55 protein-coding genes and 1 pseudogene (1 of these 56 cut by a window edge) are annotated in these 57,671 nt (G+C 38.6%); 23 read left to right on the top strand and 33 right to left on the bottom strand.

What is annotated here, in order from left to right; all coding sequences use genetic code 11:
- Positions 1-122 precede the first annotated feature (122 nt).
- Positions 123-1,775, top strand: a complete 1,653-nt coding sequence (locus KZP23_RS06120) for a M1 family metallopeptidase (protein WP_394370978.1) — start codon at positions 123-125, stop codon at positions 1,773-1,775.
- 274 nt (positions 1,776-2,049) lie between these two features.
- On the opposite strand, the gene eutB is transcribed toward KZP23_RS06120, so the two are convergent.
- The 18 genes from eutB to KZP23_RS06030 all read right to left on the bottom strand — a co-directional run bounded on the left by eutB (position 2,050) and on the right by KZP23_RS06030 (position 23,126).
- On the bottom strand, positions 2,050-4,365 hold the full coding sequence (eutB, locus tag KZP23_RS06115) for an ethanolamine ammonia-lyase subunit EutB (protein ID WP_226335213.1): 2,316 nt from the start codon (positions 4,363-4,365) through the stop codon (positions 2,050-2,052).
- A gap of 210 nt (positions 4,366-4,575) precedes the next feature.
- Positions 4,576-5,736, bottom strand: a complete 1,161-nt coding sequence (locus KZP23_RS06110; RefSeq protein ID WP_226335212.1) for an iron-containing alcohol dehydrogenase — start codon at positions 5,734-5,736, stop codon at positions 4,576-4,578.
- 247 nt (positions 5,737-5,983) lie between these two features.
- Positions 5,984-7,786: an acyl-CoA dehydrogenase family protein gene (locus KZP23_RS06105; protein WP_226335211.1), complete on the bottom strand. Its 1,803-nt coding sequence runs from the start codon at positions 7,784-7,786 to the stop codon at positions 5,984-5,986.
- A gap of 45 nt (positions 7,787-7,831) precedes the next feature.
- Positions 7,832-8,185 carry a four helix bundle protein gene (locus KZP23_RS06100; protein ID WP_226335210.1) on the bottom strand — a complete coding sequence of 118 codons (354 nt, stop codon included), beginning with the start codon at positions 8,183-8,185 and terminating at the stop codon, positions 7,832-7,834.
- Between the two features lie 78 nt (positions 8,186-8,263).
- A complete protein-coding gene (locus KZP23_RS06095; protein WP_226335209.1) occupies positions 8,264-9,439 on the bottom strand; it encodes an acetyl-CoA C-acyltransferase in 1,176 nt (391 codons plus the stop codon).
- A gap of 58 nt (positions 9,440-9,497) precedes the next feature.
- Complete coding sequence (locus KZP23_RS06090; protein ID WP_226335208.1) at positions 9,498-9,857, bottom strand: four helix bundle protein; 360 nt, start codon at positions 9,855-9,857, stop codon at positions 9,498-9,500.
- A gap of 100 nt (positions 9,858-9,957) precedes the next feature.
- On the bottom strand, positions 9,958-12,363 hold the full coding sequence (locus tag KZP23_RS06085; protein ID WP_226335207.1) for a 3-hydroxyacyl-CoA dehydrogenase/enoyl-CoA hydratase family protein: 2,406 nt from the start codon (positions 12,361-12,363) through the stop codon (positions 9,958-9,960).
- 27 nt (positions 12,364-12,390) lie between these two features.
- Positions 12,391-12,846 carry a MarR family winged helix-turn-helix transcriptional regulator gene (locus KZP23_RS06080; RefSeq protein WP_226335206.1) on the bottom strand — a complete coding sequence of 152 codons (456 nt, stop codon included), beginning with the start codon at positions 12,844-12,846 and terminating at the stop codon, positions 12,391-12,393.
- Positions 12,847-13,481: 635 nt separating this feature from the next.
- A complete protein-coding gene (locus KZP23_RS06075) occupies positions 13,482-14,294 on the bottom strand; it encodes an alpha/beta hydrolase (RefSeq protein WP_226335205.1) in 813 nt (270 codons plus the stop codon).
- Between the two features lie 141 nt (positions 14,295-14,435).
- On the bottom strand, positions 14,436-15,191 hold the full coding sequence (locus tag KZP23_RS06070; RefSeq protein ID WP_226335204.1) for a hypothetical protein: 756 nt from the start codon (positions 15,189-15,191) through the stop codon (positions 14,436-14,438).
- Between the two features lie 838 nt (positions 15,192-16,029).
- Positions 16,030-17,760: an Ig-like domain-containing domain gene (locus KZP23_RS06065; protein WP_226335203.1), complete on the bottom strand. Its 1,731-nt coding sequence runs from the start codon at positions 17,758-17,760 to the stop codon at positions 16,030-16,032.
- Positions 17,757-18,644 (bottom strand): class I SAM-dependent methyltransferase, encoded by an 888-nt coding sequence (locus KZP23_RS06060; protein WP_226335202.1) that lies wholly within the window; start codon positions 18,642-18,644, stop codon positions 17,757-17,759. The genes KZP23_RS06065 and KZP23_RS06060 overlap by 4 nt, the downstream gene beginning before the upstream one ends.
- 1 nt (position 18,645) lies before the next feature.
- Positions 18,646-20,511, bottom strand: a complete 1,866-nt coding sequence (mnmG, locus tag KZP23_RS06055) for a tRNA uridine-5-carboxymethylaminomethyl(34) synthesis enzyme MnmG (protein WP_226335201.1) — start codon at positions 20,509-20,511, stop codon at positions 18,646-18,648.
- Positions 20,512-20,680: 169 nt separating this feature from the next.
- Positions 20,681-21,130, bottom strand: coding sequence for an rRNA maturation RNase YbeY (gene ybeY, locus KZP23_RS06050; RefSeq protein WP_226335200.1), 450 nt, complete (start codon positions 21,128-21,130; stop codon positions 20,681-20,683).
- A 1-nt stretch (position 21,131) separates the two neighbouring features.
- Positions 21,132-21,533: an ATP-binding protein gene (locus tag KZP23_RS06045; protein ID WP_226335199.1), complete on the bottom strand. Its 402-nt coding sequence runs from the start codon at positions 21,531-21,533 to the stop codon at positions 21,132-21,134.
- A gap of 37 nt (positions 21,534-21,570) precedes the next feature.
- Positions 21,571-22,332 (bottom strand): exodeoxyribonuclease III, encoded by a 762-nt coding sequence (locus KZP23_RS06040; RefSeq protein WP_226335198.1) that lies wholly within the window; start codon positions 22,330-22,332, stop codon positions 21,571-21,573.
- A gap of 84 nt (positions 22,333-22,416) precedes the next feature.
- Positions 22,417-22,779, bottom strand: a complete 363-nt coding sequence (locus tag KZP23_RS06035) for a hypothetical protein (RefSeq protein WP_226335197.1) — start codon at positions 22,777-22,779, stop codon at positions 22,417-22,419.
- Complete coding sequence (locus tag KZP23_RS06030) at positions 22,779-23,126, bottom strand: carboxymuconolactone decarboxylase family protein (protein ID WP_226335196.1); 348 nt, start codon at positions 23,124-23,126, stop codon at positions 22,779-22,781. Before KZP23_RS06030 ends, KZP23_RS06035 begins: the two co-directional genes overlap by 1 nt.
- A 205-nt stretch (positions 23,127-23,331) precedes the next feature.
- Here KZP23_RS06030 and KZP23_RS06025 point away from each other — a divergent pair, with 205 nt between their 5' ends.
- The 9 genes from KZP23_RS06025 (at position 23,332) to KZP23_RS05985 (ending at position 30,769) form a co-directional block, all read left to right on the top strand.
- Complete coding sequence (locus KZP23_RS06025) at positions 23,332-23,901, top strand: ComF family protein (RefSeq protein WP_317198050.1); 570 nt, start codon at positions 23,332-23,334, stop codon at positions 23,899-23,901.
- A 116-nt stretch (positions 23,902-24,017) separates the two neighbouring features.
- Positions 24,018-24,518 (top strand): cupin domain-containing protein, encoded by a 501-nt coding sequence (locus KZP23_RS06020; RefSeq protein WP_226335194.1) that lies wholly within the window; start codon positions 24,018-24,020, stop codon positions 24,516-24,518.
- Between the two features lie 324 nt (positions 24,519-24,842).
- Entirely contained in the window at positions 24,843-25,214 is a 372-nt protein-coding gene (locus KZP23_RS06015) for a VOC family protein (protein ID WP_226335193.1), read from the top strand.
- A 137-nt stretch (positions 25,215-25,351) separates the two neighbouring features.
- Entirely contained in the window at positions 25,352-26,380 is a 1,029-nt protein-coding gene (locus KZP23_RS06010; RefSeq protein ID WP_226335192.1) for an acetylserotonin O-methyltransferase, read from the top strand.
- Positions 26,381-26,461: 81 nt separating this feature from the next.
- A complete protein-coding gene (locus tag KZP23_RS06005; RefSeq protein ID WP_226335191.1) occupies positions 26,462-27,076 on the top strand; it encodes a hypothetical protein in 615 nt (204 codons plus the stop codon).
- Positions 27,077-27,160: 84 nt separating this feature from the next.
- Positions 27,161-27,919 (top strand): SDR family NAD(P)-dependent oxidoreductase, encoded by a 759-nt coding sequence (locus KZP23_RS06000; RefSeq protein WP_226336493.1) that lies wholly within the window; start codon positions 27,161-27,163, stop codon positions 27,917-27,919.
- A 300-nt stretch (positions 27,920-28,219) separates the two neighbouring features.
- Entirely contained in the window at positions 28,220-29,635 is a 1,416-nt protein-coding gene (locus KZP23_RS05995; RefSeq protein ID WP_226335190.1) for a pyridoxal phosphate-dependent decarboxylase family protein, read from the top strand.
- A 63-nt stretch (positions 29,636-29,698) separates the two neighbouring features.
- The gene (locus KZP23_RS05990) at positions 29,699-30,289 is read left to right on the top strand and encodes a hypothetical protein (RefSeq protein WP_226335189.1); all 591 of its coding nucleotides are present in this window, start codon (positions 29,699-29,701) and stop codon (positions 30,287-30,289) included.
- An 18-nt stretch (positions 30,290-30,307) separates the two neighbouring features.
- The gene (locus KZP23_RS05985) at positions 30,308-30,769 is read left to right on the top strand and encodes a hypothetical protein (RefSeq protein WP_226335188.1); all 462 of its coding nucleotides are present in this window, start codon (positions 30,308-30,310) and stop codon (positions 30,767-30,769) included.
- 20 nt (positions 30,770-30,789) lie between these two features.
- Here KZP23_RS05985 and KZP23_RS05980 read toward each other — a convergent pair whose 3' ends face one another.
- Positions 30,790-31,017, bottom strand: a complete 228-nt coding sequence (locus KZP23_RS05980) for a DUF2905 domain-containing protein (RefSeq protein WP_226335187.1) — start codon at positions 31,015-31,017, stop codon at positions 30,790-30,792.
- A 102-nt stretch (positions 31,018-31,119) separates the two neighbouring features.
- Between KZP23_RS05980 and KZP23_RS05975 the strand changes: the two genes are divergently transcribed.
- Positions 31,120-31,728, top strand: a complete 609-nt coding sequence (locus KZP23_RS05975) for a DUF1684 domain-containing protein (protein ID WP_226335186.1) — start codon at positions 31,120-31,122, stop codon at positions 31,726-31,728.
- Between the two features lie 22 nt (positions 31,729-31,750).
- Here the strand turns inward: KZP23_RS05975 and KZP23_RS05970 are convergent, their stop codons facing one another.
- The 5 genes from KZP23_RS05970 to KZP23_RS05950 form a co-directional block, all read right to left on the bottom strand.
- Positions 31,751-32,425, bottom strand: a complete 675-nt coding sequence (locus tag KZP23_RS05970; protein ID WP_226335185.1) for a phospholipase D-like domain-containing protein — start codon at positions 32,423-32,425, stop codon at positions 31,751-31,753.
- 64 nt (positions 32,426-32,489) lie between these two features.
- Positions 32,490-32,873, bottom strand: coding sequence for a DUF3037 domain-containing protein (locus KZP23_RS05965; protein WP_226335184.1), 384 nt, complete (start codon positions 32,871-32,873; stop codon positions 32,490-32,492).
- The gene (locus KZP23_RS05960; protein WP_226335183.1) at positions 32,851-33,633 is read right to left on the bottom strand and encodes a HipA family kinase; all 783 of its coding nucleotides are present in this window, start codon (positions 33,631-33,633) and stop codon (positions 32,851-32,853) included. The genes KZP23_RS05965 and KZP23_RS05960 overlap by 23 nt, the downstream gene beginning before the upstream one ends.
- A gap of 89 nt (positions 33,634-33,722) precedes the next feature.
- Positions 33,723-35,699, bottom strand: a complete 1,977-nt coding sequence (locus KZP23_RS05955; protein ID WP_226335182.1) for a DUF2075 domain-containing protein — start codon at positions 35,697-35,699, stop codon at positions 33,723-33,725.
- Between the two features lie 55 nt (positions 35,700-35,754).
- Complete coding sequence (locus KZP23_RS05950) at positions 35,755-36,177, bottom strand: (deoxy)nucleoside triphosphate pyrophosphohydrolase (RefSeq protein ID WP_226335181.1); 423 nt, start codon at positions 36,175-36,177, stop codon at positions 35,755-35,757.
- A gap of 245 nt (positions 36,178-36,422) precedes the next feature.
- Here KZP23_RS05950 and KZP23_RS05945 point away from each other — a divergent pair, with 245 nt between their 5' ends.
- Positions 36,423-37,079 (top strand): HAD family hydrolase, encoded by a 657-nt coding sequence (locus KZP23_RS05945; RefSeq protein ID WP_226335180.1) that lies wholly within the window; start codon positions 36,423-36,425, stop codon positions 37,077-37,079.
- 70 nt (positions 37,080-37,149) lie between these two features.
- Here KZP23_RS05945 and KZP23_RS05940 read toward each other — a convergent pair whose 3' ends face one another.
- The 4 genes and pseudogenes from KZP23_RS05940 to polA form a co-directional block, all read right to left on the bottom strand.
- Positions 37,150-37,572, bottom strand: a complete 423-nt coding sequence (locus tag KZP23_RS05940) for a secondary thiamine-phosphate synthase enzyme YjbQ (protein ID WP_226335179.1) — start codon at positions 37,570-37,572, stop codon at positions 37,150-37,152.
- Positions 37,573-38,136: 564 nt separating this feature from the next.
- Positions 38,137-38,495: pseudogene (locus KZP23_RS05935) on the bottom strand (GxxExxY protein).
- 267 nt (positions 38,496-38,762) lie between these two features.
- The gene (gene radA / locus KZP23_RS05925; RefSeq protein ID WP_226335177.1) at positions 38,763-40,136 is read right to left on the bottom strand and encodes a DNA repair protein RadA; all 1,374 of its coding nucleotides are present in this window, start codon (positions 40,134-40,136) and stop codon (positions 38,763-38,765) included.
- A gap of 391 nt (positions 40,137-40,527) precedes the next feature.
- On the bottom strand, positions 40,528-43,341 hold the full coding sequence (gene polA, locus KZP23_RS05920; RefSeq protein WP_226335176.1) for a DNA polymerase I: 2,814 nt from the start codon (positions 43,339-43,341) through the stop codon (positions 40,528-40,530).
- Positions 43,342-43,696: 355 nt separating this feature from the next.
- Here polA and KZP23_RS05915 point away from each other — a divergent pair, with 355 nt between their 5' ends.
- Entirely contained in the window at positions 43,697-44,014 is a 318-nt protein-coding gene (locus KZP23_RS05915; protein WP_226335175.1) for a hypothetical protein, read from the top strand.
- Positions 44,015-44,074: 60 nt separating this feature from the next.
- Here KZP23_RS05915 and KZP23_RS05910 read toward each other — a convergent pair whose 3' ends face one another.
- Entirely contained in the window at positions 44,075-44,512 is a 438-nt protein-coding gene (locus KZP23_RS05910) for a hypothetical protein (protein ID WP_226335174.1), read from the bottom strand.
- A 59-nt stretch (positions 44,513-44,571) separates the two neighbouring features.
- Here KZP23_RS05910 and KZP23_RS05905 point away from each other — a divergent pair, with 59 nt between their 5' ends.
- Positions 44,572-46,242 carry an amidase gene (locus KZP23_RS05905; protein WP_226335173.1) on the top strand — a complete coding sequence of 557 codons (1,671 nt, stop codon included), beginning with the start codon at positions 44,572-44,574 and terminating at the stop codon, positions 46,240-46,242.
- 187 nt (positions 46,243-46,429) lie between these two features.
- Here KZP23_RS05905 and KZP23_RS05900 read toward each other — a convergent pair whose 3' ends face one another.
- From KZP23_RS05900 to KZP23_RS05890, 3 genes are read right to left on the bottom strand one after another with little or no spacing between them, the layout of a single operon-like run.
- Positions 46,430-47,122 (bottom strand): LytR/AlgR family response regulator transcription factor, encoded by a 693-nt coding sequence (locus tag KZP23_RS05900; RefSeq protein ID WP_226335172.1) that lies wholly within the window; start codon positions 47,120-47,122, stop codon positions 46,430-46,432.
- Positions 47,112-48,164, bottom strand: coding sequence for a sensor histidine kinase (locus KZP23_RS05895; RefSeq protein WP_226335171.1), 1,053 nt, complete (start codon positions 48,162-48,164; stop codon positions 47,112-47,114). The genes KZP23_RS05900 and KZP23_RS05895 overlap by 11 nt, the downstream gene beginning before the upstream one ends.
- Positions 48,165-48,758, bottom strand: a complete 594-nt coding sequence (locus KZP23_RS05890; RefSeq protein ID WP_226335170.1) for a hypothetical protein — start codon at positions 48,756-48,758, stop codon at positions 48,165-48,167.
- Between the two features lie 325 nt (positions 48,759-49,083).
- Between KZP23_RS05890 and KZP23_RS23025 the strand changes: the two genes are divergently transcribed.
- The 8 genes from KZP23_RS23025 to KZP23_RS05855 all read left to right on the top strand — a co-directional run bounded on the left by KZP23_RS23025 (position 49,084) and on the right by KZP23_RS05855 (position 56,518).
- The gene (locus KZP23_RS23025; protein ID WP_262904783.1) at positions 49,084-49,206 is read left to right on the top strand and encodes a hypothetical protein; all 123 of its coding nucleotides are present in this window, start codon (positions 49,084-49,086) and stop codon (positions 49,204-49,206) included.
- A 320-nt stretch (positions 49,207-49,526) separates the two neighbouring features.
- Positions 49,527-49,958: a hypothetical protein gene (locus KZP23_RS05885; RefSeq protein ID WP_226335169.1), complete on the top strand. Its 432-nt coding sequence runs from the start codon at positions 49,527-49,529 to the stop codon at positions 49,956-49,958.
- A gap of 35 nt (positions 49,959-49,993) precedes the next feature.
- Positions 49,994-50,677: a GOLPH3/VPS74 family protein gene (locus KZP23_RS05880; protein WP_226335168.1), complete on the top strand. Its 684-nt coding sequence runs from the start codon at positions 49,994-49,996 to the stop codon at positions 50,675-50,677.
- A gap of 269 nt (positions 50,678-50,946) precedes the next feature.
- Complete coding sequence (locus tag KZP23_RS05875; protein ID WP_226335167.1) at positions 50,947-51,744, top strand: response regulator transcription factor; 798 nt, start codon at positions 50,947-50,949, stop codon at positions 51,742-51,744.
- 116 nt (positions 51,745-51,860) lie between these two features.
- Positions 51,861-52,541, top strand: coding sequence for a potassium channel family protein (locus KZP23_RS05870; RefSeq protein WP_226335166.1), 681 nt, complete (start codon positions 51,861-51,863; stop codon positions 52,539-52,541).
- A gap of 338 nt (positions 52,542-52,879) precedes the next feature.
- Positions 52,880-54,751 carry a mechanosensitive ion channel family protein gene (locus KZP23_RS05865; RefSeq protein WP_226335165.1) on the top strand — a complete coding sequence of 624 codons (1,872 nt, stop codon included), beginning with the start codon at positions 52,880-52,882 and terminating at the stop codon, positions 54,749-54,751.
- 209 nt (positions 54,752-54,960) lie between these two features.
- Positions 54,961-55,797, top strand: a complete 837-nt coding sequence (locus KZP23_RS05860) for a glycoside hydrolase family 16 protein (protein ID WP_226335164.1) — start codon at positions 54,961-54,963, stop codon at positions 55,795-55,797.
- A 97-nt stretch (positions 55,798-55,894) separates the two neighbouring features.
- Complete coding sequence (locus KZP23_RS05855) at positions 55,895-56,518, top strand: peroxiredoxin-like family protein (RefSeq protein ID WP_226335163.1); 624 nt, start codon at positions 55,895-55,897, stop codon at positions 56,516-56,518.
- A 107-nt stretch (positions 56,519-56,625) separates the two neighbouring features.
- On the opposite strand, the gene KZP23_RS05850 is transcribed toward KZP23_RS05855, so the two are convergent.
- Positions 56,626-56,982 (bottom strand): winged helix-turn-helix transcriptional regulator, encoded by a 357-nt coding sequence (locus tag KZP23_RS05850; RefSeq protein ID WP_226335162.1) that lies wholly within the window; start codon positions 56,980-56,982, stop codon positions 56,626-56,628.
- A gap of 108 nt (positions 56,983-57,090) precedes the next feature.
- Between KZP23_RS05850 and KZP23_RS05845 the strand changes: the two genes are divergently transcribed.
- Positions 57,091-57,671: the 5' portion of an NAD(P)H-dependent oxidoreductase gene (locus KZP23_RS05845; RefSeq protein WP_226335161.1), read on the top strand. It continues 52 nt past the right edge of the window; 581 of the gene's 633 nt are visible here — the first part of the coding sequence; its start codon is at positions 57,091-57,093; its stop codon lies beyond the right edge, outside the window.

Raw genomic sequence — 57,671 nt, 5'->3', positions numbered from 1 at the left:
ATACTGGCATAGGTGTACCTAATATAAAAAATAAGCGGTTTGCTTTCTCTCTTTTGCTCAATAAAAAGTACCTTAGTAAGCTATAAGTTGAATAGAAACCCAATTTTATGGATATGAAATGGATGAAACAGCTGCCTGTAGCAGCTTTACTGCTTTGCAGTTTATCTGCAAATGCCCAACTTTTTCCTCATGATGCAACATTTAACAGACAAGACACTTTAAGAGGTTCTATTACCCAAGAAAGGGCCTGGTGGGATCTACAGCATTATTTATTGGATATCAAAGTCAATCCTGAGAAACAATCCATCTCCGGAACCAATACCATGACCTATCAAGTCAAAGGAGAGAAAAAAAGACTTCAAATTGATCTCCAGCCTCCCATGAAGCTGAACAAAGCCATTCAGAATGGAGAAGAACTTGAAATAGAACATGATGGTAATGCTCATTATATCAGTTTACAAACTAAGCAATCCATAGGGGAAAGTTATGAAATTACCTTTCACTTTTCTGGGAGTCCTGTAGTAGCTGTAAGACCTCCATGGGATGGAGGACTCACTTGGCAAAAAGACAGTAATGGCTTGCCATTTATTGCCAATGCCAATCAAGGTATAGGCTCCAGCGTCTGGTGGCCAAATAAAGACCATCCTGCCGATGAGCCAGACAATGGCGCCATCATAAGAGTAGAAGTACCTGAAAAACTAATGGATGTTTCCAATGGTCACCTGATCAAGACCGAGCGCAACAGAAAAGCCAATACAAAAACCTACACTTGGGAAGTCAAAAACCCAATAAATAATTACGGCATCAATATCAATATCGGTGATTATGTTCATTTCTCTGAAAAGTACCAAGGAGAAAAAGGTGAACTGGATATGGACTATTATGTCCTGCGTGAAAATCTCGCAAAGGCTAAAAAACAATTCAAGGATGCTGTTCGCATGATGGAAGCCTTCGAACACTGGTTTGGCCCGTATCCCTTTTATGAAGATGGGTATAAACTAGTGGAAGCCCCTTACTTGGGAATGGAGCACCAAAGCTCAGTAACCTATGGAAATGGCTATGAAAATGGCTATTTGGGCCGTGATCTAAGTGGTACTGGCTGGGGCTTGAAGTTTGACTTTATTATTATTCATGAATCCGGTCATGAATGGTTTGCCAATAATATCACCAATAGGGATGTGGCTGATATGTGGGTGCATGAAGGCTTCACCGCTTACTCCGAAAGTCTGTTTTTGGATTACTTCTATGGTACAGAAGCTGCCAGTGATTATGTTTTAGGAACACGCATGGCCATCAATAATGATCGACCTATTATCGGAAAATATGGGGTTAACTATGAAGGATCAGGGGATATGTACTATAAAGGGGCCAACCTATTACACACTATCCGCCAAATCGTTAATGACGATGAAAAATGGCGAGGAATACTAAGAGGGCTTAATGAGAAATTCTATCATAGTACGGTTACCAGCAGTCAGGTGGAGAGCTATATTAGCGAAAATGTCAGCATTGACCTAAGTACCGTTTTTGACCAATACTTGAGAGATACAAAAATCCCTGTATTCAGCTATACAGTTAAAGATGGCACTTTGGCTTACCGCTGGGAAAATACAGTCGATGGTTTTAATATGCCTGTTAAAATCTGGATTGATGGCAAGGAAAAATGGTTAAAACCAACAACCGAATGGAAATCCCTTCAACTTACATCCACGCAAATAAGCCTAAAAGTGGACCGCAATTTTTATGTAGCCAGCATGGATATTTTGGGAAAATAAGGTTCCTTCCGAACATAAAAAAGCCCTGCAACTATGAGAATGTTACAGGGCTTTTTTCCTTTCTTACATCATTGGTTTAAAATATTTCTTCTTGCCCAAATTGCGAAAATCTACTGCAAGCCTTAATTGGCGCTATTTAATATTTAGTAAGAAGCTGAAATTAAGTGTTCGAGGAAAAAAAACATTTGTATTCATTACAAGCTTTATAAAGGATGTTTCTTTTTATTCTATAGGCACCCGTCGCGGACTTGATCAATAAAAGCCTATTCAGCAATCAAGACCATTTTGAAAATAACTGGCCAAGAATGCTCACCGCTTCCTTCGCTGCTCTCTCAGGAACCAGAGCAGAGTCCGATATTCCTGAAACCACCCTTGAAATATTATGGTCCACCTCCCCTTTATTATACCAGACTCCAGATGGAGCAGTTGTAAGATAAACTGAAAAATTATGGTGGCCAGATCCAGGTCTTTCTCCGATTATATGCAGGATGCTTTTACAGGAATTCGGTTCGTTATCATCTCCAAACAATAATTCACCACAAGCATAACCTGCGCGAACCCGGCCATGACGGATGACAATATTTTCATCTGAAATACTATATCCCTCACGCTCCAAAGTACTTTTTAACATTCCCAAGAATGTCTCTAAATGTCCTTCGTCCATTAAAGCCCTTGCATTGAGACCATCCGATATCACCAGCTGAACATTAGGAGCCTTTCCCTTCCAATTTGATTTTACTTTTCTTAGGCTTTTTATTGCTTCCTTGCTTAGCTGCTCACCTGATTCTGGATGATAGACATAGTCTTTTCTATCTAAAGATTGGGTAAGGATAGGCACTGCAGACGGAATTCCCTTGACGAAACTCTCTGGCATCTCTGTCCATAAACTTACCTTTGCATCCTCATATAGTTCATCCACCTGTTTGGACAACTGTGGTTCCAAGTCCCATATATTCTCTCCATAGCCTTCAGCAATAGGCACTCCTCTTTCTCGAATGGCCACAATTTTTCGCTTGCCATCAGCAAAGATTTCTTCGCGACTTCTTAGATCTCCCTTTGCCAAGCAATATTGATAATATACCCAAGTAGGGTCACCAAAGTGAACAGTAGGTTTATTGTCACTTCCAATGACACCTATTCTTTTAAAGAAATCCCACATGGCATCATTGACTTTATAGCCAAATTGCTCTCGGACTTTGACATGATTGTTAAAGCCAGTGGTCAAGTAGCTGAGCATTGGGTCATTTTTGGTTGGCAAAGCCATCAAATAAGCAGGGTTGGCAGGCATGATATGCTCTATACACCAATCCAAATCATCCAAGTTCACATCCATATGCAAAGTCGAGCAAACATCCAGTCCGATACACAGGCCATGTAATTTGCCCATCAAGGTATCCTCCAAACAGCATCTTACTAGCTGTTCCTTGGTTTTAAAAACTTCAGGACCAATAAAACCGGCCACATCATTTACATGTACCCAAGGAATTTGATCTTTGGTTTTTCCTTCCTCCATTTTTGCCTTTAAGGCCCGAATAAATCCATACTTCCTGGATTCATGCAAGACCATATCAAAACCTTCACCATGTCCATTGGTAAAATCTGCCCCTTGACCAGTCTCAGCATAAAGTCCATATTGCCCATCACGCTTGGCCAGATGGTCCATCATTTTATCTATGCTCACATCAAAGGTCTTATTGGCATTCACGGTTCCTGCCAAACTCTGAAACCAGATTCCAGTAGTTCCAGGCTGTTTATCTTCTACTGCAGCTTGCACATCTATATGTGAAAGCACACAATTGGGCATGGTACTTTCCAAGCCAAAGGTGGTCAAAATATCAAAAAGCGCTGCCTCTATTTTTGCCACAGATTCCACCTCAGAGGAAACGGGGTTCGTTCCCAATACCAAATCCCCCACTCCATAAGACCATGCATCAAAGACCTGCCAGATGATATCTTCCGGATTATCGGTGGGTGAATTGGGCTGGACCCTTGCACTCATATATCCTTTACTGCCAATTTTACTATTGGGCAATGGATTGAAAACTTTTTGGCTAACCTGGATCAATTCTCCATTGCTCATGAGTTTAGCCACACTGCCAATCACATCGCTGCTTAGCCCTGGCATGATCTCTTTTATTGCCCTTTCATCATTCTCCAACAAAAAATCCTTGAGCTCAGCCATCGTCCAATTATCCAGCTCACTTCTCTTTACTGAATCAGTGGTATCCATAATCAGATCAAACTGATCATCTTGATAAATTACATGCTTATTGATTTCTCCCAGTTTAGTATTAGCCAATAAGGTTCTGGCATGATCACGGGAAACTTGATCTTTGGCAGCTATGCCCAAGGTTTGGTCACCTTCTTTGAACTCATTGGCCGAGCCAAGCAATTGCCTGTGAAGGTCTAAATTATACTTTCCCGATTTTCTATTGATATAACTAAAAAGATCTTCACCATCCAAGGGAGCTGAAATATCCAAAGGTTTTAAACTAGGTTTTCCTTCCCTATTAAGAATAGTAAATCCACTAAATAATAGCATGGAAGATCCTAATATGCCCGATTGTATCAAAAATTCTTTTCTGTTCATGACACTAATGTTTGTAAATAAGGTGGGTATAATAGCAGGTATTTTAGGCTTAAATAAATGAACTATCCATTCAATTATTCTCTTTTCAGTCAAATAATTTAGCAAATTCAATCCTAATTACATAGAATCACAAAAAGTAAGTATAAAAAAATACCCTGAATAGAAATAAATCTATTCAGGGTAAATAACCATTGTTTCGTCTCCATTTTGCTAGTAAGCCGACTCTACAATTTTCTTAACATCCTCCGGTGAAATATCCTTATGTTCTCCAAGTCCAAGCCAACCTCGATCAGTAAACCTCGCCGCAATTTCTTGGGCAGTTTTATCATAATCATCTATATAAGCAGAAAGCTTAGTTTCAATTCCTAAGGAATGGAAAAACTCATCTGTTTTCTGAATTCCTGCTTTAGCTTTTTCCTCTTCACTTCCTTGGACGACTCCCCAAACTCTTTCTGCATACTGGGCAAGCTTTGCCTTTTTCTTTTCAAAATTGTACTGGTAATGACTGGAGGTAAGGATAGCCAAAGTTCTGGCATGATCAATCCCATAAAGGGCTGTCAACTCATGTCCCATAGCGTGAATGGCCCAGTCAGTGGGTACTCCTTTTTGGATCAAACCATTCAAAGCCAAATTACAGCACCACATAAAATTGGAAGCAGCCTCATAATCAGATGGATCTTCCAGTACTTTAGGGGCTACTTCAATCAAGGTTTGTAAAATTCCTTCTGCAAAACGATCCTGTAAAAATCCGCCGGCTGGATAGGTCATATATTGTTCCAATACATGAGTAAATGCATCGGCAAGGCCATTGGCAATTTGCCTTTCTGGCAGGGATTTTACGACCGTTGGATCCAAAATTGAAAACTGCGGAAATAAGGCTGGCCCGCCCATACTTAATTTCTCTTTGGTGGCTTTATTGGAAATAACGGAACCCGAATTGGACTCGGAACCAGTTGCAGGAATAGTTAAAACCGTCCCAAAGGGCAAGCCTTTTTCTGTCCTGATTTTCTTGGCCAAAATATCCCATGGTTCCTCTCCTTCATAAAGGGCGGCTGAAGAAAGAAATTTGGTAGCATCGATTACCGATCCACCTCCTACAGCCAGCATATAGGTAATATTTTCTTTTTTAATTATCTCCAAAGCCTCCAACAGACCAGCATATTCTGGATTGGCTGGAATTCCACCAAACTCGATTAGCTCATAATCCTTTAAGGTTTCTTTTACTGATTTGTAAATTCCATTCTTCTTAATACTACCACCTCCATAGGTCATCAATATCTTCGCTCCAGAAGGAATTTCCTCAGCAAGCTTTTGCATTTGCCCTTTTCCAAAAATAATTTTTGTGGGGTTTTTAAACTCAAAATTTTGCATATCAGTTACTTATATATTTTTAGTAATTATATCTCTAATCAATACTCTTTTTTTGTGCATATTTAGAACAATCATAAAATTGTTTAGTTCAGGGAAATCGAACCTAGATACACAAATCCTGATCTAACTCAATAAGTTGGCGAAGAATACCTGCCTTGCCTAATCATAAACAATAAATATAAAAAAGTCCCGCGTCTAAGACAGCGGGACAATATTTCTAAGCTCAAATCTCAAGGCTTTCTATGCTTTACTCAAAATAAGCGTACTTTCCTTTTGAGATCATATCATCGGCTATTTGCCTTCTTAGCTCCTTGGTATTATACGGTTCCATTTTGGTGAAGCGTTTTAGCCCCATCAACATCACTTTTTGCTCATCTCCTGAAGTAAAAGCTGCAATGGCTTCTTTGCCTGCTGATTGTATCTTATTGACTGCCTCGGTTAAGTAAACTTGCACCATAGCAATTTGCTGCTTGCATGCCTCTTCCCCTTTCAAGCCAACTCTCTTCTCTGTCCTCAGCAAAGCAGATTCTACAGCATATATTTCAATCATGATATCTGCTAGGTTCATCATGATCTCCTGCTCTTCTTCGATCTTATCCTGCAAAACCATTGCAGCCTTGCCCCCTATCATCAAAAATACTTTCTTCAATTTTTTCAGGACTTCCTTCTCAACTGCAAATAACTCCGAAGTATCTATAGTTGCAAATGATGGCACAGAAGTCAATTCCTCAGAAACAGCCTTGGCTGGATCAAAAAGATTGATTTCTCCCTTCATGGCCCGCTTCAAAAGCATGCCCACCATCAACATCCTGTTGATTTCATTGGTGCCTTCATATATTCTGGATATCCTAGCATCCCTATAAGCACGTTCCATAGGTGCATCCGCTGAATACCCCATCCCTCCATAAATCTGCACACCTTGGTCCACCACATAATCCAAAACTTCTGAACCATGAATTTTGGAAATGGCGCATTCCATAGCAAACTGCTCGACTCCTTTCAATTTGGCTTTATTGACATCCATTCCCTCAGCAATCAAGGCATCAATACGGTCTTCAATATTCTGTCCCAAGCGATATGAAAGGGATTCGCTAACATAGGTCTTGGCTGCCATTTCCGCCAATTTTGCTTTTATGGCACCAAAAGTATTGATGGATACGCCAAATTGCTTTCTTTCGGAAGAGTAAGTCAGGGCATTTTTTAGCACTAGCCTGCAACCACCCAAAACACCTGCTCCCAATTTAACCCTGCCTATATTCAGGATATTTACAGCGATCTTAAATCCGTTTTGTCGCTCGGAAAGCATATTTTCAACAGGCACCTTGCAATCATTGAAAAATACTTGACGGGTAGAAGACCCCTTGATTCCCATCTTTTTCTCCTCCTCGTTCATGGTAATTCCACCAAAATCTTTTTCAATGATAAAAGCTGTAAGATTCTTATCATCCTCTATTTTGGCAAAGACGATAAACAGGTCGGCAAATCCTCCATTGGAGATCCACATCTTTTGCCCATTGAGCAAATAATGCTTGCCATCTTCGGTGAGGGTAGCTTTGGTCTTTCCACTATTGGCATCCGATCCAGCATCTGGCTCTGTCAAACAGTAACAAGCCGCCCATTCACCAGTGGCCAACTTGGGCAGGTATTTTTCCTTTTGTTCCTCGGTGCCATAAAATAGGATCGGCAAAGTACCGATACCCGTATGTGCCCCATAAGTGGTAGAAAATGATCCTGCAGCACCCATTATATCTGCTATCAACATGGAAGTATTGAAACTCATACCCAATCCTTGGTAAGCTTCCGGAACAGAAATGCCCAGCAAGCCCAATTCACCGGCCTTTTTAAGAATGCCCGGTACCAATTCAGGATCTTTCATACTGTCGATCTCTTCTACCTTGCTTAAGATCTCCGTATCGATAAAATCCTGGCAAGCCTGCGCCATCATGCGCTGCTCCTCTGAAAATTCCGCAGGAATAAATATGTCCTTGGCTTCCGTTTCCCTAATCAAAAACTCCCCGCCGTTGATGGTATTTTTCTTTGTTGTTTCCATGTTATTTTAGATTTTAGATATAAGACTTTAGACACTAGACTTAAACTAGCCTTCAAATTTGAGAATCAGTGTATAAAGCATCTTTTGCAGTTCATTGATTTCTTCTGAAAGTGTATCAAAATCATTTTTTTCAATAAATTCGAGTTCCTTTGCTACAATTAGTTGCGTTTCTAACTCACAAATAGATCCGTGCGAAACAGCTAAAAATTGAGCAAACTCCCTATCACTTTTTCTACCAGCCCCCTCTGATATATTGGAAGGGACTGAAATAGCACATCTTCTAATTTGAGATGTTAAACCAAACTTTTCTTCGGAAGGAAAAAATCTAGAAACCCTATAAATCTCTACTGTCAATTTAATTGACCTTTGCCATACTTTAAACTCTTTATAGTTATGCATAACACAATTGTTTTTGTTAAAAAATAATGTATCAACTTTGAAAATTTAATCTCAAATCTATTGTCTCAAGTCTAGTGTCTATTTCAACAATTCAACCACTCCTGCTACGCCTTGGCCGCCTCCTACGCAGGCAGTGACCATGCCGTATTTTTGTTTTCTTCTGCGAAGTTCATTGATCATCTGGACGGTTAACTTGGCTCCTGTACATCCTAGAGGGTGTCCCAGCGCAACAGCTCCTCCATTTACATTAACCATCTCGGGATCCATATCCAGAGAGCGGATTACTGCCAAAGCCTGTGCTGCAAAGGCTTCGTTTAGCTCCACCAAACTGATATCATTCAAGCTAAGCCCTGCCTGCTTAAGCGCTTTTGGTACTGCCTCCTTCGGTCCAATGCCCATGATTCTGGGGTCCACCCCTGCTACTGAATAGCTTGCCAATCTGGCCACAGGTTCCAAATTCAATTCTTTAACCATCCTTTCTGACATCACCAAGGCAAAGGATGCCCCATCAGATGTTTGCGAGGAGTTTCCGGCTGTCACCTGCCCTCCCTGTTTAAAAGCAGGTTTCAGTTTGGACAATACATCCATATTGGTTCCAGGCCTTGGCCCTTCATCAGTATCTACCGTATAGGTTCTTTTTTTCCTTTTGCCGGATTCATCGACATAGGTTTCTTCCACTTGTATAGGGACAATTTCATCTTTAAATCTCCCCTCCTTAATCGCACTAATGGCCCTTTCATGTGAGCTTACTGCAAATTGATCTGAATCTTCCCGAGAGATATCATAGTCTTTGGCCAGCTCTTCTGCTGTTAAGCCCATACTGAGATAATAATCCGGCTGTTCCTGGGCAATTTTCCAGTTAAGGGAAGTTTTATAGCCCATCATAGGCACCATGGACATGGACTCTGTTCCACCTGCAATGATGCAATCTGCCATTCCAGATTTGATTTTGGCAGTAGCCAGGGCAATCGCCTCCAGGCCTGATCCACAATAGCGGTTGATGATGAAACCAGGCACCACCTTTCCCAAAGCCATCAGGGAAATCATCCTTCCCATTTGCATGCCCTGTTCTGCTTCAGGTACTGCATTTCCTACGATCAGGTCCTCTACCCTACTTGGTTCCAGTCCCGGTGTCTGGGCCAATAAATGTTTGATCACATCCGTGGCCAGATCATCCGGCCTATAAAAGCGGAAACCACCTTTCTTGGCCTTTCCCACTGCTGTTCTATATCCGTTTACTATATAAGCTTCCATGTTGTTTTGTTTTAAAATTTCATTTGTTTTTAAAGAACAAAGAATCAAGATGAAAGAATCAAGATTGGGATGCTATCTTCGACTTGAGCCCATTGATCATTCTCTGAATTTCTACCAGATCATTTTCAAGTAACTCAGCATCTTTCTCTGATATTAATCCAACTCTTTTACTTATTTCTAGTTGCGTTTCAAGCTCATAACTCTCCCCTAAACTTGTCTCCAAGGAATTGCAAAAGACTTTCTTGGATGATTTGGCACTACCCTCTGCAATATTAGAGGGCACCGAAACACTGGCCCTTCTCATTTGAGACACTATTCCATACTTTTCCTCGTTAGGAAATTCCTTCGTGGTGAAGTAAACTTTTACAGCCAAATCCACCGACTTTTGCCAAGCAATGAGATTTCTAAAATTGTGCATATCAATAATTTTTTTGAGTTAAAAAATAATCATGTCATTCTTCTTTCTTCTTGGCTCTTTATTCTAGCTATTCATGATACTAGCGACTTGATACTGCTTGCTAATTCCTAAGTGGTTTACCTTTAAACAAAATGCTATGGATTCTTTCCAATGTCTTTTGCTCCCCGGTAAGGCTGAGGAAGGCCTCTCTTTCCAAGTCCAATAAATACTGTTCACTAACTTCTGTTTCTTGTGATAGGTCTCCACCACTCATTACCCAAGCTAGCTTTCTTGCAATCTTGGCATCATGGTCAGAGATATAGGATCCGTAGAGCATTCCCGTAATTCCTGCTTCGAAATAGGCCAGTGAAGTTTTACCCAATACCTTGATATTGCTTTGCTGCAAGGGTTGGGTATATCCTTCATCGTAGAGCTCTGTCACCTTAGCCTTAGCTTCAGCCAATTGTCTTTTTCTATTCAGCGTAATACCATCTTTGTCTTGCAAATACCCGAGTCCTCTTGCTTCCTCCGCTGAAGTAGAAACTTTGGCTGTCGCGATATTCATAAAGACTTCCTGCAATCTGTTCAGCTCAACATCTCCATTATGGATGCTGTTGGAGAATCGCAAGGTCATCTCCTTGGTGCCACCACCGCCAGGAATCACACCTACTCCAAATTCCACCAAGCCCATGTACAATTCAGCATGTGCCTGCACTGCGTCCGCATGAAGGGACATTTCACAGCCACCCCCCAAAGCCATATTATGTGGAGCAACCACTACAGGGATTGAACTGTAGCGTACTCGCATCATGGTCTTTTGGAATTGGGCGATCATGAGGTTGATTTCATCAAAGTCCTGGTCTCCAGCGTACATAAAGATCATGGCCAAATTGGCTCCTGCCGAGAAATTGGCTCCTTCATTTCCGATGACCAATCCCTTATATTCTTTTTCTGCCATCGAAATGGCCGTGTTGATTCCTTCAACTACCTCAGCTCCCAGGGAATTCATTTTTGTATGGAATTCTAGGCCAAGTACTCCATCCCCCATATCATAAATGGTAGAACCTGAATTTTCCCATACTTTTTTATTTCCAGCCTTCAAGGTGTCTAGCAAGATAAATTCCTGCTGTCCTGGAATATCTTTGTATGACTTTGATGGGATATCATAGTATTGTCTTGTCCCATTCTCTACTTTGTAAAAGCTGCCATGGCCAGCCTCGATCATCTCATAAACCCAGTCTGCTGGTTGCTGATCTGCGGCTTCCATTTTTTTGACAGTCTCCTGTACTCCGACAATATCCCAGTTTTCGAACGGGCCATATTCCCAACCAAAACCTGCACACACTGCTTGGTCTATACGATATAATTCATCAGCAATTTCAGGAATCCTGAAAGAGCAATACCTGAATAGGTCAAAGAAAGTAGCTCTATAAAATTCACCAGCCCTATCATCAAAGTTCAACAGGTACTTAATTCGCTTTTTCAGATCCTGAATATCCTTGGATCCTTCAAAGGCTTTGAATTTGGGCTTTTCTACGGGTTTATATTCAAGGGTCTCAAAATCCAATTCTTTTAATTCTTTCCTTCCATCCTTATGTCGGATCATATGGAAGAAACCTTGCCCGGTTTTATCTCCCAGCCATTTTTTTTCTGATAAAAACTGAACCACCTTGGGCAACTTAAACTGGTCCTTGGATTCGTCATGCTGCAGGGCTTTATGAAGATTATTCGCCACATTCACCATGGTATCAAGGCCCACCACATCCATGGTTCGGAATGTCGCTGATTTTGCTCTACCAATTACTGTCCCAGTAAGCTTATCCACCTCGGATACACCTAATCCCATTTTTTCAATGGTATGCATACTAGACATAATGGCATATACACCTATTCTATTGGCAATAAATGCAGGAGTATCCTTACATAAAACCGTTTCTTTGCCAAGAAACCTGTCTCCATAGCCCATTAAAAAATCAATGATTTCAGGATTGGTTTTGGGGCCTGGAATGATTTCCAATAAGCGCAAATACCTAGGTGGATTGAAGAAGTGTGTTCCACAGAAATTGGTTTGGAAATCCTCACTTCTTCCCTGGCAGAGCATCTGCATGGGAATGCCCGAAGTATTGGAAGTGATCAATGTTCCCGGTTTACGATGAAGCTCCACTTTTTCATAGAGTGATTGCTTGATATCCAATCGCTCTACCACCACTTCTATCACCCAATCATAATCCTTGATTTTAGGAAGGTCATCCTCAAAGTTTCCAGTTTGAATCCTTGAGACAAAGGATTGATCATAGATGGGAGAAGGCTTGGATTTCAGACTTTTTTGCAAAGCCTCATTGACCAGTCTGTTGCGAACAGATTGGTCTTCTAACGTAAGCCCTTTTTTGACCTCGGCTTCATCGGGTTCTTTGGGCAAAATATCCAGCAGTAATACCTTCACACCAATATTGGCAAAGTGACAGGCAATCCTGGATCCCATTACTCCGGAACCTAAAATAGCTACTTTTTTAATGCTTCTTTTCATATAAGATATGTTCTTTTGAAATTGGCCCTAAATATTATTTGGGCTGATCATTTCTGATTGTTGTTCTTCTATAACTTGATTGATTTTCTGAAATACACGGAAGAAATCTTCAAGATCCTTTTCACTGATCACATTCCGTATGGATCTATTGAATTCTTGGATAGTATCTATGGATATTTCTTTTTTCCGTCTACCCTCAGGGGTCAAAAAAATACGGACCGATCGCTTATCAATGGGGTCAGGCTTTCGGTAAATCAAGCCTCTTTCCTCCATGGATTTGAGCATTCTGGTAAGACTTCTGGATTCTAACCCCATCAATGGGGCTATCTTGGTGGCAGGGGTGCCTTCATTAGCATTAATATTGATCAATACAAAACCAATGGAAGTGGTCAAACCTTCTTCTGCTCCTTTCTGATTATACATCCGGGAGATGGCATGCCAAGCAGTCTTTATATAAAAGTCTACGGTTTCCTCGGGTTTCATTGTATAGGTCTATCTGTTACTGATCTAACGTAATATAAGAAAAACTTTGTATGCATGCATACTATTTATAACGAAAAAGTTTTACAAATAGATAGTTATAAGGCTTGGGAGATTGCCAGTGGTTTGCTTTCCCAATTTTAGAAAAGCTCATTTCAACAACACAATCTTGCAGGACAAACAAGTTCAATGCTCCCAGCTACTTTTGGTTGCTGGGCCCATACAAGCTCTGAATTGGGAAAATTCCTTTTACATTGAATAGAAATATCCGACCTATATATAAAGGCTGAACGTCCAAGGAATAAATTATTAATTTAAAAATTTTGAAGTGATTTATCATGCATTTCAGCTGGTATTAAATGTGAAGTTCACTTCCAGTATTTTTTTATTTTAGATGAAAATAACATAAATCACTAGATTCTTACAAAGAGTAAACTGCTGTTTCAGGTTTATTTTTCATCAGTTAAAACATCAATTACCACAATATAATTTTTTTAGTAAAACATGTTTAAATATTATTTTTTCAGAACTTCTGTGCTTAACAATAAAATCTCCCCTAAAACTAGCTTAGGAATTTAACTGAATTGAGCTACAAAATTATGCCGAAAGGATTTATGCATCATTGATACTACCAAGGATTATTTAACGGACTTGAATTTATCGTTAAAGAAAAGCATTTGGTAGGCTATTGCATTCTTCCAATATTCACCATTATGGGCCCCAGGTCTACTGATAAAATCATGCGGAATATTTCTTTCTTCCAACTTTTCATGCAAGCGTACATTGGCTTCATAGAAAAAGTCAGCAGTACCACAGTCAATGATTATATTCAAACTTTTTCCATCTAGGAGATGTACCAAATTAATAACCGTATTCTTTTCCCAGATAGCAGGATTTTCGGCATAAGTTCCTAATCTTTTGGAGATATCCCAGTTCCTGGGAAATGGCCTGATATCAACGCCACCGCTGGTACTTCCTGCATTTCCAAAAATATCCTGATGCCTAAATCCCAAATACAAGCCTCCATGACCTCCCATACTCAAGCCAGTAATGGCCCTAAATTCTCTCTGCTGCTTCGTGGCATAATGATCATCTACCCATCCGACCAATTCAGTACTGACATACGATTCATACTGCATTTGAGGGTCAATGGGGCTGTCAAAATACCAGCTGGTTCTTCCACCATCTGGACAAACAATAATCATGTCATAACGGTCTGCATATAGTTGCAGATCCGCAATTCCTGACCAAGAGGTAAAATCCCCTCCGGCACCATGCAATAAATAAAGGGTTGGATAACTTTCTGAAGTCTTATAATCTTCTGGTGTAATGATCAGATTGGAAATTGTTTTGTCCATTGTTTTGCTATGGACTTTGATCGTATCTGTTTTGGAAAAAGTGAGGTTATTTACGCCGAATAGAACGATTAACAATAGGAATATTCTTTTCATTTTGATATAGAATTATTATTTGAGTTTATGTAAAAATGTTAATTTGATTTCAATAGCTTAAGGATAGTTTATCTTAAATCTGCTACAGTCAAAAGCTAATTATAATCGATTGAGAGTTATTTTTTGAGAAAAATTTCTAGGCTATTCCCTTTCCTTTTCGAACTTCCCAATGGCAAAATTAAGCTTTATGTAAAATGCGCTTGGATCAAACTTGGGAGCATTGGAAATGATCAAATCCTTACGAAGGTCCGGGTTAAAATTTCTTCTTAGCTTAGTAACACTGGTAAATACATTCAGCATATAACCTACCTGCAGTCCCATTCTAGAATATACCCCCACCTGAGTAGTAGGTTTTAGAAAAGCTCCTAAAATTTTATCTGCATTGAGACTGATATTGATGCCATAGTTTCTCTGGTACATGAAACTGGTGTTCATTCCTCCCATGAGGTTTTCGTTGAAATCTGTATTGAGATCTTTGGCAATCATGTCCAGTGAAGTAGATCCATTGAATAAGCCCAATTTTGGATAAAACCTCCAATCTTTCAGCGTGGTATTTTTCCAATGATACTGAAATCCACCGGTCACATGTATGGGCAGGTACCTATAATTCACAAAATCGTTGCTGTATTGCTTTCGATTAAGGTTAAACTCCGTTTCCACATAAAATCCCAGTCCTGACATAGCCACATATGATACCCCTCCTCCCAATGTAGCTGTTTGTTGATCAAAAGTTTGATAACCTGAATTTTCCAAATAATCACTTAGGTCTTTATAAGCCTGATTTCTAAATCCAGCTGAAACATAAAAATCAGTAAAATATATCTTGTCCTGAGCCATGACAATGCCGCTTTCGAAGAACAAGGCAAAAAGCACCAAGACGAAAATCCGTTTAACCATAATCTAATTTCTTTTAGAAACCTTCTAAATGTCCCCAATCCAGCGAATAATCTTAAAAGATCAAGAGATCATTAATTTTTAAATTTATCCATTTTTATTTGTTTTCAGCAGTTTTTATTTGAATTGATTTTTATCAGTTTATATACCTTCTTAATTTTTCAATCGCTAAAATTGGTTATCTCTATATTGATCCATTAAGGTCATCTTTTGTTTGTCAGATTTATTTTGACAGATAACACCCAGTTGTAAATTATCTTTTTACACCATTTTAAGCAGCTCTGCCTTGAGATAATGATTAAAATGTAAGGTTAATTGTTTGGGATATTTTAAAGGCTTCACAGGGCTTTAAAATGATTTTATCTTTTTTCTTATATGAATTGACAAGAACAGAGCCGATTGATCCTTTTTATAAAAATGAAGTTCCTTTTTCACTCAATTCTTAATTCATCCACATCCTATATATTTATATATATTCTTTTTTTAAATAAAAAACTATTACAGTTATTAAGCTGTGGATTTGTGGGTAAGTCTGTAAGGTTTTTTTACCAACATGTTTATCATAGTTTTTCCATATTTAATACACCTGATATCCACAGTTTATCAACTTGTAAGTCATTATAATTTAAGTACTTCATGAAAAGGCTACTTTTTTGTGTATAAATGTGAATGCTAGATAATGTGTATGAATTTGTGTGTGTATAAATGTGGATAGGAGTTTATAAAATTGTGGTTATCCTCAGGGTGGAAAAAAAAATCCCGAAAGTTGATATACGATCGGGATAAGTCTGATTTTTTCCATAGGTTATATACACTTATCAACATGATATTCCATAGTTATCTACATGGTTTCTTTGGGCTGTGTTAGGTTATTTATTGAGTCGATTATTGGCTTGGTAGATTGATTAAGGCCAGATTGCGGACTGCTTTTGATATTAAGATCTTGTCTGGTCCATCTTCCCCTTAGGAGGATCTTTCTGGTATTGTTTTCCTCATCAAAATAGTAGTACACAGGTTCTGGTTGCCGCTTTTCGAAATAGTTGCCAGGGTCCCATTGCCTATTTTTGTTTCTGTCTATTATCGCTCTTATTTCATATTCGCCTGCTTTTACTTTTTTGAAGTTATAGCTTTTTGAATTGGTCAGGTATTCTTCCTGCACGATGATGCCATCATTAGAAATGAGTTGGACTATAATAGGTAGTTCTTCAGTAAGTATCTCACCACTTACTTCATCTGCAAGATCATCCTGTATTAAGCGTTTGAAAGAAGTTTTGAGCGCTTTGGTATTATGTTCTTTTTCTATATCCAGAAAGGAAGAATCTGCTGCGATGAAATTATAATTATTACTATTCAAGGTATCTGGTACAGGTATATCAAAGAGCAGTTCTGTTCTTCTACTACTATCCTTGAAGCTTAGGAATTCCGGTTTTATTTTAATAAATGAGGCCGAATCGTACTGAACATATAATGAGTCATAGATGACCTCCAAAATGGGTTTATTAAAAGTAATTTCTGTCTTTATGGATTGAAGAAATTCTTTTTTCTTACCCAATGTAGCTTCTAAGTTTTGGGCTTTTCGATCGCTTTCCATGAATGAGGCATATAGAGTGGTATCGATTTTGAAGCCGACGGAGTCAGTAGATACAAGTTTGATTTGCGTACTATCGTTTCTTAGTTCAGTATGGTAGAGCCTTACTTGTTTTTCATCTAATCGATAAAACAGTTTGGTCCCAAAATCAGGATGTTCCACGTGTAAGCTGGAAGGTTCCTTGCTTAGTACAATATCAAAATTGCTACCTATGGCTGTGGATCTATTGATTTTGAATTCGGAAAGATCGCCCCTGAATAGTTTAAAATGAGCACCAGTAATATTTTCCATGATGGTAAGCGTATCAGCTATGAAACCATATTTTTCATTTTTGAATTCGGCTTTGGAAGTGTTGTTGTCATCGTGAAAGGCATAAGCCCTGTATTTTCCTGCTTTGATATTGGTGATTTCAAATTTTCCCGCTGAATCTGCTTGGCTGATATAGTAAGGTGGGTCAGAAAAGACATCCATGGTATCATCTTCTATTCTGTAGAGTCCTACTAGGACATCTTTTATCTCTGTTGATTTTTGCGGAAATACATAGTCTACTGTTCCTGAAAATTTAAGGCTATCGATCATGTCACCAGTTGAAAATACGAGTTTTAAGTTCATGGCTGGATTGCTCTCCGAAATGTCCTGTATACTCTTTTGAAAGTTGAATACGTAGGTGGTGCTGTCTTCTAATTCCTGGTTGAGTTTAATTCTCAGAGTATTTTTAACTGCTAAAATCTCCATTTTATCCTTTTCCAGACTTGGAGTGATAATGATATTTCTGGTTGGGTTATCTGCTTTGATATACTCATCAAACTCCAAAGTGATATTTTCGGGCTTGGTATTTAAGGTTTGATCTGGTGGATTGGATGTAAGTAATTTTGGTGGTTCTTCATCTTTGGGACCACCCATTGGTGAACTTTGCTTTGCACAAGCATAGCAAAAGACTATCGCAATGATAGCTAATAATATTTTGTATAATCTGCTATTCATTTTTTCTTCAATATAAATAATATGCTTGAATAGTTATTATTATTTTTTTTTGCCTTTTTATTTGACTTATATCCTGTTATGAATGAATTTATTAGATTTTTCCTTTTATATTTTATACTGTTGGATAAAATTGAGACATAGTAACTGTCAAAAGGCATGGGTTCTCTGGCAATTATCCTCAGATTAAATTCATCAGCTAAGAACTGCATGGTTTCTTGTGTGAAGTGATATAAGTGTCTAGGTACATCCAAGGACGCCCAATCTTCTTTAAATTGTTTTGAATCATAAGCGTCATAATTGGGTACGGCCAAGTACAATGTTCCTCTTTTCTTCAGCCTGTTTAGTAGGAGTTCCATGGTGCCACTGAGGTCATGTACATGTTCTAAAACATGGAATAATGTTATGGCATCAAACTTCTTTTCTTTGTTTAGCCCTTGAGTATTGTCATATATACTGAGCTTGAAATTATTCCTGGCAATTATTGCTGCATCTTTGCTAGGTTCGTGGCCAATGCATTGCCAACCATCTTGTTTTGCTTGGTTGAGAAAATGTCCTGTACCACATCCAAAATCCAAAAGTCTTCCCTTCTTATTACTGTATTTATTGATCCAGTTAACCTTTTGCTTTAGTGTGAATTTCCTTACTTGCTTGTAAATAAAGTTGACCAGATTGGTGGATTTATCAGTATGGGAAATATAGTCTTCTGACTTATAGTAATCACCAATATGTTTCTGGTCTGGTCTAGGATTGGTAAATAAAAAATTGCAGTTATTACATTTGCAAATGGTAAAGGATTCTTGCGAAACGCTATGATCCTTTACCACCAAATGATTAATAAAAAGTCCACTTTGACAAAGTGGACATTTGGTTAATCTTTCGTACATGTTATCTTCCTAAATATACTGTGAGTATGGATAAATCAGCAGGTGATACGCCACTGATTCTGGATGCTTGTCCTAGGGTTTCTGGTCTTACTTTATTAAGTTTTTGTTTGCCCTCCGCGGATAGAGCTGGTACAGATAAGTAGTCGAAGTCAAGAGGTATTTTGAAATTCTCCATATTATTAAGCTTTTCTACCATCTGCTGTTCCTTCTCTATATAGCTATTATATTTGACCTGGATTTCTGCCTGCTCCAATACCTCTTTTGGGTATTTGTTTAGGTAGCTATTTAATTCCTCATCTAAATTCTTTATAGTTTGTAAACCTAGCTGAGGTCTTTTCAATAGTTTTTCTACCGTTATTTTTTCTTTGATAGAAGCAGTCTGTAGATCTTCTAAACCTGTATTGATGCTTTCAGGACTTAGCTTTTTCTGCTTTAGATCATTGATCAGTTTAGCAGTATCGTTCTTTTTGTCCATCATTTTATCGAGTCTTTCATCTGATGCCAGACCAACTTTATGGCCTAATTGGGTCAATCGGAGATCTGCATTGTCTTGCCTTAGTAATAGTCTGAACTCTGCCCTGCTGGTAAACATCCTATAAGGTTCTTCGGTACCCTTATTGATGAGGTCATCTATCAGTACACCGATGTAGGCATCTGATCTTTTTAGAATAAAAGGCGCTTCTTCCTTGACCTTTTGTGCTGCATTCATCCCTGCAATTAACCCTTGGGAGGCGGCTTCTTCATAACCGGTAGTCCCATTGATTTGTCCGGCAAAGAATAGATTCTCTACCAACTGTGTTTCCAACGTAAGTTTTAACTGAGTAGGAGGAAAGAAATCATATTCAATGGCATAGCCAGGACGGAACATCTTACAATTTTCAAAACCTTGTATTTTACGGATGGCTTTATATTGAACATCTTCAGGCAGGGAAGTAGAGAAGCCATTAACGTATATCTCTACTGTATCCCAACCTTCTGGTTCCACGAATATTTGATGCCTATCGCGTTCTGCAAAACGGTTGATTTTATCTTCAATAGAGGGACAATATCGAGGTCCTAAGCCTTGTATTCTACCATTAAACATAGGAGATCTATCGAAACCAGTCTCCAAAGTTTCGTGCACCTCTTTATTGGTGTAGGTAATCCAACAGGTTCTTTGCTCTTTTAGAGGAGAGGTTTCATCCGAAAAAGAAAACTTTTCAGGGTGTTCATCGCCATATTGCACTTCCATTTTAGAGTAATCCAAGCTCCTTCCATCTACCCTGGGTGGAGTACCTGTCTTCATTCTACCTGCTTCGAAACCTAATTCTACAAGCTGTTCTGTTATTCCTCTTGCTGCGGCTTCACCTGTTCTACCACCACCGAATTGTTTTTCACCAATATGGATAAGTCCATTCAAAAATGTACCGTTGGTAAGTACTACGGATTTTGCTTTTATTTCCAGACCTATGCTGGTCTTTACTCCTATTACGCGTTTGTCTTTTACGATCAAACCAGTAATCATTTCTTGCCAAAAATCTACATTTGGCGTCCTTTCTAATGCCAATCTCCATTCTTCCGCAAAACGCATTCTATCATTCTGTGATCTTGGAGACCACATAGCTGGACCTTTAGATCGGTTCAGCATACGGAATTGGATCATGGATTTATCGGAAATAATACCGGATTGACCACCAAGTGCGTCAATTTCCCTAACGATTTGCCCTTTTGCTACACCACCCATAGCTGGATTGCATGACATTTGGGCAATAGTGTTCATATTCATGGTACATAAAAGCACTGAACTCCCCATCTTTGCTGCTGCATGTGCTGCTTCACAACCCGCATGACCTGCCCCTACTACTATTACGTCGTATTCTGGAAACATATTTTAATAATTTTATTACTGTTCCACGTGGAACATGTTTGGTTTTTATTTATTCATTTTTACTGTTTCACGTGAAACAGTCTTGAATATTCTTCTTAATTAAGTGTAGTGTTTCACGTGGAACAGGTGAGAACTTGATATGTTGTCATGTTCTTTTTGAGATAATGTTTCACGTGGAACTTTGTTTTTGTTCTGCTAATCGAAGAAAGAAGTCTATGGATTCGTCTTCTTTTTTTCTCATTAATAGCGCTTCTTCTTTTGATTTGTCTTTGTATCCACAGAGATGGAGGATTCCATGACTTAATACTCTAAGTATTTCTTTTTGAAATTCTTGACCTTCTGTTTTGGAATTTTCTTTGACCCTTTCTATACTGATGAAGATATCACTCTCGATTTTATTTTCTTCTTCGGAATTATCAAAGGTGATGATGTCTGTATAGGTGTCATGGTTCAGGTATTCTATATTTATTTGATGTAGGTATTCATCGGTGCAGAATATATAGTTTAAGTCGGAGATGGTAAAGCCTTCTTTTTGAGCGATATGTCTTAACCATTTCTTGCTTAAATTTTTCTGAGGAAGATTGTATTTGATGTCTTCTTGGAAGAAATTAATGGCCATATTAATTCATGTAGAAAGTTAATACTGTTTTCTTTCCTGCTTCTTCAAATTTGACTTCGTCACAAAGGTTTTTCATGATAAATACTCCCCTTCCTCCTGATTTTTCAATGTTTTCTGGTGAGGTCGGGTCTTGCAAGTTGTCGAAGTCAAAGCCTTTGCCTTCGTCTTCAATAATAAACTTTAATTGGTCTTCGAGGAAAGTGAGTTCCAGTTTTACAGTCTTTTGGGCGTCTCCCCGATTTCCATGGATGATGGCATTGCTGACACATTCCGTTACTGAAATCATGATATTTCCATAGATGTCATCATTGATTTGGAATTTTTCTTTCGCATTGTCAATGAAGCTTTCTATGATCTTTATGTTCTCAATCAGAGAAGGGATAGAAATTTTTATTGATTTCATTAAGCTTATTATTATTGTTTATCTTCCTAATATATACCTATTCTATTACCAGTGAGATGGGGCAATGATCTGAATGTACCACATCTGCCAGTATTGCTGCATCTTTAATTCTTTCTTTCATTGGACTACTCGTCATATGGTAATCTATTCTCCATCCTTTATTATTGGCGCGCGCATTGGCCCTATAGCTCCACCATGAATACTGATGAGGGCCAGGGTTGATTACTCTGAAGCTATCATCAAAACCAGAGGTGGTGAACTTGTCCATCCATGCCCTTTCTTCAGGTAGAAAACCAGAAGTGTTTTTATTGGCTATGGGATTATGGATATCAATGGCCTTATGACATATGTTATAATCTCCGCTAAGTATCAAGTTAGGGAATTTTTTGCTCAGGTCTTGACTATATCCATGGATTTCATCTAAGAATTCATATTTGAAATCTTGTCTTGGGCCACCTGTTGTCCCAGAGGGAAAATAGGCACTGATAAATGAAAAATCTTCATAATCAGCTCTGATCATCCTTCCTTCGTCATCAAAAGCTTGGACGCCCATACCATATTCAATATGTTTTGGTTTTACCTTACTTAAAATGGCTACTCCACTATAACCTTTTTTTACTGCAGGATACCAATAGCTGTGATAACCTAAATCTTCTAGTAGATTGATTTCTATTTGGTCTTCTGTTGCCTTTATTTCCTGTAATCCGATGATGTCAGGGGAATATTCTGCGAGCCATTCTGCAAAACCTTTTCTCATGGCTGCTCTAATTCCGTTGACATTATAGGATACGATATTCATATTATAATAGGTTTGTTTTTGCTAGTATTTGGTTTAATAATTATCCTTTAAGACTAATTAATATTTATATTTGAAGTGTTTATCTTATTTTATGTCTATTTCAAATTCTTTTTCGAAATATTCTAAGATTTGTATTTTAAGTAATTTTTCCTGTTCCAGGATGTCAAAATGGGGCAACTCTTTCACAAGTTTCCAGTGTGGCCAACCATCTTGATCTATAAAATCCAATTCATAAAATCCTGCAAGACTTAATACTTTGCAAATAGCAATATGCATTAGATCCTGCTTTTGCTCCTTGCTAAAGTTTTTGATGCCTTGTCCGAGTTCTTGAATACCTATGATGAATAGCACTCCATTTAAATCAGCGGGCTTTTTACCTATCAGCTCATGCAAACCGACCAAGAGTCTCCCCCATCTTTTTTCAAGATCAAAATCCTTTTTTAACATTATCCTTTTTGTTGTTCTAGCTCTTCCCAGTATTCTACGGCTCTGCGCAGATGTGGGATAACTATGGTTCCACCGATTAGGTTGGCAATAGAAAACACTTCAAAAACCTGTTCTTTGCTGAGACCAAGTTCATGGCATTTGCCGAGATGATAGCGCACACAATCATCACATCTCAATACCATCGAACAAGCCAAGCCGATCATTTCTTTTGATTTAATGTCCACTGTTCCCTCAGTAAAGGCATTCGTGTCCAAGTTAAAAATGCGCTTCAACACTTTATTGTCTTCTCCAAGGATCTTTTCGTTCATCTTGGCGCGGTACTCGTTGAATTCGTCTACTAAATTCATTAACTTATAGGATAGTTTTTATCTAATTAGCAAATATAACAGGTATTTTCCTGTCAATTAGAACAAACAAGTCTTTTTCCTAATGCGTTTCAATTTTTTACAAGATTTTTTGGCTCTCATGTTTCCGCAAAGCTGTTGTCTCTGCAAAAGGAGCTTATTTGATTTTGAGGATCAGCTGTGCAGGATCTGTAAAGCAAAGCTTCCTGTGACCAGTTATCATCTTCGTCCACAAAATAATGACCTGGCCATTAAGGTTTATGGACTTAGCCAAGTAAGCAATGTGATGTCCTATCTGAGGTTTACCAAAAAAGGAACCAGCCAAAAGTTGCTTCATCAGCTGAAATACAGAAATAAACCGGAATTGGGACAGGTATTGGGGAGATTATATGGGCAGAGCTTGTTGGAAAGCGGTTTTCAGGTGTGTTGGGATGCTATTCTGGCAGTGCCTCTCCATCCTCTTAAGGAAAAGCGGCGAGGTTATAACCAAAGTCTTCAATTTGCCCTGGGCTTGGCTGGTGTTTTGGATATTGAGGTGATGCATGGTCTTAAAAGAACGCGCTTTACTTCCACGCAGACCAAAAAGTCCCGATTGGAAAGGATAGAGAATGTAGAAGGGGTTTTTTCGGTTTTATCATCAGAAGAAATAAAGGGGAAAACGCTGCTTCTGGTAGATGATGTGATGACTACCGGTGCCACACTGGCAGCTTGCGCAAATATCCTTTTGGAGGCAGGTGCAGATCAGGTAGATTTAGCTGTGATTGCTGCAGGGAAATGAGTGAAAATTCCATCGTTCTTACCAAAAGAGAAATGATCATCATCAACCAGAATTAGTTTGATTTATCCATTAAGCATGGCTAAGTTCGGATGATGATGACTCATAATTCTCAAGCAATGGAAATTCAGCAAATAATAGAAAAATTAGGATTGGAACCGCACCCCGAGGGTGGTTTTTTTAAGGAAGTTTATAGAAGTACGGGGGAAATTGATCAAGGAAGTTTGTCTGAGGACTTTATTGGAAAAAGAAACTATTCCACCAGCATTTACTTTATGTTGACCTCAGATACATTTTCGGCTTTTCACCGTATCCATCAAGATGAAATATGGCATTTTTATAAGGGCTCTCCTATTCGACTTCATTGCCTATCTCCGGATGGAATTCATGAGGAATTTATTATCGGTTCCGATTTAGAAAATGGGCAGGTTCCCCAATTAATAGTTCCTGCTGGATATTGGTTTGCTGCTGAAGTGCTTGAGGAGAATACTTTTGCCTTGGTGGGCTGTACAGTGTCCCCAGGGTTTGATTTTAGGGATTTTGAATTGGCGGAACGGGAAAAATTAGCTGAAGCCTATCCCGATCATAAGACTTTGATTGAGCAGTTTACTAGAGAATGATCCTGGAAAAGTGTTCTCCAGAGATAATATTTTTTTGTCAAGAATGATTAATCAGCTTTATGTATATCCGCAATTGCACCAGTAAAAGTTAAAAGCGAATCGAAATGTTCGTTTTAATTAAAATATCAACTCCTTCGGTCTTCAGTCTTCAAACTCCCGACCACTTAAGCAAAGGATTTAAGGTTACTGGCATCATTGTGGATAATCAGAATCAGCTTTTTTAAAACCATATTACCTTATACAATCTCCTTTTATTTAGCTATAATCCTCCTATATCTTCCAAAAAATGCTTAAATTGATTGTAACACCAAAAGCTCAAAACAAATGAAATTAGGCGCTTTTTCCATAAGTCTTAGTGTAAAGGATATTAAGGCTTCCAAGGTTTTTTATGAAAAATTGGGATTTGAAGTTTTTGCTGGAGATTTGGGAAAGAACTACCTGATCATGAAAAATGGCAATGCTTTGATCGGTCTATTTCAGGGGATGTTTGAGCAGAATATCCTGACCTTTAATCCTGGATGGGATGAGAACGCCAATACCCTAAAGGATTTTGATGATGTGAGGAAAATTCAGGAGCATGTAAAAAAAGCAGGAATCGTACCTGAGCAGGAAGTGGATGAATCAGGATCTGGGCCGGGAAGTGTTGTGCTTATTGATCCGGACGGAAATCCAGTGTTGATAGATCAGCATGTGTGAAAAGTAAAAATTAACTATTGGGCTTTGATGTCAGTTTCATCTAATGTCTAACAATTTGACTTACCACTAATATGAAGTGCTTTTTGGGCACTTTTGGATGAGTTTATTAGTCATTTTCAACATTAAACCCAATCAAGATGAATTCAGATCAAGTCACCCCCGAGAAAATCCTACAGATTGGAATGGGCTTTTTTGCCAGTAAGGCCTTGCTCGTCGCCGTAAAAATGGGACTTTTTACCTTTTTATCCTTTGGGAAACAATCTGTCCAGGCCATTCAAGAAAAACTGGGTTTGGACGATAGGGCTTTATATGATTTCTTGGATGCATTGGTTTCACTTGGGTTTTTGGAAAGAGAAGGGATTAAATCTGGTGCCTATTATTCTAATTCGCCCGATGCTAATCAATTTTTAGATAGGAATAAGCCCAGTTATATTGGAGGAATTTTGGAAATGGCCAATAACAGGCTTTATCCCTTTTGGAATAATCTGGAAGAAGCTTTAAAAAGCGGAAAGCCCCAAAATGAAGCCAAAGGAGCTCAAGGATCCATTTTTGAAATGGTCTATGCGGATGAAACTAAATTAAGGGAGTTCTTGAATGCGATGGCTGGCATACAGAGGGGGAATTTTATCATGTTTGCCAATGAGTTTGATTTTTCCCCCTATTTCACCCATTGTGACATTGGAGGTGCAGGAGGATATCTGGCGGCTCAGATAGCCTTGAACAATGCCCATATGAGTTGTATTTCCTTCGATTTAGAACCCGTTTCGCCCATTGCTTTGGATAATATTCGTTCTATGGGATTGGAAGAGCGAGTGAAAGTCCAATCAGGTGATTTTTTTGAGGACAATTTTCCAAAAGTGGATGTAATAACGATGGGAAATATTTTGCATGATTGGGGAAAAGAAGATAAGAAAATGCTAATCAGAAAGGCTTATGAGGCATTGCCTGAAGGAGGAGCCTTGGTCATCATTGAAAATATCATTGACAACGAGCGTAGAGACAATACTTTTGGTCTTTTGATGTCCTTGAATATGTTGATAGAGACTGAGGCTGGTTATGATTTTAGTATGGGTGATTTTGAAGAATTGGCTAAGGAAGCGGGATTTAAGGAGGTTTCTTTGATGCGACTTATAGGGCCTACCAGTGCAGCCGTAGCCAAAAAGTGATAAGAAGGGAGATGGGTAAAATCCTTTTTTCTGCCACCCTCTTTTGATAATTTCATCCAAAGATTATTGACTTGATATTTTATGAATAAGAAGGAAAATAGAACAGGTTCAAAAGAGCTAGTTTGGTATGCCAGTTATGGATCTAATTTGTTGGAAGAAAGATTTCTTTGCTATATCCAAGGTGGTCAACCAAAACATGCCGCTAGGACTTATGATGGATGTGTGGATAAGTCCCTACCCAAAGATAAAAAAGGGCTTATTATTCATCATGAGCTTTACTTTGCGAAAGAAGCAAGTGTATGGCATAATGGTGGAGTTGCCTTTATCCACAAAGAAAAAGACCTGTCCGCTAAGATTTTTGGAAGGATGTATTTGATCACAAAAGATCAGTTTATGGATGTGGTGATGCAGGAAAATGCCCTTAAAGAACGTCCTAATGTTGATTTTTGTGCCATTGAAAAAGAAGGTGCTGGAATATTAGCTGGTGCTAACTGGTACAATACTATTTGTTACCTTGGGAAAGAAGAGGCTGCGCCAATTTTTACTTTTACCCACGAAAATGTGATATCTCCTAAAGTAAAGCCTCATCCCTCCTATTTATCCACAATTATAGCAGGCATTAAAGAGACATTTAAACTGTCTGAACCTGAAATAATGGATTACTTATCCACAAAGGAAGGTGTAAAGGAAGTTTAAGCCTTTCATGGAGGGCATTACAGATAGATTTTTGCAGATGGAGACATATTACTTATTTTTAGCCTTAAGTGATTTTATATGACTATGGAGATTTCCCTTTCAAATCAAAGAATATTGGTTACAGGAGCTTCTCGAGGAATTGGAAAAGCCATTGCGAAAAGGCTTTCGGATTACGGCGCTGAAGTACTCTTACACTACCATAAAAACCTATCTGCTGCCCAAGAACTTCAAGAGACCTTGCCCAATCCATCTCATTTAGTCCCTTGCGATTTGTCTGATTTGGAACAAGTGAAAGGCTGGTTGCCCAGTTTAGTGGATAAATATGGGAAAATAGATGCAGTCATCAATAATGCTGGCATGGCCAAATCCATTTCTGATGAAGCAGATACGCATGAATGGATTTCGACATGGTTGGAGACCATGACAGTGAATGTCCATTCATTGGCTATTATAAGTAAGGAGTTTATTAACCATGCCCGATTGAATAAGAATGGAAGGCTGATAATGATCAGTTCAAGGGCAGCCTTTAGGGGAGATACCCCAGATTATTTGGCTTATGCTGCTTCCAAATCTGCTTTAATAGGCTTTACTCGATCTGTTGCGCGTTATTATGGAAAGGAAGGAATCCGGGCTTTTATCATCGCACCTGGATTTGTACGTACCGATATGGCCCAGGACTTTATCGATCAGTATGGAGCCGATTTTGCGATTAAGGATATCGCTTTGGAGCGATTGACGGAGCCTAAGGATATCGCCCCCATGGTATGTTTACTGTGTTCAGGCTTGGCAGACCATGCCACTGGAAGTACCATAGATTTTAATGCTGGATCTTATGTACATTAGCTTAGACTTTAGATTTGATAGCCAAGATTAAAACTTTAAATCAAGATCGCCACGTCGCAGAACTCATACCATTGACGTGAATAAAATGTCATACTTACAAAGGAAGGATCTCTTTTCCTAATCGTTACTGGAAGAGATGCTTTCCCGATAATCGGGACAGGCTCTATCGTCAGCATGACATCGATTTGGAGCTCACGTTATACAACTCTTTTGTATTTGTGAAAATGTTGACCTCTCACGATGACGTATTTACCCAAAACTCACTACTCCCGACTTGGCTCTGGACTATTATTTTAAACCATGAATAAGAAGGATTTTAGAAAACATGCCCATCAACTGGTAGATTGGATGGCTGACTATCTGGAAAACAAGGCTTCCTACCCTGTCAGTCCTAATATTCAGCCTGGAGATATTTATCAACAACTGCCAGATGATGCTCCTGAGATGCCTGAATCTTTTGAGGATATTTTAGAGGATTTTGAGAAAGTCATTATGCCAGGCATGACCCATTGGCAGCATCCAGCTTTTTTCGGCTATTTTCCAGCGAATAATTCCGAACCTTCAATTTTGGCAGAAATGCTAATGGCTACAATGGGGGCACAATGTATGTCTTGGTTGACTTCGCCTGCTGCAACTGAATTGGAAGAAAAGGTATTGGAATGGTTAAGGGATGCTAAGGGACTCAATGCATCTTGGAAAGGAGTGATTCAGGATACTGCTTCCACTGCTACCCTTTGTGCAATACTTTCAGCTAGAGAACGGGCAAGTAATTTTTTGATCAATAGGCAGGGCTTTACTGGTCATGAAAAATACAGGGTATATAGTTCTTTGCATGTACATTCATCTGTGGATAAGGCCATGAGAATTGCTGGTTTAGGGGAGGAAAACTTGGTAAAAGTGGCGGTGGATAATTCCTTCGCTATGGATCAAAATGCCCTTAGGGAGGCTATATCCACAGATTTACTGTCTGGATTTACCCCTCTTTGTGTGGTTTCAGCTTTGGGGACCACCAGTTCCACGGCCATTGATCCGGTCAAGGAAATCGGTGAGATTTGTGAGGAATTTGGCTTGTGGCACCATATAGATGCAGCCTATGCGGGAACAGCATTATTGCTTCCAGAGTGCCGTTGGATGATGGATGATAAGGTGAAGGCAGACAGTTATGTTTTTAATCCCCATAAATGGATGTTGACCAATTTCGACTGTTCGGTGCTTTATGTAAAGGATGCTGGTCAATTGGTCAATACTTTTTCCATGACTCCAGAATATTTGAAAACAGCACAGGATGCGCATGTGAATAATTACCGTGATTGGGGAATACAATTGGGCAGGAGGTTTAGGGCATTGAAGCTTTGGTTTGTAATCAGGTCTTATGGTTTGGAGGGGATCAGGGAGAAGCTCAGAATGCATTTGGCTTTGACCAAGGAGGTAGCCAACTTGGTCGAAAACCATAAGAATTTAGAGTTGATGGCTCCTATTCCATTGAATACCATATGTTTTAGATTTGTGGATAAGTCTCTAAGTCGAGAAAAGTTAAATCTTTTAAATGCCCAGTGGATGCAGTCTGTAAATGAAACAGGAAAGGCATTTTTTACCCATACTAAATTGGATGGAAACTATTGCATCAGATGGGTAATTGGCCAAACGGATGTGTCCATGGATGAAATAAATATGGCTTGGGAATTACTTATGGAGAAATTAGCGGAACTCAATTAACCAAAAATTGAGTTTTGGATATAGGCAGATAATGGCTTAATAATTTAAGTTGATCAAACAGACATGTCAGGAAAACAGCCCATATTTACTCCGGAATTGGTCAAGGTTATCAAGATATTTGGTTTGCTATCAATTGGCATAGTTTTATTCTTTTCCTTTTTTAATGACTACAGAGCCGATAACAGCGGAGATGCTGGTCAAAGCCATATTACTGATGCGAGCAGACTTTATTTCAAAAATATGCGTCGGTATTATTATGATATGGAAAAACAGGATGAGGCTAAGCTGGATATTTTCCGTTATAGTAAAAGGTTAAAAGAGGAAAACTTGCCTTTTATCAACCTTTCTATTATTATAAGTCGTATAAAAGATAAAGCCTTTATTTATTTGGAGCCTTCAACACCTCTCCAGAAGGAAAGTGAAATACAGATAAGATGGAAAAATCTCGAAAATGATACAGGTGGAATCCTAAGTTTTATACCTGGAGATAGACATTCTCATTTTGATTTTGTAGCTGAACTAGCTCCTCTCATTGAAGATGAAATAGTGTTTGAGGTGAAGATTGATGGTCATTGGCAAAGCATACTGGATACTGAAAAAGAGCGTTATGCTTTTAAGGTAACCGCTGAAGATTATTTCAGGCTCATTGAGTAAACCCAAAAGTACAACCTTATGGACATTAAAAAGATCGATAATCTCTGGAGATTTCTAGGGATCAAAAACAACATGCCAGTCAAGCTGGATTTGGATAAGCATGTTCATTATTCCTTTATAAAGGGAAATATTTTGGTCAAGCATGAGTTTAATCCTAAGCTGTGGTTGGAATCTTCGCTGCTTATCCAAGAAAAGACTTTTCAAGAAAAGGCGGTTTTACAGCATTATCACCATAAAAAAAAGCGTTTTGGTTTTCATTCCGAACTCACTTCTACGCATGTGCAAATATTTTTTCCCAGAACACTGCTTCATTTGAAGAATAAATATGAGATGAACATACAAAAGGATAGGCATGGGAACTATCAGATTCGCTTAAGTCCTTTTGTTCCCAAAAATGTGTATGCCATTTTGGATACGGTTAATTTCATTACCCGGGAAATGTGGAAAAAGGACTTTTTTGCAGAAAGCATTCGGAATTAATTTTATGATCTTTCAGCTTTTTATTTGGTGAAATACTGTATCAATCTAATAATCACAGAAAAGATAATACTGAGCAGGATCATGGTGGTAATTGGAATATAGAGACTGAAACCATCTTTTTCCACGCGAATATCTCCAGGCAATCTCCCTAGCCAGTGTAATTTGCTACCAAAAATATAAACAATCAGGCCTATCCCAAGGATTCCCAGCCCAATGCCCATTAACCATTTTCCGATTTCATGATTCATAGGTTTAAAATAGACAATTCGTTGACTAAAGCATAAAGAATTGGTCGTTCAATTATCCTTACATGCGTAAATTGTATTAATTTGCTAGATAAATAATGTGTCATGAAAGCAATTTTGGCCGGATTTTTCTATAGCCTTATAATTTCAGTTACAGTACATGCCCAGGACCAGGACCATAAAAAAGAAATTCTGGACTTCCAGACAGAACTGAACCATGAATTTTCGAATCCTGATGAATCACCATTGAAGGCTAGGGATCTAAAACGATTTAAATCCTTGGACTTTTTTCCCATTGATGAAAAATATAGGGTTGAAGCCAAGTTTGTACGTAGCGATAAAGGCCTTCCATTTCAGATGCCCACTACTACGGATAGGAAACCTATTTATGAAAAATACGGTGAGTTGCACTTTGATTTGGAGGGAGAATCCTATGTGTTAAGTATTTATCAAAGTCATAGATTGAGGGAAATGGAGGAATTTGAGAATTATTTGTTTTTGCCCTTCACGGATCTTACTAATGGAAAAAGTACCTATGGTGGTGGTAGGTTTATGGACTTGGAAATTCCAGAGGGCGATACCATAATGCTTGATTTTAATAAAGCTTATAATCCCTACTGCGCCTATAATGGCAAATATTCCTGTCCCATTCCCCCAAAAGAAAATGATTTGCCGCTTGCCATTGAGGCAGGTGTAAAAAAATTTCATGATTAGAGATTTAAATCCCGTAGATGGTCTAAAATTCTCGCCATAACCGTTCAAACTCTTTCTGAAAAGATCTTACAGTGTGGATATCTTCGAGTAATACAATATTTTCATAATTGTGTTCTGCTGCTGACCTTGTCCAATTATAACTTCCAGTTAGCACTTTCTTCTGATCAAAAATGGCAAATTTGTGATGCATATGCACAGGGCTATTATCCTTTTGTATAAGAATGCCTTCCTTTTCCATTCGATCAATATCAGATCCTAGGTCCAAAGATTTATCATCATCTGTGATGATCTTAATAGGTACCTTTCTTCGATGAGCTAGGAGCAATTCATCGGTAATGTGGTCATCGCTTATCGTAAAAACACAAATGTGAATAAGTGAAGAAGCATTTCTTATTTCCTCTCTAATAGCATCTCTGCACGTATTTCCAGGGCTGAAATATGCAGCAGTAGATGTATTTGCTTGTTCTTTTTGTTGTAATACTTTAACCGCTTCATAGAACCATTGGATGAGATTTTGGCTTTGTGGATCATGAGTATTTTCCAAAGCCAAATTTCTAATTTCAGAGAGAAGCACCTGTTTTTCATGTGTGGATAATGCCGAAAGATCAGATTTTAGTTCCCTTCTTTCCGAGCGGGAAAGTACATGGTCTTCTAGGCTTATTCTGAAATCTTGGATTATTTGTTCAAGAGTAGGCATAATGGGCTTATTGGATAGTTGTTATTATTTAGGCATTTGAGTGAGTTTCAAACCATCAAGGAAACTATAGCACATTTTCCTCAAAGAGCTTTTCCAAGGTTTTATCCAGATTCTTACTGAAACCGCTGTGCGGCCTGGAAGTTTGGATGATAGAGCTTCTGACAGCAGTGAGCCAGCGGAAACGGGAAGCCAGGTCCATTTCGGCTATTTTTCCCCCATTGTCCTTACCAAAGCAGATTTTATCGAATGATGCCAAGTTTAATTTGATCATTTCAATATCAGCTGCTGGGTCCAGTGCTAGGAGCTTTTCTTCATTTAATGTGGTCTTTACTTTAAGGTAACCGCTTTTCCATGCGCAGAGGATCACTCCCGCATTGATAAATTCCTCCCTTTCCACCCGAGGTACCACCCGGATGATGGCATAATCAAATAAGTGCTGTTCTTGCATCTTGGGCTTCTTTGGTAAATTGATCGGCATAAGAAAATCTCAGCGCTAAATATTGTTGATAAATATTTCGTAACTCTTCGGCATCCTCACTGTCCCCACTTGCCAACAGCCATTCCTCAGGAATCAGTGCCACGATTTCCTTCAGTTTTTCGGGGCTGAGGATTTCCTTGAATAGGGCGTTGGCTTCTTCAAGCTGGCTGGCCTGTGGCAGTAGCACATGGTTTTGGATGATAGGAAATGCTTTGGTGGCGCTTTTCTCCCAATTGCTCCAGGCATGGTGGAAAAGAAAGGCTGCACCATGGTCGATTAGCCATAATTCCCTATTCCACATCAGCATATTGGTATTGCGGAAAGTGCGATCCACATTGGTGATGAGCATGTCCAGCCAAACGATTTTGGAGGCGAGCAATGGATCTACCTCCATGGCCAAAGCATCATAATTGATGGCACCAGATAGAAAATGCAGGGCCAGGTTTTGGCCTTGACTGCTTTTGAGCAAGTCTTGGATTTCCTCATCTCCTTCTGACCTGCCAAATGCTGGGTCCAAGAAGGCAAATACCAGTTCGGGAACTTTAAATCCCAAAGCTCTGGCGATTTCACCACCCAACAATTCCGCGATCAGTGCTTTTTCACGCTGTCCAGCACCTTTGAACTTCAAAACATATTTGAATCCATCATCAGCATCGGTCAAGGCCGGCAAAGAACCTCCCTCCCTTAGCGGAAGGATATATAGGGTCACATTTACAGTGCGTAAATCCATAGTTTTCTAAAGAAATTAATGTGGGTGAAGTATTATGATCCTGATTTGAGCGATATACTTTTCCCGATTCAAATATTGGACAATATATTTTAAATTACAGGTATTCCTAAATCTTTTAAGTAATTGAAATTTGGATCATAAAAATCTGGTATCCGAGTATGATCTCCTGAATCGCCTTCCGGAACTACAATTACCATTCCTTGTCTGGCTCTTGTAAGAAGTACTCTGTAAGCATTAATTAGGTATGTTTTTCTTTCTGTCTTATGAATATGCTGCCATTTGCTACCCACAAAAGAAAATGTTTTCCATTGGTTTTCAGAGTATCTTAAGTCAGCATCCCAAGTTATGCAAGCCCAGTCTAACTCTAAGCCTTGTACATGAAATTCGGTTGCAACCTCTTCGAGGTAGTAAGAAGATCTTACATCTTCCTTATCATTTAGAAACCAATGTACTGGGTTCATTGGGGATTTTACATCAATCGCATAGGGTTTTAGTCGTTGGGCCTGGGAAGAAACGACAATTCCATATCTTTCACTTCCTCTAGCTTTTTCTTTGAGCCAATTTTTTGCCTTTTTTAAATCTCTTGTAAGGACAATTGGATATTTGTCTTTTAGTTTTAAGTAAGTATTAGATGCTTTTTCTTTATCTAAATCTAATATACTTTTTACAAGAAGCGATAAATTTTCCGACCTGAAAGATCGCATAGATACTCCTAAATGCAAATCAGAATTCAAATTTACTTTTGTTAAACCTTGTAATTCAGAAATAATAGAAGATGCTGAGTATTCAGAATCGGTAAGATTAGGGGATATAAATATGTCCCAATGTGAAAATCTGGTTTTTATGGCATTTAACCATTCGGATATTCCGGCCTCACCGGTATTAATTTCCTGACCTCCTCCTACTAAACATACTATTACTGCCCAATCTTGGTGCCGATCAAGGCAAGAGATAAGAAATTCTGGCTCAGAAGCGTCAAAATTATGCTGCCCCTTCTTTTGCTTCATGAATTTTACGGTTTGTTCCTTATTCCAAGCTCTTTGTGCTTCATCAAAAATTGCGACATGATCATATGGTGGTTTAGGGTCCACTAAATAGGCATCACGATAATGATGTATGTTTTGTATAAAAGTTTTTACGCCTGCTTTAGCCTTTCCTTTAGTTAGTTTTATCCCTTTAGCTCTTTCATTTTTTATCTTATCTCTTGATAGTGCTTCTTGTAGTATAGCAACTAAAGGACCGTTTCCAGATAAATAAACACTGGCATTCCCATTCTTCTCATCAAGATGGGAAGTAGCTACTTTTAGGCCAACCAAGGTTTTACCTGCACCAGGTACCCCAGTGACAAAGCAGATAATTTTCTTTCTTTGACGTTTAGATTCTGATACTATCTTTGAAATGATTGAAGTAGTTTTTGTTAGATTCTTCGCTTCTGCATCATTTCTGGTAATTTCATCTACAGTATGATTATGATAAAGCGAAAGAGCAGCTTCGATTATGGTTGGAGTTGGTGAGTAACGACCCTTTGAGTAATGATCAGAATTTAATTTGCGGTGGTATTTAAAGAATTGTAGTGTTGTATTAAAAGCGTCAGCTAAATCCGTTTTATTAACTTTTAATGGATTTAGTAAATTGTCATTATGAGCTGTTTTGGCTACTTCCACAAAAGAATTTTCAGCTTCAGTAGCAACTAAAATAGGAACCAATAGAGCCTCATGGCTAGGTTTATGGAAGTTTTTTAAATCAAGAGCATAGTCCCAAACCTGATCTAAATCAGATCTATGATAGTTACTTTCTCCAACTTTAAATTCAATAACATAAACTACACTATTGATAATAACTAAAACATCAACCCTCTTTCCCATCCTAGGAATGGAAAATTCAAAGAAAATCGTACCCTCGTAATTTTTTAAGGTCTCTTTTAACATTGGAATTTGTATTTCCCAAGATTTATTCTGGTTTAATGTTGAATCAAATTGATTAGCTAAGGTTATCTCCCCAATGATCTCTTCTGTTTTTTTAGAGAAAAAGTTGTGAAGACTGTCTTTATAGTAATAGTTAAGCATAAAAATCTTAATTACAATTTTTTGGTCTTAAATTATTTAGACGAGTATTTATAAGTTAAGAAGTAATTGATTTAAATATTTCTTTCTTCATTTGATGAAATATTTTCAAAAACTCCCTAACCACCGGCACATCAGCTTCAGCCCAGTCTAGCTCTAATAGTTTGTCTTTAGGTAGCCATTGGTAGGCCTGGTGTTCTGCCAAATGTAATTCACCGGATTGGATGCTGGCGATAAAGGGTATCAGGCAGATTGTGAAGTCGGGGTATTTATGGATGACTTCGGGTAACTTCCCTCCTGGCAAAATATCCAAATGTAGTTCTTCTTTGATTTCCCTGATCAGACATTCCTGGTCTGATTCCCCATCTTCTAATTTCCCACCTGGGAATTCCCATTTTTGGGGCATTTTCATCTTTTTACTTCTTTGAACAGCGAGCACCAATCCATCCCGAACAATTATGGCGCAGGTTACCTTTAACATAGAAAAGTGGTTTTTACACTCTAAGATAGGTTATTATTTTATGCTTCTTTGATTTAACTTGAATGGATTGATCATTTTTTACTATTAAGGACTTCAAGCTTGCTCAACTTTCCATTTTTTATTAATCAATCAAAAACTTCTTGGACTCTTTGACATCACAGCAAACTCTGTGGTTAACAAAACATTCATCTCAGATCTATAGTCTTGAGCCTAGTGTCTTACTATAAATTCTCTAATTTTGTGCTATGAAAAATCTTGCAGTGATATTTGATATGGATGGGGTGATCTGTCATACCAATCCTTACCATTCTAAGGCTTTTGAACAGTTTTTTGCTAAACGAGGCATGAATCCTAGCCAGGAGGAATATGCTCAGCATATGTATGGGAAGCCCAATAGCTATATCTTTAGCCATTTTTTACAGAGAGAGGTGAAGGGAGAGGAACTTCTTGAGCTGGAAAATGAAAAGGAAGGACTTTTCCGTGAGATCTATGCACCGGTGGTGGAGCCAGTTCCGGGCTATTTGGAATTTTTGAATGGCTTGAAGCAAAATGGTTTTAAAACCGGTGTGGGGACTTCTGCACCGAGAGCCAATATGGATTTGATCATTGATACGCTGGAGATAAGAACATTGATGGAGTCTTTTATGGCCAGTGAAGATGTGAAGACACATAAGCCTGAGCCAGAGGTGTATTTAAAGTCTGCGGAAAACCTTGAAGCACATCCTGAGCACTGTATAGTTTTTGAAGACTCCTTCTCAGGTGCTTCTGCGGGTATAAATGCCGGTATGCAGGTGGTCGGCGTGCTTACTTCGCACACTAAAGAAGAGCTGCCTCCTTGTCAGTATTATATCAATGATTACAGTGAAATTTCAGTACAAAATATACTGGAAATGCTTAAATAAAACAATTTGATATAAATGGATTGAAAAAGTGTGGAAAAACTATAAAAGCAGGTTTTCCACACTTTATTTTTTAGGCACCCATGGCCGTGATGATCAGTTTTCTAGGTCCGCCATAATTCCTGAATTCTCCTAAATATATGCCTTGCCAAGTCCCCAAGGCCAATTTTCCATTTGAAATAGGAATATTTAACGTGGAACCAAAGAGACTGCTTTTGATATGAGCGGGCATATCATCCGGTCCTTCGTAGGTGTGGATAAATCGTGGATAAGTTTCGCTAACCAAGTCATTAATAAATGTTTCGAAGTCCTTTCGTACCGTTGGGTCAGCATTTTCATTGATGGTGAGGCCGGCAGAGGTATGCTTGATAAAAACCTGCAAAGTGCCCATTTTTATTTCCCTGATTTCGGGTAGGGCATCTTCCACCTCATCGGTAATCAAATGGAAGCCTCTGGAATGAGCTTTTAGAGATATATGTTTTTGAAAGATTTTCATAATACAAAAGTAATAAGTGCTTGTTTTTTAACCACAGATGAAGAAGGATAAACACAGATGTTCATAGTTTTTTCATGCAGGGCTCTGGAAGGAAGTAATTAAGTTCACAAAGATTTCTAAGAACTGATCAAAAAACAAAGCTTTCATCAATGTTTATCTGTGAGCATCTGTGGACGCAGATTATTAACCACAGATGAAAGGGCTAAACACAGATGTTCATAGTTTTTTCATGCAGGGCCCTGGAAGGAAGTAGCTAAGTTCACAAAGATTTCTAAGAGCTGATCAAAAAAAACAAAGCTTTCATCAGTGTTTATCTGTGTGCATCTGTGGACGATTATTATTAACCACAGATGTAAGGGCTAACCACAGATGTTCATAGTTTTTTCATGCAGGGCCCTGGAAGGAAGTAGCTAAGTTCACAAAGATTTCTAAGAGCTGATCAAAAAAAACAAAGCTTTCATCAGTGTTTATCTGTGTGCATCTGTGGACGATTATTATTAAGCCCTGATTTAAAGGATAAACAGAGCTGCAGTATCCATTTGTGGATTTTGTAATAAATTCTTATTAGAAGCCGTTTAAAATCCTCTTTACTTCTACTCTTGGTTTGCCGAAATTGATCAGTAATCCGCATCGTTTATTACAAGCTTTCAAATAATTCATCAATTGGGCTGTATGTATACTTTCCAATTGTTTCAAAGCCTTTAATTCTACTATAACCGTTTCATCCACCAACAAATCAGCATAATAGTTGCCAATAATAATGCCTTCATAATTAACGTCTAAAGGAAATTGTTGCTTGAAGGGCACTTTAGATTTTCTTAATTCAACGGCTAAACCTTTTCCAAAAAACCACTTCCTAAAGCATTGGATACTTTATAGGAAGCTCCAATAATTATTTCTGTTAGTTCGTCAAAATCTTCCATAATCAAAAAGTTTTATGGATTAAACTAAAAAATCTACTTCAAACTATCAATAAACCTGTTGGTAATCTACTAACCACAGATGAAAAGGATAAACACAGATGTGTTTCTATGCCTTGGAATTAAAGGTCAAAAGACTTTATCCGTGTTTATCAGTGTCCATCGGTGGACGATTATTATGGAGACTTGATAAAAAGGATGCATTTTTGGGCCTTGGAATCAAAAAACATTTGATCAGTGTTAATCTGTGTCCATCTATGATTAATTCATTTAAAACAACTGCTGGTACATTTCTTCAAGCTTGGTGATGGGGATGACCTCAATGCCGAAGCTTTTTAAATCCACACCTTTCACAGCGTATTTGGAAACAATGATTTTTTTGAATCCTAACTTGTCTGCCTCTGCAATGCGGTTTTCTATCCTGTTGACTGCCCTGATTTCGCCACCTAGGCCTACCTCGCCAGCAAAACAAAGGTCAGGTGAAATCGGTGTGTCTTCATAAGATGATAATAGGGCTGCACATACAGATAAATCCAGACCCGGATCGTCCACACGCATACCCCCAGCGACATTTAGAAATACATCTTGGTTGCCTAGTCTCATACCGCCCCTTTTTTCCAAAACTGCCAAGAGCATATTCAGCCTTTTGGCATCATGGCCGGTGCTGCTCCGCTGGGGAGTGCCATAGGTGGCCGGACTGATCAGGGATTGGATTTCTATCAATAATGGTCGGTTTCCTTCCAGCATGGCGCCAGTGGCCACTCCATTGAGGGTTTCTTCGCGCTGGCTGAGCAGGATTTCGGATGGGTTGGCCACTCCCCGGAGTCCTTCTGCGCGCATTTCATAGATGCCCAGTTCATTGGTAGAGCCAAACCTGTTTTTGGAGGTGCGTAGAATCCTGTAAGATAAATGACGGTCTCCTTCAAACTGCAAAACAGTATCCACCATATGTTCTAGGATTTTTGGTCCTGCAATGGAGCCATCTTTGGTGATATGGCCAATAAGAAAAACAGGAGTAGCTGTTTCCTTGGCAAATTTCATTAGCTCCGCGGTACATTCTCTGACTTGGGAAACGCTTCCTGCCGCAGATTCAACATGTTTGCTGTGTAAAGTCTGAATGGAATCAATAACCAAGACTTCTGGTTTGAGCGCTGTGATCTGCTGAAATATGTTTTGGGTGTTGGTTTCAGAAAGCACAAAGCAATTGTCTGACCTGAACTGCATACGGTCAGCCCGCATTTTGATTTGACTTTCGCTTTCCTCTCCGGAGACATAAAGGACCTTGGTCTGGTTAAGAATCAAGGCGATTTGTAACATCAAGGTGGATTTCCCGATACCCGGTTCCCCTCCTATTAAGGTCAGTGAGCCAGGCACAATTCCTCCTCCCAAAACCCTATCCAGTTCGGGATCTTTGGTGATCAGTCTTGGGTGCTCTTCATAGTTAATCTCCTGTAACTTTCTGGGTGAACCTTGTCGCTTATTATTTTCAGAACCCTGTTTCCAGCTTCCTCGGCCCGATTCTTCCTTGTGGATAACTTCTTCTACATAAGTATTCCATTCGCCACATGCTGGGCACTTGCCCACCCATTTGGGGCTTTGGGCGCCACATTGCTGGCAGAAAAAAGCAGTTTTTATTTTAGGCATGAATGAGTTGTTCGGTTAATGGTTATTTAAAGCTGGCAAAGCTTGCAGGAAATATTGAATTTGATGCTGATCGGCATTTTCAATTCCGATCTGATTAAATATTTATTAGGGGCTTTTTAAAAGCCCTTTATTTAAATGTTCGCCATTGCAAATGACGAACAGCTAGTACCATTGTTTTTTTGAGGTGCCAGAAATCTCAACATCATGTATTCCTTATTAATTATTTATTTGAGATTCTTCCTATCGTCAGAATGACAGACAATTTGGTTTAGGATATTGTCTCTATATTTTAAATATGCATTGCAAATAGCGAACAGTGGATTCGAGCTCTTCGACAAACTCAGAGGCCGTAAGCGTTTGGACATTGAGCTTGTCGAAATGGCTATTATCCTTAATGGGCCTCTAACCAGTCTTTGCCTACGCCTACTTCTACCTGCATTGGCACTTCTATAGGCAAGGCTTCTGTCATCAGTTTTGGAATTTCCTTTTTCAATAGATCCACCTCATCCTTATGTGCATCGAAAACCAATTCATCATGTACCTGTAGGATCATCTTGGATTTCAATTGTTTCTCCTTCATCCATTTATGCACATGGATCATGGCTACTTTGATCATATCTGCAGCACTGCCCTGAATGGGAGCATTGATGGCATTTCTTTCAGAAAATCCCCTCATGGTCGCATTTCGGCTGTTGATATCTCTTAGGTACCTGCGTCTTCCTAACAAGGTTTCCACATATTCGTTTTTCCGCGCTTGCTCAATACAATCGTTCATATATTCACTTACGGCAGGGAATTCCTTGAAATAAGCATCGATGATTTCTTTGGCTTCAGTTCTTGAAATATTCAATCGTTGGGATAAACCAAAGGCTGAAATACCATAAATGATACCGAAGTTAGCCGTTTTTGCCTTTCTACGCATATCCGAGGTAACCTCATCTATGGGAACTTGGAAAATCTTGGCTGCCGTGGTGCTGTGGATATCTCTACCGTTCTTAAAAGCTTCTATCATGGATTCATCCTTAGAGAAGGCCGCCATGATACGTAATTCTATTTGGCTATAATCCGCTGCCAAGATAACATGCTCTTCATCTCTGGGTACAAAGGCCTTTCGGATTTCCCTACCCCTTTCTGTTCTGATCGGAATATTTTGCAAATTAGGATTGACGGAGGAAAGTCTTCCTGTAGCAGCGACTATCTGATTATAAGTGGTATGTATTCGACCGGTTTTTGGGTTGATCAGGGTTGGCAGGGTATCCACATAAGTGTTTTTAAGTTTTACCAATTCCCTGAAATCCAAAATGGCTTGTGCGATTTCATGTTTTGGAGCTAGTTTGGACAGTACTTCTTCACCAGTGGCATATTGACCGGTTTTGGTTTTTTTGGCTTTTGGATCCAATTCCATTTTGACAAAGAGTACCTCCCCAAGCTGTTTCGGAGAAGCCAAATTGAATTTGGTTCCGGCCAGTTCGTAAACCTTTTGTTCTATTTGGACAATCTCTTTTTCCAATTCTTTGGATAAATCTGCTAAACTATTTTCATCTAGCCTGACCCCTTCAAACTCCATGGCCGCCAATACCGGAATCAAAGGCGTTTCTACCTCATAGAAAAGTTTTTCTAATCCCCTGTCCTTAAGGTCAGGATTGAGCTTTTGGGCCAATTGTAAGGTGATGTCAGCATCTTCTGAGGCATATTCTACCACCTTATCCACATCCACATCACGCATATTGCCTTGGTTTTTGCCTTTCTTACCAATCAGGCTTTCGATGGAAACAGGTTTGTAGTTGAGATAGTGTTCTGCCAACCAGTCCATGCCATGCTTCCCTTCTGGCTCTATGAGATAGTGGGCCAGCATGGTGTCGTAGTAAGTGCCTTTTACCTCAATGCCATAATTCTTCAGCACTAGGACATCATACTTTATGTTTTGGCCGATTTTGGTGATTTTATCATTTTCAAAAACCGGTTTTAAAGGAGCCAATAGTTTTTGGGCTTCTTCCACATCGGAAGGAATGGGAATATAAAATGCCTCTCCGGTAATATAGGCAAAGGAAATACCCACTAATTCTGCCTTGTTTGGGTCCACATCAGTGGTTTCGGTGTCAAAGCAAAGCTCATCCTGGATCTCTAGGTATTCGACCAATTCATTGATAGCTTCTACTCCAGCTACTTTATGATAGTCATGGGCTTTTGAAAAAATCGAATCCAATTGGCTGGGCGTAGGAATAGGATTGGTTTCTTCAATATCTTCCTCCTCTTCTGTATCCTGTGGCCCAGTAAATAAGCCTAATTGTTCATTGACTTTAAGCGAAGGTTTCTTAATACTTTCTCCAAATACTCTTTTGGTCAGGGTTCGGAATTCCAATTCGGCAAATAAGGCTTTAAGTTTTTCTTCATCCGGTCCATCATAAGTAAAATCCTTTGGATTAAACTCAATGGGAACATTTTGCATGATAGTAGCGAGCTCTTTTGACAATATTCCCTGCTGCCCAAAATTGACGACGTTTTCCTTTTGTTTGCCCTTCAGTTCTTCTGTGTGCTCCAATAAGCCTTCAATACTCCCGTAGGCTTTCAATAGTTTTTTGGCTGTTTTTTCACCGATGCCCGGGATACCTGGAATATTGTCCACTGCATCTCCCATCAGTCCTAAAATATCCCTTACTTGGTCAGGACTTTCAATTTCCCATTTTTCACATACCTCCTTTGGTCCCATGATATCTACCGCATTGCCCATAAAGGCTGGCTTGTAAAGGAAAATATGGTCATCCACTAACTGGCCATAATCCTTATCAGGTGTCATCATAAACACTTCAAAGTCCTTGTATTCGGCTTTTTTTGCGATGGTTCCTATAATATCGTCTGCTTCATAACCATCCAGTTCAAGAATTGGAATATTAAATCCTTCCACAATCTGCTTTACCCATGGAATCCCGACACTGATATCTTCGGGAGTCTCTTGACGGTTGGCCTTATAGGCTTCAAACTGCTCATGACGAAAAGTAGGTGCCGAAGTATCAAAAGCTACTGCTAGGTGGCTGGGCTTTTGCTTTTCGATTACTTCCAGTAAGGTGTTGGTAAATCCCAACATGATTCCGGTATTAAGGCCTTTGGAATTAATTCTGGGATTTTTACTGAAAGCAAAATGGGCCCTATAGATCAGAGCCATGGCATCTAGTAGAAACAGTTTTTTCTTGTCTGAACTGGGCATGGTTATAATATGCTTAAAATGATTGATTTAGCCCTCAAGGCAGTTTTCCCAATTTGGGATTGAGGCTAAATTACAAATTATAATGCAAAGGTCAGTGAGGCTTTTTGATCTTCTTTGACCCGAAAACAATCCATAAAAAAATACAGTTATTAGGAAGAAAAGTTTCTTCTTGAAAATCAATGAAAAGAAATGTTTTTTTCATTTGGGCGTGAATTAAGGATAAAAATTAGATATTTTGGATTAATATTTGATCATGGCGATAGTTCATCCTGATCATTGATTTTAAAATGAAAGGGATTTTTGTATATTATTGAGACATTCTTAATTATTTTATTTCACTAAATTTGAAAATTATATGAAAAGATTAGCATTCTTTTTGGCGGTGATGTTTACATTCACCGCATTTGCACCAAGTATAATGGCCGAGCCCATTAAAAAAGACAAAGAAGAAACAGAGCTGAGTCCTGAAGAGGAAGCAAGACTGGAAGAAATGAACGCCCGCGTGGATGAGATCAAAGCAATGGATTTTAGTGAAATGAGCAAAGAGGAACGTAAAGAAGTGCGGGATGAATTGAGAAGTATGAAAAAAGAAGCCAAAACCATGGGAGGCGGCATCTATCTATCTGTTGGAGCTATTATTATCATTTTGTTGATCTTGATCTTGGTGACCTGATCTGGACACAGAATAGATAAAAAAGGGGTTGATTTAATTAAATCAACCCCTTTTTCTTTTTCAATCTTCCAATGTTTGTAAATAAGCCTTTACCTGAAGGGCTTTCCAGAGCACAATACCTAGAATTATTATCCACAATACTTCATTAAAGCCCAAATGAAATATGGTACGCTTATTCCAACCTAAAATGTCAGCATAATAAACAGCAAACCAAATTGCAGATATTAATTTGCCCCCTATTCCTACCATAATAAGGTATAGCCAACTAATGGGATAGAAACCGCTGAGGAAAATCAGGAAACCTATGATCAGGCCAAAGCTGCCATAAATAGTAGAACTGACATCGACAGGCACTTCTGGGTGCATGGATAGCCAAGAAAGCAAAGGCGCACCAAACCATTTGAAGAATGCTCCCCAAGCGACTGTAGTCATTCCTGCCAGTAATAATAGCCCCCTCAGCGGCATAGAAAAACGAGGAAATTCCTGATTTTTTTCCATAATTAAAATTTTCTAACTTCCTAAGGGGATTTCCCCCTCAAACCTTACAAAACTAACTCATGGAAAACAAAAACACTGCATTTTGGCCAATATTCCTCTTAGGTCTGGTTTTGTTGATAACTGGATTTGTAATAGGGAAGCGTAGCCAAGAGATTTCTGCTGAAGCCATTTCATGGGCCGAACGACTTATAGGTTTAGAGTTTTTGCCTTCTGAACGCGACAGCATGGTTTCATTGCTTGAGGAGCAGATGGCAGATTATCAAGCAATGCGCAAAACTGATCTTGATAACTCGGTTAGCCCTACTATAACTTTTAATCCTCTTCCTCATGGCTTTTATCCGGATCAAGAGCAATATGATTTTAATTGGGGGATTAAAAATGCTGAATTACCGGCAAAGGATAATGATATTGCTTTTATGACCGTTGCGGACTTATCCACATTGATCAGGAATCAAAAAATCACCTCAGAAAGCTTGACGAAGCTCTATTTGGAGCGGCTAAAGACATATAGTGACACCTTGGAATGTCTTATCAGCTTGCTGGAAGAGGAAGCGCTGAATAAGGCCAAAATGATGGATGAGGAAATCAAACAAGGGAAATATAGAGGTCCGCTTCATGGAATACCTTATGGTATTAAGGATCTGTTCGCTGTAAAGGGAACCAAAACCACTTGGGGTGCAATGCCCTATAAGGACCAGAAAATTGATGTGACGGCTACTGTTGTGGAAAAGTTGGATGAGGCAGGGGCCGTTTTGGTTGCCAAGTTTACTTTAGGGGCTTTGGCCATGGGGGATGTTTGGTATGGTGGGAAAACCAGGAATCCTTGGAATTTGGAACAGGGATCTTCTGGCTCTTCTGCAGGATCTGCTTCAGCCGTGGGGGCTGGACTTATTCCCTTTGCTTTGGGGACAGAAACCTATGGAAGTATTGTTTCTCCATCTACCAGAAATGGGGTGACAGGTTTAAGGCCTACTTTTGGAAGAGTTAGTCGATATGGAGCGATGGCATTGAGTTGGAGCATGGATAAAATAGGGCCTATTTCCAGGTCTGTCGTGGATAATGGAATAGTTTTGTCCGTTTTAAATGGTGCAGATGCTAAAGATAAGAGCACGATTCCAGCGGCATTTAATTATGATGCGGATAATAAACTTAGTGATTTAAAAGTGGGCTATTTCAAAGATTTATTCGATACTGAAAAGGCTGGAGGGTCAAACGATATGGTTGTACTGGAGGTGATGAGGGAAAGTGGTATTCACTTAAGTCCTTTGGAGTTAAAGACTGATATGCCAGTGAGTAGTATGATTATTATGTTGATGGCAGAAGGAGCAGCTGCCTTTGATCAAATGACCAGATCCGGAAAAGATGATCTTTTGGTATCTCAAAACAAGAATGCTTGGCCCAATTTATTTCGGGCTTCACGTTTTATCCCTGCAGTGGAGTATATACAGGCCAGTCGCCTCAGGGCCTTGTTAGTAGAGGAAATGCATGCACTTTTCAAAGATTATGATGTGATCATTAGTCCTTCCTTTGCGGGAAACCAATTGTTGATAACTAACCTGACGGGGCATCCCGCCTTGTGTCTGCCAAATGGCTTTAATGAAGCTGGTAGTCCAAGTTCCATCACCTTTCTGGCAAACTTATATGAGGAGGAAAAATTGATCATGTTGGGAAGAATGTATCAGGAAGCAACCGAATGGGATGAAAGGAGGCCGCCTTTATTTGACCAATAATTGTTCTCTTGTTTAACCCGCATTATGCATTAGCCTATCTATTGCGACCTGAAACTACTTTAAAATCAGTCGCTTCGCTGCTGTTTTCGATTTCACCATAGCGATGCTATGATTCAATCTCCAAACAGCCTGATTTTCTTGTAGTTTCAGTTCTCATAACGATTCCTAATGCATAAAACGGGTTTAATTATGCTTTGATGCTATTAAGAAATTCGGCTTTATAGGTTTGACCGATTGGGATCGTAGTATTATTGATATGGACCATATTACCTTCTATATGGTCCAGCTTATTAATGGCTATGGCATAGGATTTATGTATCCTGATGAAGTCCCTTTCAGGGAGTTGTCCCAAAAGGCCTTGGAAGGTTTCGTGAACCAAAATGTACTTATCCGCACAGTTTACTTTTATATAATCCCCGAAAGCCTCCAGGTAAAAAATATCATCGATATCCACACGGTAAAGTTTTTTATCTGCTTTTAGGACGATATGTCTTGGTTCCTTATTCAGTTGGGATGAATCAGTATATACCTTGTTGAGTGCTTTTTGTACTGCTTTGAGGAAACGATCAAAGGGGAATGGTTTCAGTAAATAGTCCACAGCATCCAACTCAAATCCCTCAATGGCATATTGTGGATAAGCCGTTGTGAAAATCACATAGGGAGCTTTTGTAAGGGACTTATAAAAATCCAAGCCAGAGATTTTTGGCATGTTGATATCTAGGAATATTAACTGCACCTCTTTAGTGTTGATAATTTCCAAGGCCTCCAAAGCGTGCTTGCAACTGGCAATAAGATTAAGAGAGGGACATTCCACAATATACTTTTCCAATAAGTCCCTGGATGTGGGTTCGTCTTCAACGATGATGCAGTTAATCTTCATGGCTTAGTTTTAGGCTAACTTTAAATTTATGTTCGTCTTTTGATATTTGGAAAAGGTGCTTTTCCGGAAAAAGCAGGGCCAATCTGTTTTGGATATTGGCCAGTCCAACACCGTGGTCTGTCTGTTTGATGTCGCTTGCTTCTGGAAGATTGTTTTCAATTTCAAAGTCAAGCTGACGCTTGTCTGCATTGATCTGTATATTGATGAAGGTATTGTTTAAATCCCCTTTGATACCATGTTTATAACTGTTTTCTACCAATGGAATCAATAGCATAGGAGGAATGTGGATATCTTCTTTTATTTGCTTTTTGAGCTTTACCTTAGCCGTATTTTCGGTCCTATAGCTTTGTAGGCTGATATAATTGTTGATTTGCTCCAGTTCTGCAGATAAAGGGATGCTGTCCTTATTGGAATCATAGATCACGTAGCGCAATAAGTCCGATAATTTGATGATTACTTCAGGTGTTTCTTTTGCCTTGTCCAAAGCAAGGGTATAAAGCACATTCAAAGTGTTAAAAAGAAAGTGTGGGTTTACCTGAGATCGGAGGGCCTTGAGTTCAATAGCTGTTTTTTCTTTCTCCAGTTCACTGATTTCCTTTTGCGTTTTTAGTAATTCAAACCATTCCTTGGAGAGTTTCAATAGTGTACTTGAAATAAGGAAGGCTAAAAAGAATTTGGCTAAGTCCCAAAGTGTGTAATATGAAATGAAATAGTAGCCAGGCAAAATATAATCTATAAGATGGCTAAACAGGAAATAGTTAAAAGCTACTCCAAGACTTAAAACCAGAAAAAATCCCAGTAGAAAAGCAAAGTACTTTCCTGTTCTCAGAAATTTGGGAATTAGGAATTGAAGATTGAGGTAAACTGGTAATGATAGTGTCACCATAAATATCAAAGTATATACCCTATCTACCGGTAGGATCTTATTCGCATTGGAAAAGATATTGATCAGGATAAAATAGGCAACTACCCAAAACAGCAAGTGGTTAAACAAACTGTTTTGGAGGATTGGGTAGGCTTTATTATTTGTAGACAGGTTCACTTAGCCTTTGCGTTTTAGGATAAAAGATTCCTCTTCAAAAATATTTTCATCATCTGAATATTTTATCACAAACTTTTGTAATTCCTCTGGCGAGGCTGTTAATAAAATATCTTCGTTGGCCATTTCGTGAGAAATTCTAATTCGATTTTGTTCAATCAATTTGCCAAGGTATTGGCTATTAAATGGGTTAATAATAATTTGATTTCCATCAAACGAAACCTTGGCAAAGCTATGTACAGGGTAAAGGTGGAAAGCTGCAAATTCATTCTCTAAAGGTTTGGATTTATACTCATCAATAAAAAAATCTAGGTAAAGATACTTATCCAGCTTTACCAAGAACAAATCAAAAATTACAGTATCTCCATTTTGAATATGTTCCAAATGGTAAAGCTTATCCCCATTTTCAATAGCTTGATTATCAGCTTTAGTAATATTCCATGTATCAGTTTCGTCTACTATATAGCTTCCTTCCAAACGATTATCTATTATTAATTCACTTTTTGTATATAGTGGATGTAGACTGCGTAAAACACAACTACTGACCAAAGAAACAATAAGCAAAAACAGCAAAGTTGGTTTCTGTAAAGTTTTCATAACATTTGAAGTTAAGATGAATAATGCTTTGAAGATAGGTGGATAGTAAAATTCCGAAAAATTATTTCGATGAACTGCTCCATTTTCCCGTTATACTAGCACTTCATCGGTTTCGAATGAGATAAATGTTATAAGAAGGTGGCTCAAAACATTTGTTCGGAGTTTTTACAAAGGCAATATTGGCGTATTTTGATGATTCTTTGCGGGCTTTGCATTAGAAAAAATGGTTCTATATGGAATAGTGTGGCTAAATCTTAATTAGGAAAACTGTCGCTAGCCTGTCGCATGAGGCTTCAAGTGAATTTGCTAATCCGCCTTACAGATATTGAGCGTCAAGAAATTAAAGAAGTGGGCAAGCAAAAAGGCAGGCTTGTTTGACGAAATGCTGGGCAAAAAGGCCGCAAGCAGCTATGCAGAAGGAGTTTGCCTGCATGAGGGAAGGCTTTAATTTTAGCACAATAGATGTATTGCGGCGGGGTTTTTTGGTTACTTTTTTCACCTGTAGGAAAAAAGTAACAAATGTGGCGAGATGAAAGTCACTCTGAAATTTGACAAACAAAGTAAAAGTCACCCACAGTAAATCATATAGAACCGAAAAAATAATGTAAAGGCAGTAATGGTTTCCAAAGCTTTTATGAATAATACACAGCAAGAACCTATTTAGAAAAGGGATATCATATAGTAGGTAATATCCTAATTAACATATTATATGGTGATTTTTACTGGGAAATTAGTAAATTAACTAGTTGAGCTAAACATACTATATTCATGGAACAAACAATAAAAATTCCGACTTGGTATTGGGTAGTGGCCATAATTATGCTTTTATGGAACCTATTGGGGGTTAGTGCTTTTTTTATGCAGATTGGTATGTCCGAGGAAGCCATGGCTGCCTTGCCTGAGACAGAAAGGGAATTATATGCTTCCTATCCGCTTTGGGCAACCATTGCATATGCAGTTGCTGTTTTTGGCGGGGCTTTGGGATGTATCGGTCTACTTTTGAAAAAGAAATGGGCGAAGATGGTATTGATCATTTCATTGATCGGAATAATCATCCAGGTGTTTCATAGTTTGGCCATTTCTGGAGCCATGGAAGTATATGGTCCTGGTGCGGCAGTGATGCCAACAATGATTATTGTATTGGCTATATTCTTAGTATGGCTATCCAATTTTAGCATCAAAAAGCATTGGCTTACCTGAGTGATTACCCAAAATTTTGATTAATAATAAATACTATGGACATAAGCATTGCAAAACGATTTTTATTGCTTGCCCAACATCCAGAAAAAGGCAGGATGCTGATTTCTGGTATACATCTTCAATTTGGCTTGGCAGGGGCATTATTACTTCAGATGTCCATGGAGGACAAACTGAACCTGAAAGATGAACTGGTTTATATCAAGAAAGGAGCAATGTTCAATGATCCCCAATTACTGCAAATCGCAGAAATGATCCAATCATCAAGAAAGCCAAGGAAGATGAAGTATTGGATACAAAAAATAGGTCATAAGGCTTCTAGGTGGAGGTACCATTATTATGATCAAATGGCCAAAGAAAGATTGATAAAAGTGGAGAAAAAGAAGTTTTTGGGTTTAATTCCTTATACTCAAACCTATTTACTCAATAGCCAAGTTAGAAATAAATTGATTCAGGACTTGAAAAGTGAAATTTTTAGAAAGAAGAATATTGCTCCAGAAAATATGGCGGTTCTAGGTTTAGTAGAAGCCTGTAAAATGCATAATGTACTAAGTAAGGAAAAAAATCAATTGAAGACCCTGAAAAAGGATTTACAGCAATTGGTTAAGGAAAGCCCTATTTCTACTAATGTGGATAAGACTATTTCTGAAGTCCAGGCAGCCATTATAAGTACTATTATTGCGACCAACGTAGCAACCACAACCGCTGCTACAGCCGGATAAAGGTGAAGCGCTGCTTTGCTGTCTTGGAAATTAAATACAGAATAATTTTCTTAATAATGGTTAAACAGGAACAGTATATGGTGTTTTTTACATTTAAAAAATCCTTTTTTATAGGGCTTTGTATGCTAATGATTTAGAGGAAAGTTTCAAGTTCCATTGATGTAATTTCTTTTGAATCTCATTGAAAAGCCCATATAATCTTATATTTTTATTATCATTGGGTAGAATTTTGAGGTTTTAGTGAACTCAAAATACATTTTACAGTGAATATGAGTGCCGGAATTACACATTTGGTTGATTTATGGAAAGAGGGTTATTCCAATCATATAGAAAATTACAAACCCTATCAGGCGGTTGAGCAATTGAAGCATATCGCAGCCCTGTTTATTCCGGGAGAGTTTTTTTATTTTATCTTGAACATGCATAATCTGGAACTGGAATATGTTCATCCGGGTGTGCAGCAGTTTATCGATGTCGATCCAAAAACAGCAAGCATAGAAAATTTGCTCAGTTCGATTGATCCAGATGATGTAGAAACTGTCAAAGCCAAGGAATTGCTCCTAAAAGAATTTATGGAAAATGTGGTTCCTCCAACCGAACTACCATCTTATAAGATGTTGTATATGTATAGGATCAAGGATAGGTTTGGGAAATATAGGACTATGCTGCTTCAAGTAAATGTGCTTTCGGTATCTGAAAAGGGTACCATTGAGCATATATTGAGTGTTCATACTGATATTTCCTTTATGGGGGTTCAGAAGACCGATACGGTATCATTTGTACATCTCAATGGGGGAAAGTCCTTTTATGATGTGAATATTAATTCGGATAAATTGTTTTTTGAAGAAGACCAAGATGCTGAAGACAACTTGGACAAACAGTTGACCAAAAGAGAAATAGAGATCATACAGTTATCCTCAAGGGGGTATTCAGTCCATAAGATTGCTTATAATTTAAATATAACGGAGTCGACCGTTCGAACCCACAGAAAAAATATGCTTAAAAAGACCCAATATTCTTCCATGCGAAAGTTGGTGACTAAGTGTTTGATGGAAGGTATTATATAAGCTTATGTAGGTAAAATGTGGGATTTTACTTAAAACTCCCCCCATTTTAGTTTAGAGAACAAGAATTTTTTATTTTAGGTAGGTTAACTGTTCATTTTTGATTTTTATCAATACCTATGAAGAGACTGCTGTCCATTTTGGAGAACTGGAAATATGAATTGTTGCTTTATGCTTTGGTTCAGCACCTATATATTTCTGTTTTTTTTAAGGATATGGATTTCTATATGCATATTATTTGGCCTTTCAATATGATATTTTTAGGCTTGGCCAGTGTGGGTGTTTTTTTGGGTAAGGGAAAATGGTTGGTAAGGGTAAAGAATTTACTGTTATTATTGGTGGTTTTTCTGCCTATATTCCAGATTTTTAAAAATAATGTCATTTACTTACAAGTTTCTAGTTTGATATACATGGGCTTCTTTTTTATCATTTTTGGAGAGGTCATCAAATTTTTGCTGAAACCCAAGTACATCAATTTAGATTTACTGATGGCTGCGGGTTGTGGCTATTTTCTTTTGATTGAAATCAGTGCCTTTATGCTGCAGTTTTTGGTCTATAATGATCCTTCATCCATGGCTCATTTAGACATGAGCAGTGTGCCGAATACTTTTGTAGATATGGTGTACTATGCTTCTATTATACAGACCAGTATAGGATTTGGAGATATCACTCCCCTATCTCATACGACCAAGATGGTGACATCTTTTTTTGGCGTGATGGGGCAAATATATAATGTGGTGCTAGTGGGGATTTTGATCAGTAAATTTTCTACTGCAAATCAAAATGGTAAGGATGCTTAATATATTATCTGATTATCCGCAATGATGCCAGTAACCTTAAATCCTTTGCTTAAGTGGTCGGGAGTTTTAAGACTGAAGACCGAAGGAGTTGATATTTTAATTAAAACGAACATTTCGATTCGCTTTTAACTTTTACTAGTGCAATTGCGGATATACATAATATATTATGCATTATTTGTCTGATCCAAAGTGGCAGAGAATTCGTCTGTAGATTTGGCTTCATATTTTGAGGGAAAAAGAAGGTTTTTCAAATATTAGCTTTATTTTTAATAATAGAAATATTGTTCTTTTTGGATTCTGGAGGCCATGTTTTGAGAAGATATGATAACCATTTGTAGATGAAGAAGTTTTTAGGTGTTTTTTTGGTAGTGCTTCTGCTTCCATCCATTGTAGCCAATGGCCAAACGGATAGCTTGGCCCATCAAGATTCCATGGATATCGTGATGCTAGAGGCCTATGAGTCCAAGATTGCTGCCATAGAAAAACAACGCTTAGAAGATTCCTTGATGCGGGCCGCTCTGGAGAGGCAAATTAATTCCCTGAAAACTACAGATAATCTCAGGAAGGAAGAGTTGCAGGCACAGTTGGATGAGATTGCGAGCCGAGAATCCAATAGATTGTCCTTGAAGATGTCTCAGATTGATTCTCTTCGAAAAAACACCAAAGGTTATCCAGTTTTGGGGGTGATGGGTGATACACTTTTTACTGTTTATACAAAAATTGGCGCTTCCAGACCCAAGGAACGGGCTGAGAATATTAGCAAAAAGATTAAAGAATTATATGATGATGATTTTTTGGTATTGGATTCCATCAAGGTAATTGCTGAAGAAAACCTAGCGGATATTGTCTATAATGAAACCATCCTGATGAGCGTATCTGAAATGGATGGCCTATGGAATGATACGAGCATTAGGGCATTGGCTGACCAATATAAGGATGAAGTTAAAGCATCTATTTTACAGGCACGCAAGGATAATAGTTTTGTCACCATATTGATCAGAATTGGGCTGGTCATTCTCTCAATTTCCGGTACTTGGCTAGTCATATGGCTGGTAGGAAAAGGCCACCGCAGGTTATTAAAGTTTATAGCAGCCCGCAAGGATGATTGGTTGAAGGATTTATCTTATAAGGATTATACCTTCCTTTCAGCCTATCAGGAATTCAAATTTATCATTTTCATCAGTCGCTTTTTGAAATGGGTGATTTACGCTTTGGTTTTGTATATCGCCTTGCCACTAGTGCTCAGTGTGTTCCCATTTACCAGAGGCTGGTCATATCAACTGTTTGATCTAATATGGTCTCCCTTTAAAGCCATATTTATTTCTGTAGTAGAATTTTTGCCTGACTTGTTCAGTATTTTGGCCATATACCTTGTGATGCGCTATGTCATCAAATTTGTGAGTTATATTTTTGATGAAATTGCCAATGAAAAATTGGTCATTACAGGCTTCCATACGGATTGGGCCAAGCCCACCTATAATATCGTCAGGTTTTTATTATACGCCTTTACTTTTGTAATGATTTTTCCACATCTTCCTGGGTCGGATTCTCCGGCTTTCAAGGGGGTTTCTGTATTTATAGGTATTCTATTTTCTTTAGGTTCATCTTCTGCGATTTCCAATATGATAGCTGGTTTGGTGATTACCTATATGCGGCCATTCAAAATTGGAGATAGGATTAGATTAGGAGATACTTCAGGGGATGTAGTGGAAAAGACCCTTTTGGTGACCAGGCTGAAAACCATCAAAAATGAGGAAATTACCATTCCCAATTCAGCTATTCTAACGGGAAATACCATAAACTACTCTTCTTATTCTAAGAATGAAGGCTTGATTATCCACACTTCAGTGACCATTGGATATGATGTCCCATGGCAGTTGATGTATGAAACATTGATAGAGGCAGCCTTAAGGACGGATTTGGTCATGAAGGAGCCTAAACCATTTGTTCTGCAAACCAGTTTGGATGATTTTTATGTGGCTTATCAGTTGAACGCTTATACCCAAGAAGCCAGTAAGCAAGCATTGATCTATAGCAATCTCCATCAAAATATACAAGATGTATGCAATGAGAAGGGCGTAGAGATTCTTTCACCCCATTACAGGGCGCAGCGAGATGGAAATTCTACTACCATTCCATCGGATTATTTGCCAAAGGATTATCAGGCACCGCCTTTTAATGTCAATATCAAAAAGGAGAAGCCCGAGTAGTTTATAATTGGCATCATTGACTTTTAAGGTTTGGATCAATTATCCTTTTCCAGTAAACAATTTTTCTCCAGTTTTCAGCTCTTGTGACCAATTCCCACTAAGGGGCTAGGTTTTATAAAAAAGTTGGTAGATATTAATTGATTTTATTACATCTTTATAGATGATAGCCCTTTCAATCCTAACAATTCCAATTCTTAAACATAATAAATATGAAAATCTCAAAGATGCTGCCCCATTTTTTGTTGGGTGTTGGTATAATGGTGCAGTCTTGTAATCCCAAGCCTTATAAGATATCTGAAGGTCACAGTTATATTCAAAAAAGTAAACGATATGACAAAGAATGGAAATTGGTTTGGAATGATGAGTTTGAGGAGGGTAAAATAGATTCAGAGAAATGGACCAAGATTCCACCGAATAATGCTGATTGGGGGAATTATATGACTTCCGATCCAAAATGCTATGCTTTTGAAGATGGGAAATTGATACTTAAAGGCATCAAGAATGAAGACCAATCAAAAGATGATCGTCCTTATTTGACCGGTGGGGTGTATACCAAGGGGAAATTTGCTTTTCAATACGGAAAGATAGAAATCCGTGCTAAGCTGGGATCTGCAAAGGGGGCTTGGCCGGCAATTTGGATGCTTGCAGAACAGAATAAATATGGGAATTATCCCAAAAATGGAGAAATTGATATTATGGAGCATATCAATTTTGAAGATCGGATTTATCAAACTACCCATTCCTATTATACGCTGAATCTAAAACAAACCAAAAATCCACCTCATGGAGGAACGGCTGATTTTGATAAGGATGTTTTTAATACTTTTGGTTTGGAATGGTATCCTGATAAATTGGTATTTACCTTAAACGGAGAGCCTACTTTTACTTATCCTCGGGTGGAGAATGTGGATAAGTCCCAATGGCCCTATGACCAACCATTTTATTTGTTAATCGATATGCAGTTAGAAGGAAGCTGGGTTGGAAAGGCCAATCCAAATGATTTGCCAGTGGATATGGAGGTAGATTGGGTCAGGGTATATCAATAAATCTAATGAATAAGGAAGGGACTTTTATACTCCTTAAAACCATTGTTAGTCAAATGACGTTTGCTAAACCTGAACTATTGATGCGAATTTAGATAAGATGAAAAATTACTGTTTTCAAAGCCTCTGGGCCTTTTTGCTTATTGCCCTTTTCCAATATAACGGTGCTTTTGCACAAGAGGGAATGGACGTGCCAGCTGATCCAACCGACATTTCTCCCCTTTTGATTGGTGAACAAATTCCTGTGAGTCAAGTTAAGGACATAGATGGAAATATAAAGTCCCTAAATGAAATTGTGGCCAAAAAGCCGACCTTGTTGATCTTTTATCGTGGAGGTTGGTGTCCTTACTGCAATAAGCATTTGGCAGAGCTGCAAAGCATAGAGCAGGATATTCTGGGTATGGGCTATCAGATTGTGGCCATCAGCCCGGATGCACCAGAGCAGCTGAAAGCTACTGTGGATAAGAATGAATTGACCTACAGCCTTTATTCTGATAATGACCTAAAGGTGACCAAGGCTTTTGGGCTGGCATTTCAGGCTCCTGGGAGGTATAAGGAAATGCTTTTCAAGGCTTCCGCTCAGTTAAATCCAGGAATTATTCCTGTACCAGCTGTATTTGCCTTGGATACAAAAGGAAATATTCAGTTTGAATATATCAATCCCAATTATGATACTCGAATCAGCGGGGATTTGATCAAGGCAGCGCTTGGAACATTGAAGTAACAGAAATCAGATAGTGAGAATTAATTAGGGATAGCCTATTATAGGCTGTCCTTTTTTTGTATTTATATGTGGATAATTATTCAGAGTAACGTAACAAGGAATATAAATTATACCATGACACTTTCCCTATGCTCCAATCCCCATTTGACCATGGCATCTAGCACATTCTTGATTTTTTTGCCTGAGGGGGTGAGCTCATATTCCACTGTCACCGGAGTAGTGTCGTGGACAGTTCTTTTTACAATGCTGTTCAGCTCTAATTCCTTCAATTCCTTGGAAAGCATTCTTGGCGTGATTTTGGGAATGTCCCTTTCCAATTCTTTAAATCGCTTCGTACCATAGCAGAGTGATCCGATAATCGGCAATTTCCATTTGCCACTAATGGCATTCATTGCCTCACGAACAGCTAAGACAAATTCACCAGAGCATAAGTGAACTTTTTGGTTTTCTATGATTGTTTCCATTATTCTATACGAGTTTACTATACTTTAGTATATCGGTATACTAAAGTATAGTACTTACTTTTGTATAGTAAATATAGCTAATTTTGTAGCAAAAGAAAAAAAGAAATTATGAGTTTATTAGAAAATTTAGCTTGGAGATACGCCACTAAAAAGATGAATGGAAAGGCAGTTCCTCAGGAAAAAGTAGAGTATATCCTTGAAGCTGCCAGAATGTCTCCATCTTCTTCCGGTTTACAACCTTACAGGGTTTTGGTGATTACTGATCCAGAGATAAAAGAAAAAATGAAGCCTATTGCTTGGGATCAAAGCCAGATCACTGATGCCTCTCATATTTTGGTTTTTGCTTCTTGGGATAAATATACTGAAGAGAAGATTCAGGAAGTTTTCCATAAAACTTTAGAGGAAAGAGGGTTGCCATTGGATAGAATGGACGACTATAAAGAGAAATTATGGGGCCTATATAGCCAGCTTTCTGAAGAATGGCATGCAAACCATGCTGCCAAACAGGCTTATATTGCTTTTGGATTGGCGATCGCTGCAGCTGCTGAGCAAAAAGTAGATGCTACTCCTATGGAGGGTTTTGATAATGCAGCGATGGACGAGCTATTGGGCTTAGAGGAATATGGTCTGAAAAGTGCCGTTATATTGCCTCTTGGGTACAGAGATGAAACTGCAGATTGGAATGTAAA

Origin of the sequence: Echinicola marina, from assembly GCF_020463795.1 — a bacterium.
GTDB classification, from domain to species: domain Bacteria; phylum Bacteroidota; class Bacteroidia; order Cytophagales; family Cyclobacteriaceae; genus Echinicola; species Echinicola marina.
The sequence above is the reverse complement of the archived record's forward strand: the minus strand, read 5'-3'. Positions and strand labels throughout refer to the sequence as shown.

Excerpts from the sequence above, each read along its gene's own strand:
- KZP23_RS06120 (WP_394370978.1), top strand. The coding sequence starts at position 123 with ATGAAACAGCTGCCTGTAGCAGCTTTACTGCTTTGCAGTTTATCTGCA.
- eutB (WP_226335213.1), bottom strand. The coding sequence starts at position 4,365 with ATGAACAGAAAAGAATTTTTGATACAATCGGGCATATTAGGATCTTCC.
- KZP23_RS06110 (WP_226335212.1), bottom strand. The coding sequence starts at position 5,736 with ATGCAAAATTTTGAGTTTAAAAACCCCACAAAAATTATTTTTGGAAAA.
- KZP23_RS06105 (WP_226335211.1), bottom strand. The coding sequence starts at position 7,786 with ATGGAAACAACAAAGAAAAATACCATCAACGGCGGGGAGTTTTTGATT.
- KZP23_RS06100 (WP_226335210.1), bottom strand. The coding sequence starts at position 8,185 with ATGCATAACTATAAAGAGTTTAAAGTATGGCAAAGGTCAATTAAATTG.
- KZP23_RS06095 (WP_226335209.1), bottom strand. The coding sequence starts at position 9,439 with ATGGAAGCTTATATAGTAAACGGATATAGAACAGCAGTGGGAAAGGCC.
- KZP23_RS06090 (WP_226335208.1), bottom strand. The coding sequence starts at position 9,857 with ATGCACAATTTTAGAAATCTCATTGCTTGGCAAAAGTCGGTGGATTTG.
- KZP23_RS06085 (WP_226335207.1), bottom strand. The coding sequence starts at position 12,363 with ATGAAAAGAAGCATTAAAAAAGTAGCTATTTTAGGTTCCGGAGTAATG.
- KZP23_RS06080 (WP_226335206.1), bottom strand. The coding sequence starts at position 12,846 with ATGAAACCCGAGGAAACCGTAGACTTTTATATAAAGACTGCTTGGCAT.
- KZP23_RS06075 (WP_226335205.1), bottom strand. The coding sequence starts at position 14,294 with ATGAAAAGAATATTCCTATTGTTAATCGTTCTATTCGGCGTAAATAAC.
- KZP23_RS06070 (WP_226335204.1), bottom strand. The coding sequence starts at position 15,191 with ATGGTTAAACGGATTTTCGTCTTGGTGCTTTTTGCCTTGTTCTTCGAA.
- KZP23_RS06065 (WP_226335203.1), bottom strand. The coding sequence starts at position 17,760 with ATGAATAGCAGATTATACAAAATATTATTAGCTATCATTGCGATAGTC.
- KZP23_RS06060 (WP_226335202.1), bottom strand. The coding sequence starts at position 18,644 with ATGTACGAAAGATTAACCAAATGTCCACTTTGTCAAAGTGGACTTTTT.
- mnmG (WP_226335201.1), bottom strand. The coding sequence starts at position 20,511 with ATGTTTCCAGAATACGACGTAATAGTAGTAGGGGCAGGTCATGCGGGT.
- ybeY (WP_226335200.1), bottom strand. The coding sequence starts at position 21,130 with ATGGCCATTAATTTCTTCCAAGAAGACATCAAATACAATCTTCCTCAG.
- KZP23_RS06045 (WP_226335199.1), bottom strand. The coding sequence starts at position 21,533 with ATGAAATCAATAAAAATTTCTATCCCTTCTCTGATTGAGAACATAAAG.
- KZP23_RS06040 (WP_226335198.1), bottom strand. The coding sequence starts at position 22,332 with ATGAATATCGTATCCTATAATGTCAACGGAATTAGAGCAGCCATGAGA.
- KZP23_RS06035 (WP_226335197.1), bottom strand. The coding sequence starts at position 22,779 with ATGTTAAAAAAGGATTTTGATCTTGAAAAAAGATGGGGGAGACTCTTG.
- KZP23_RS06030 (WP_226335196.1), bottom strand. The coding sequence starts at position 23,126 with ATGAATTTAGTAGACGAATTCAACGAGTACCGCGCCAAGATGAACGAA.
- KZP23_RS06020 (WP_226335194.1), top strand. The coding sequence starts at position 24,018 with ATGGAAATTCAGCAAATAATAGAAAAATTAGGATTGGAACCGCACCCC.
- KZP23_RS06015 (WP_226335193.1), top strand. The coding sequence starts at position 24,843 with ATGAAATTAGGCGCTTTTTCCATAAGTCTTAGTGTAAAGGATATTAAG.
- KZP23_RS06010 (WP_226335192.1), top strand. The coding sequence starts at position 25,352 with ATGAATTCAGATCAAGTCACCCCCGAGAAAATCCTACAGATTGGAATG.
- KZP23_RS06005 (WP_226335191.1), top strand. The coding sequence starts at position 26,462 with ATGAATAAGAAGGAAAATAGAACAGGTTCAAAAGAGCTAGTTTGGTAT.
- KZP23_RS06000 (WP_226336493.1), top strand. The coding sequence starts at position 27,161 with ATGGAGATTTCCCTTTCAAATCAAAGAATATTGGTTACAGGAGCTTCT.
- KZP23_RS05995 (WP_226335190.1), top strand. The coding sequence starts at position 28,220 with ATGAATAAGAAGGATTTTAGAAAACATGCCCATCAACTGGTAGATTGG.
- KZP23_RS05990 (WP_226335189.1), top strand. The coding sequence starts at position 29,699 with ATGTCAGGAAAACAGCCCATATTTACTCCGGAATTGGTCAAGGTTATC.
- KZP23_RS05985 (WP_226335188.1), top strand. The coding sequence starts at position 30,308 with ATGGACATTAAAAAGATCGATAATCTCTGGAGATTTCTAGGGATCAAA.
- KZP23_RS05980 (WP_226335187.1), bottom strand. The coding sequence starts at position 31,017 with ATGAATCATGAAATCGGAAAATGGTTAATGGGCATTGGGCTGGGAATC.
- KZP23_RS05975 (WP_226335186.1), top strand. The coding sequence starts at position 31,120 with ATGAAAGCAATTTTGGCCGGATTTTTCTATAGCCTTATAATTTCAGTT.
- KZP23_RS05970 (WP_226335185.1), bottom strand. The coding sequence starts at position 32,425 with ATGCCTACTCTTGAACAAATAATCCAAGATTTCAGAATAAGCCTAGAA.
- KZP23_RS05965 (WP_226335184.1), bottom strand. The coding sequence starts at position 32,873 with ATGCAAGAACAGCACTTATTTGATTATGCCATCATCCGGGTGGTACCT.
- KZP23_RS05960 (WP_226335183.1), bottom strand. The coding sequence starts at position 33,633 with ATGGATTTACGCACTGTAAATGTGACCCTATATATCCTTCCGCTAAGG.
- KZP23_RS05955 (WP_226335182.1), bottom strand. The coding sequence starts at position 35,699 with ATGCTTAACTATTACTATAAAGACAGTCTTCACAACTTTTTCTCTAAA.
- KZP23_RS05950 (WP_226335181.1), bottom strand. The coding sequence starts at position 36,177 with ATGTTAAAGGTAACCTGCGCCATAATTGTTCGGGATGGATTGGTGCTC.
- KZP23_RS05945 (WP_226335180.1), top strand. The coding sequence starts at position 36,423 with ATGAAAAATCTTGCAGTGATATTTGATATGGATGGGGTGATCTGTCAT.
- KZP23_RS05940 (WP_226335179.1), bottom strand. The coding sequence starts at position 37,572 with ATGAAAATCTTTCAAAAACATATATCTCTAAAAGCTCATTCCAGAGGC.
- radA (WP_226335177.1), bottom strand. The coding sequence starts at position 40,136 with ATGCCTAAAATAAAAACTGCTTTTTTCTGCCAGCAATGTGGCGCCCAA.
- polA (WP_226335176.1), bottom strand. The coding sequence starts at position 43,341 with ATGCCCAGTTCAGACAAGAAAAAACTGTTTCTACTAGATGCCATGGCT.
- KZP23_RS05915 (WP_226335175.1), top strand. The coding sequence starts at position 43,697 with ATGAAAAGATTAGCATTCTTTTTGGCGGTGATGTTTACATTCACCGCA.
- KZP23_RS05910 (WP_226335174.1), bottom strand. The coding sequence starts at position 44,512 with ATGGAAAAAAATCAGGAATTTCCTCGTTTTTCTATGCCGCTGAGGGGG.
- KZP23_RS05905 (WP_226335173.1), top strand. The coding sequence starts at position 44,572 with ATGGAAAACAAAAACACTGCATTTTGGCCAATATTCCTCTTAGGTCTG.
- KZP23_RS05900 (WP_226335172.1), bottom strand. The coding sequence starts at position 47,122 with ATGAAGATTAACTGCATCATCGTTGAAGACGAACCCACATCCAGGGAC.
- KZP23_RS05890 (WP_226335170.1), bottom strand. The coding sequence starts at position 48,758 with ATGAAAACTTTACAGAAACCAACTTTGCTGTTTTTGCTTATTGTTTCT.
- KZP23_RS05885 (WP_226335169.1), top strand. The coding sequence starts at position 49,527 with ATGGAACAAACAATAAAAATTCCGACTTGGTATTGGGTAGTGGCCATA.
- KZP23_RS05880 (WP_226335168.1), top strand. The coding sequence starts at position 49,994 with ATGGACATAAGCATTGCAAAACGATTTTTATTGCTTGCCCAACATCCA.
- KZP23_RS05875 (WP_226335167.1), top strand. The coding sequence starts at position 50,947 with ATGAGTGCCGGAATTACACATTTGGTTGATTTATGGAAAGAGGGTTAT.
- KZP23_RS05870 (WP_226335166.1), top strand. The coding sequence starts at position 51,861 with ATGAAGAGACTGCTGTCCATTTTGGAGAACTGGAAATATGAATTGTTG.
- KZP23_RS05865 (WP_226335165.1), top strand. The coding sequence starts at position 52,880 with ATGAAGAAGTTTTTAGGTGTTTTTTTGGTAGTGCTTCTGCTTCCATCC.
- KZP23_RS05860 (WP_226335164.1), top strand. The coding sequence starts at position 54,961 with ATGAAAATCTCAAAGATGCTGCCCCATTTTTTGTTGGGTGTTGGTATA.
- KZP23_RS05855 (WP_226335163.1), top strand. The coding sequence starts at position 55,895 with ATGAAAAATTACTGTTTTCAAAGCCTCTGGGCCTTTTTGCTTATTGCC.
- KZP23_RS05850 (WP_226335162.1), bottom strand. The coding sequence starts at position 56,982 with ATGGAAACAATCATAGAAAACCAAAAAGTTCACTTATGCTCTGGTGAA.